This is a genomic window from Brachybacterium sp. sponge, assembly GCF_001613775.1.
GTDB lineage: Bacteria > Actinomycetota > Actinomycetes > Actinomycetales > Dermabacteraceae > Brachybacterium > Brachybacterium conglomeratum.
The window spans coordinates 54,682-109,042 of record NZ_LRMP01000001.1 but is presented as its reverse complement, the minus strand read 5'-3'; the positions used below and the strand labels follow the sequence as shown (position 1 = coordinate 109,042).

Genomic DNA, 54,361 nt, shown 5'->3' with positions numbered 1-54,361 from the left:
GAGGCCCTCGTGAAGCTCGACGAGCTGCTCCACAGCGACGACGTCCGCTCCTTCATCGAGGAGACCTTCACCGACGGCTCGGTCATCCCCGCCTTCTGAGCAGCCCGGCTGAGTAGCCTGGGGCGATGAGCCCCGAGCAGCAGCAGCGCCCCCTGTCCGGCCGGAAGGCCCTCATCACGGGAGCGAGCCGAGGGATCGGCGCCGACATCGCCCGCGCCTGCGCGGCGGCCGGCGCCGATCTCGTGCTCACCGCCCGAGACGGCGCCGCCCTGGAGGCGCCCGCCGCACGCCTGGCCGCCCAGCACGGCGTCCGCACCGCGGTCCTGGCCGCGGACCTCGCCGATCCGAAGGTCCCGGACCACCTCTGGGACGAGGCGAGCAGCCTGATGGCCGGCCTGGACGTGCTGGTGAACAACGCCGGCCTCTCCCATCCGGAGACGGTCGAGCGGCTGACGACCGCGCACTTCGACGAGACGCTGCAGGTGAACCTGCGCGCCCCCGCCCTGCTCGCGGCGCGGGCCGGCGCGGCGATGGCGGCCTCCGGCGGCGGAGTGGTCCTCACGATCGCCTCCGCCGCCGCGCTGCGCCCCCTGGCCGAGCACTACGCCTACTCGACCGCGAAGGCGGGCCTCGTGATGGCCACCCGCACCCTCGCGCTCGAGCTGGGGGAGCGGGGCGTGCGCGCCAACTCGATCTGCCCCACCGTGGTGCTCACCGACATGGGCCAGAAAGTGTGGGGCGAGCAGCCGGACAAGGCCGCCCCGATGCTCGCCCGGATCCCGCAGTCCCGCTTCGCCCGGCCCCGCGAGGTCTCCGACGTCGTAGTCTGGCTCGCCTCGGAGGCCGCCTCGATGATCAACGGCGCCGAGATCCCGGTCGACGGCGGGTACCTGGTCAGCTGAGCGCCGGGCCAGGACCCGACCGGGCCCGTCAGTCCGTCAGAGCAGCTCCGTCGCCCCCAGCTGATCCAGCAGCCAGGCCAGCTCGTCGGCCCGCTGCTCCCACTTGCGGTACCGGCCCGAGCGGCCGCCGTGCCCGGCGACCATCTCGCAGCGGAACACGATCGGACGCTCCGCCTGGTCCGAGGTGACCGTCTCGCGCAGGCGCGCGACCCACTTGGCGGGCTCGACGAAGAAGACGCGCGTGTCGTTCAGCGAGGTCGAGGCGAAGATCGCCGGGTACTCCACCGCCTGCACGTTCTCGTAGGGCGAGTACTCCTTCATGTACTCGTACACGGACGGGTCGTGCAGCGGGTCGCCCCACTCCTCCCACTCGCCGACGGTCAGCGGCAGCGAGGGGTCCAGGATCGTGGTCAGCGCGTCCACGAAGGGCACCCCGGCGATGATCGCCCGGAACCGCTCCGGGGCGAGGTTCGCGACCGCGCCCATCAGCAGCCCGCCCGCGCTGCGGCCCTCGGCCCCGAGCCGGGCCGGGTCCACGAGGCCGCTCGCGCCGAGATGCTCCGCCGCGGCGACGAAGTCGCTGAAGGAGTTCTTCTTCTCCAGCAGCTTGCCGTGGTCGTACCAGCCCCGGCCCATCTCGCCACCGCCGCGCACGTGCGCGATCGCGACGACCACGCCCCGGTCCAGCAGGGACAGGCGCGTGGGCACGAAGGACGGGTCGACCGAGACCTCGTAGGAGCCGTAGCCGTACAGATACCCGGGCGCGGTCCCGTCGGCCGCGACCTCCCTGCGCGCGACGACGCTGAGCGGGATCGCGGTGCCGTCGGCCGCCCTCGCCCACTCGCGCCGCTCCACGTAGAGGGAGGGGTCGAAGTTCGGCACCGGCGTGACGCGCAGGATCTCGGTCGCACCGGTGGCGACCTCCCGCTCGGCGACGGTGGGCGGGGTGAGCAGGCTGGTGAGCTCGTAGCGCACCGCCTGCTGGTCCCAGTTCGGGTTCGCGTCGAGCTCGACGGTGTCCAGCTCCCCGCCGTGGGTGAGGTCCTCCGCCTGATCGAGCCGCAGCGACCCGTCGGCCGCCCGCGGGATGATCCGCACCGAGGCGAGCCCGCCGGCGCGCAGCTCGAGCGCGACGAAGCCCGCGAAGGACTCCACCGCCAGCAGCCGCTCGCCCTCGCCGGCGACCAGCAGCTCCTCCCACTGCTCCGGGGTCGCCAGCGGCGCCTGCGCGAGCGCGAAGCCGGTGTGTCCGTCGTTGTGCACCACCAGCAGGCGGTCCCCGGCGTGCTCGACCGCGTAGTCCACGCCGTCGCGCCGCCCGCCCGCGGGAACGGGCGCGGACTCGGGCGCGGCGAGGTCCAGCAGCCACGCCTCCGCCGTCGTGGTGGAGGCGGACTGGATGACGAGGGTCGTCTCGTCGCGGGAGCGCTCGAAGCCGATCATGAACCGCTCGTCGCCCTCCTCGAGCACGAGCACGTCCTCGGCCGGATCGGCGCCGATCCGATGGCGCCAGACCTGGTGCTGCCGCCAGGCGTCGTCGACCCGCGCGTAGAACAGCCACTGCTGATCGGTGGAGAACGCGATGCCGTAACCGGTGCCGGTCACGGACTCGTCGAGCACCTCGCCGGCGGAGAGGTCCAGGACCCGCAGCGTGAACCGCTCGTCCCCGGCGGTGTCCACCGCATAGGCGAGCAGGTTGTGGTCGGGGGAGAGAGTCAGCCCGCCGAGGGAGTAGAACTCGTGCCCTGCGGCCTCGGCCTGGGCGTCCAGCAGCACCTGCTCGCCCGCGAGCATCACCCCCGGCTCGACCTGCGGCATCGCGCCCGTGTCGGCCACGCGGGTGAACCTCGGGTAGTCGTCTCCGGCGGTGGTGCGGGTGATGTACCACCAGTCCCCGCGACGCACCGGCACCGACAGGTCCGTCTCCTGCGTGTGGCCGACGAACTCCTCGACCAGGCGCTGCCGCAGCACGCCGAGGTGCGCGGTGCGGGCGTCGGCGTAGGCGTTCTCCGACTCGAGGTACGCGATGACCTCGGGATCGGTCTTGTCGCGCATCCACTCGTACGGATCCACCACGACATCGCCGTGGTGGATCCGCTCGGTGGGGCGTCGCTCGGGGGAGGGGGCGTCCGGGTGCTGGCTCGTCATCCCTCGAGACTAGTCATCCTTCGAGGTCCGCGGCGCCCAGCTGGTCCAGGAGCCAGGCGACGCCCTCGACGCGGAGGTCCATGCCGTCCTCCAGGGAGTCCGCGACGCGCAGCAGGACCGGCCGCTCGGCAGGATCGGAGGTCACCCGCTCCCGCAGCCGCGCCACCCAGATCGCGGCGCAGGCCGGCGGGATGTCCGTGCCCTCGAGCGCGGTGAACGCGTAGACGGCCGGGTACTCGGTCTCGCGGATGTTCTCCGCCGGGCTGCAGGCGCGCAGGGTCCGGTAGGCGGTCTCGTCCTCGGCCGGATCCCCGAACTCGGTCCACTCCTCGAGGGTGAGCATCACCTCCGGGGCCAGCAGCGTCTCCAGCGGGTCCACCAGCGGGGTCTCCGCCAGCACGGCCCGGAACAGCTCCGGCGCCCGGTTCGCGGCCGCGCCGACGACCATCGCACCCGCCCCGGTGGCCACGGCGCCGATCCGGTCCGGAGCCGCCCACCCGGAGGCGACCAGGTGATCCGCGCAGGCGACGAGGTCGTCCACCGAGTGCATCCGGCGCTGGCGACGGCCGTCGTGGTGCCACTGCGGCCCGAGCTCGCCGCCGCCGCGCACGTGCGCGACGGCCACGACGACGCCGCGGTCCGCGAGCGCGAGCACCTCGGGCTGCAGCAGCGGGTCGAGGCACTGGCCGAACACGCCGTGGCCGTGCAGCAGCACCGGGGCGGTGCCGTCGGCGACCACGTCGGCCCGGGCGATCAGCGAGATCGGGACGCGGGTGCGGTCGGGCGAGGTCGCCCACAGCCGCTTCTCGACGTACCGCGAGGCGTCGAGGCCGGGCACCTCGACGCGCTGCAGCACGAACGGGTCGCCGCCGTCGAGGGACGCGCCGATCATCGTCGGCGGGGTGAGGAAGCTGTCCACCCGGCAGCGGATCGAGCGCTGGTCCCAGTCGGGGGTGTGCTCCAGGCGCACCCCGTCCAGCGGTCCGCCGGTGACGATCTCCCGCACGGCGCCGACGTCGAGGGAGCCGTCGGCCCGGCGCGGGATCATCCGCACCGCCGGCAGGGCGCCGACGCGCAGCTGCAGCGCGACGAAGCCGGCGAAGGCCTCCACGGACTCGAAGCTCTCGCCCTCCTGCGCGTGCAGCAGGGGGGTCGCGCTCCCGGGCAGCGTCCCCGACCCGAGCGGCGCCTCGGCGAGCACGCAGCGATGGGTGGCGGGGTCCGCGTGGAGCAGCAGCAGCCGGTCGCCGGCATGCTCCACGACCGTGGACCTCCCGGTCAGGCGGTCGGTAACCTGGACGGGCGTCGCCGTCGGCGCGGCGAGGTCCAGCGTCCACACCTCGGCGGCGACCGGTGAGGTCGAGCGGATCATGAGGGCGGACCCGTCCCGGGAGCGGCTCAGGGTGAGCTCGGACCAGTGGTCGGGCTCCTCGAGCAGCACCGGGTCCGTGGAGGGGTCGCTGCCCAGCACGTGGCGGCGCACCTCGGCGCGGCGCCCGAGATCGTCCAGACGGGTGTGGAGCAGCGCGGTCGAATCCGCGGAGAACACGGCATCCGGCCCCGCGGCGTGCACGGAGTCGTCCACGACCACGCCGGTCTCGGCGTCGGTGACCACAAGGCGGCAGCCCCCCGCGGCGGCCTCGGCCCGGGCGAGCAGGCGGTGGTCGGGCGAGAGGGCGAGGCCCAGCACCCTCCGGCAGTCCTCCACCAGCACGCTCTCGCCGGGCAGCAGCTGCCCGGGAACGGGGACGGGGACGCCGGCCGGGCCGCGCACGGCCTCGCAGTCGCGGACGCGGGAGAAGGTGACGCCGTCCAGCGGGTGGGTGCGGTCGATGTACCACCAGCCGTCCAGCAGCACCGGCACCGACAGCTCCTGCGGGACCTCGTCCTCGAGGGTCTCCGCGAGGCGGGCACGCAGCGGCGCGAGCGCGGAGGTGGCGCGGTCGGTGTGCGCGTTCTCGGCGGCGAGGTGCTGGCGCACCTCGGCGGTGCGGATGCTGCGCAGCCAGCGGAAGGGCAGGTCGGCGGTGTCGCCGAAGAGGATGCGCTGCGCGGTGCGGGGTTCGGGGCGGGGGGCGAGGAGGGTCTTCGCGGAGTGCAGCGGGGGGCGCGGTGCGGCGGAGACGAGGTGATCGGTCATCGGAGCGGCTTTCCTCTCTGGGTGGCCGAAGCGGAGGGAACCCGATTCCGTGGCGTTCTCGGCCGGAGGGGCCACGGCGGGGCACTGCGGGTGATCAGCTCTCCGGAGACGGGACCCGATCGAGGAGGTCGGCGGCGATGGCGCCGCCGTGATCGGGACGCCCGCGCGCACGGACTCGACCGCGCCGAGGGGGGACATGAAGGAGGGCGGAGGATGCCTGGGATGCCGGGCTGCCGTTCATCGGGGGAACCTCTCCTTCCTCGGAGCTCTCGGGACGGCTGACCGTCCGTTCTGTGACATGCGCCATGGACGCTACGCTCAGTGTTTTACAGGTATGTGAAAAGTCCTGAAAACGGGTGTGCACACCCGCGGTGGGGGATGATCGATGGAGTGCAGCCGGAGGAGGACCAGGCGAGATGGCGACGGATGACCACGGGAGGTTCGCTCCTGAGCTGCGCGCGGCGATCAAGCGCAGCGGGCTGACCCTCACCGTGATCTCCCAGCGTCTGCGCGCGCGCAACCGCCCCGTGAGCGTCGCGACGCTCAGCAACTGGCAGTCGGGCCGGAGCCTGCCCGGCGGCGACCAGTCCCTCGGCGTCGTCGCCGCCCTGGAGGAGCTGCTCGGGCGGCCCCCGGACTCGCTCGCGGAACTCGTCGGCGGGCCGCGGCTGCAGGGGCGCGCGGTGCAGGAGATGAGCTTCGTCGGGCGTCCGTCCAGCCGCGAGGTCTTCCAGGAGGCGCTCGAGGAGCTCGGCTTCGCGAGCGCGCAGCAGTACGCGCACGAGCGCGTCATCCACCAGCTCGCGATCATCGACTCGACCCAGTCGGTGCAGCGCTTCGAGCACCGCATGACCGTGCGTGCGCTGGAGTCGGGGACCTGCCGGCTCCCGGCGGTGCACGTGCTGGGGCAGAACGAGCCCAACATCGCCCCCCGCTACATTGCGACCGAGGGCTGCACCATCGGGCGTCGCGTGGCCTGGCCCCGCCGCCGCGCCTACGGGGTCGAGTTCCTGCTCGACGGGCGCCTCGACGCCGGCCAGGTCGCAACCTTCGCCTACCGGGTCGAGATGCACGCGAGCGCCACCGACGTCACCGGCAGCATGTACTCCGTCCCCCGCCCCGCCAACGACGTGCTGCTCGAGGTCGAGTTCCGCGGACCCCGCCGCCCCCTGGACTGCGAGCGCTACCGGCGCACGGACGCCGGGGAGACGGTCTCCTCCCTGCGGCTGGACCACCGCGACCGCCTCCAGATCAGCGAGGCGCGCTTCGGGCCCGGCACCTTCGGCCTGCGCTGGTCCTGGGGCGCCGACGACGGCTTCGACGACGACTTCGACGACCTGTACTGACCGGGTGACCACGGCGTATCCTGAGGCGACAGCACGGTCGCACGGGGAGGTGCGGGACATGGAGCCATCCGCTCGGAGCATCCTGGTGGGATATGACGACACCAGCGCCGCGATGGCCGCCGTGCGCTGGGCCGCCGAGCTCGCCCATGACACCGGCGCCGAGATCCGCCTCCTGCACGCCTGGACCTGGCCGCTGCTCGGACAGGGCCTCGCCGGCATCCCTGTGCTCGACCCCGCCGGCCCCCGCAACCAGGCCAGCCGCCTGCTGGACGACGCGGCCGAGCGCATCGCCGCCCACCACCCCGACGTGCCCGTCACCGCCGAGCTCGTCGCCGGCATGCCGCGCGAGGTGCTCGAGGAGGCCTCCGCCGGTGCCGACCTGCTCGTCGTCGGGACCCGTGGGCTCGGTGCGGTGCTCGGGACGCTGCTGGGCTCCGTGAGCCGCGGGCTGCTCCACGACGCCGGCTGCCCCGTCGCGATCATCCGCTCGGACCAGCACCGGGCGGGCCCGGTGCTCGTCGCCTACGACGGCTCCGACACCGCCGGGGAGGCGGTCGACGTCGCCGCCGACCTCGCCGCGGCCTGGGGGTCGACGCTGCGCGTGGTGCACGTGCGCACCGTCCCCCACGCCCCCTACGGCAGCGGCGGGGAGGCCTGGGAGGCAGGGAAGGGCACCCGCGCCCTGCTCGATGAGGGCGTGGCCCGGGCGCGCGCCCGCCAGGCGCGGGTCGAGGTGCAGTCGCGGATGCTCGATGCCCGCACCGCCGCGGAGGGGCTGCTGGACGCGGCGGCCGGTGCGCGGATGCTGGTCCTCGGTCATCGCGGGCTGAGCCGGGGCCGCTTCGGCTCGACCGCCCATGCGACGGTGCTGCACGCCACCGGGAATGTCACCGTGGTCCGCCACGCCCCCGAGGGGCGGTCGGAGGCGCCTCACGAGGACGTGATGTGACTCGCGTCCGGCGCTCACCGGTTTGAACGCAGGGTGTCCGTGCGGTTATTCTGCTCGACGGTAGCGTGTCCGAGCGGCCGAAGGTGCATCACTCGAAATGATGTGTGGTTCATAGCCACCGCGGGTTCAAATCCCGCCGCTACCGCTCCTGACCTGGGGATTCCTCCCCGGTCGACGAAGGCCCCCGCCGATCCGGCGGGGGCCTTCGTGCATGCGGCGGGCGGGAGCGCTCAGCTCTCCTGGAACTCCTCGTCGAGGTTCGTCTCGAGCAGTGCCGAGAGGGCGTCCAGTGATTCCTCGGCGCCCTCGCCCTCGGCACGCAGCGTGACCTCGTCCCCGAAGGCGACGTCGAGGGTGAGGAGCATGAGGATGCTCGAGGCCTTCACCGGGCCAGCGTCCGCGGTCTCGATGGTGACGGCGGCAGGCTGCTCGGACGCGGCCTGCGAGAAGAGGGCCGCCGGGCGGGCATGGAGGCCGCTCGCGCTCGCGACCTTCACGGTTCGTGTTGACATCTGGCAGGCCTTTCTCGACATGGTCGCCCCAGGGTAGCGTCGCGAAGGACCCTCGCGGGTGTTCATCCGGTGTTACCGCCCCGTTCACAGCGGTTTCGGACAGGTGGAGATCCCTCTTACATCCGTCCGAGAAGTGCGCTCGGGGGCGTCGGCGGGCGCTACGGTGGTGCGGGCCGTCAGGGGTGACGGAGCGGCGACGCGCTCGGGGGAGCCGCGTCCCGGGCCGTCTCAGCGGAACGGCCCCACGACCCCGGGGGAGTCGTAGCCCGACATCCCCGGGGGCTGGGCCTCCGCACCTGAGGGCCCGAGCGCCGCCCGGCCCGCCTCCGTCAGCGCGAACCAGCCGATCATGTCCGGGCCGGGCGTGCGCCCGCCGATCGCCTGCCAGGTGGTGCCCACGTGCTCCACCACCTCTGCGACCGGCAGCGTCCACGGCCGGAAGCGGCCCTCCACCACGAAGCCCGCGACCAGCTCGCCGCGCACCAGCATCCTCGCCAGCAGCACCGGCCCGCGCCGTGCGAACTCCTCGTCCTCGAGCGCGCCGGAGGCGGAGATCTCCTCGACCACGTCCCCGGGATGCAGGACCCTCCGCCGGGCCAGGCCCAGCAGGCGGCGCTCGATGCCCGAGGGGGAGGAGGCCGCATGCGCGGCGAGCGCCGCCTCGGTCGCATGGACGGGCGCCCCGGCCGGCTCCGCGCGGATCCCGCCCTCTTCGTCCGCGACGACGAGCGCGCCCCGCGGGCCCTCGAGCCGCCACGGCGCCGCGGTGCGGAGCGCCGCCGACCCGTGCACGGCCTGCAGCGACAGGCGCACCGCGCCGTCCTCCAGCAGCTGCGCGTCGAGGACCTGCGCGCCGACGATGCGCGGATCCCGCAGGCCGACGGCCGGGTCGGTCTCGGGGGCGGCGCCGCGTTCGAGGTCGTGCGCCCCCTCGTGCAGCTGCGTCCGGGAGGAGAGCACGCTGCCGCGGGCGGTCACGGACCAGGTGCCGCGGGCGGCGACCCGGGTGTGCACGATCGTCTGCCCGATCAGGTCCGCGAGGGGAGCGGGGATCCCGTGGGTCCGTCGGCCGTCGGGGACGGGAGACCCGGCCAGGCCGGACAGGAAGGCGCGCATGCACTCATCCTGCCGCACGCCCCGGCGTCGCGCTGCTCGCCGGTCGGTGCCCGGATGCTGGACTACGATGACGCAATGACCTCTTCGACGTCCTCCGGCGAGCGTGCCCCGGATCCCCGTCCCGCCCGCACCCGCGCCGCGATCTTCACCGCCGCCCGCGAGCTGAGCGCCGCCGACGGCGAGGTCACCGTCAACGCCCTGGCCAAGCGCGCCGGCGTGAGCCGCGCGGCGTTCTACAGCCACTTCACCGGGCTCGACGACCTGATGGGCGCGATGCTCCAGGAGATGTTCGACGCCGCCTGGGAGCGCGGAGGCACCAATGGCGCCGCCGGCTATACGATCCACCAGCACGTCCGGCACGGCTTCGCGATGATGGCCGCCTACATCGAGCGGCACCATGCCTTCCTCCGTGGTGCGCTGGACTGGAAGTCCAGCCACCGCACCTACATGATCCTCACCGGGACGATGGCCGCGCTGCACGTCGAGGCGCTCAAGCGCATGCCCGACAGGCTCCCGCCCCGTCCCGGCATCGAGGCCCTCGCCCTCACCATCGCCGGCGGGGAGCTCGTCCACGCCGAGCAGTGGCTCGTCACCACCGAGGAGGCGGCGAGGGCCGGGGAGGAGCTGGACGCGACCGAGCTGCTCGAGGTCATGCTCGCCACCGCGCCGTCCTGGTACGTCGGCCTCGGCCCCGAGGAGCGGATCCCGGCCGCCGAGCTGCTGGCCTCGACCCGCACCTACGGCGAGGACGCGGCCGACCAGCACTGAGCACCGCGCGGGGCAGTCCCCGGGAGCGGGCTCAGCAGGTCGCGACGAGGCGCAGCAGCACCCGTGCGCCAAAGCGCACCGCGTCCACCGGCACCCGCTCGTCCACGCCGTGGAACAGCGGGGCGAAGTCGAGGTCCGCGGGCAGCTGCAGCGGCGCGAAGCCGTAGCCGGCGATGCCGAGCAGGCTGAGCGGCTTGTTGTCGGTGCCGGCGCTGAGGCAGTAGGGCAGGACCTTCGAGCCCGGGTCCTCCGCCTGCACCGCCGCGGTCATCGCGTCCACCAGCGGGGACTCACGCGGGGAGTCGACGGAGACGCCGATGTGGTCCACGACCACCTCGACGTGCTCGCCGGCCAGCTCGTCCAGCAGGGCCAGCAGCTCCTCCTGGTGCCCGGGCAGGAAGCGGCAGTCGAAGCCGGCCTCCGCGGTCTGGGGGATGACGTTGACCTTGTACCCGCTATCGAGCATCGTCAGGTTCGCCGAGTCGCGCAGGGTCCCGGCGACGAAGTGGCGGGCCCCGCCGGTCAGGGGCAGGAAGCGGTCGATGTCCTGCTCGTCCCAGCCCTGCCCGGTGATCTCGGTGATCCCGTCGAACAGTGCGCGGACGCTGGCGATGTACTCGATCGGGAACTCGTGCTCGTCGATCGCGGTGATCGCGCGGGCCAGGCGCACGATGGCGTTCTCGTCGTTGGGGACCGAGCCGTGACCGGCGCGGCCGGTGGCGCGCAGCCGCCCCCAGGCCAGGCCCTTCTCGGCGGTCTGGACGAGATAGGTGCGCACGTCCTCGCCGGTTGCCTCCTCGGGCAGGGTGATCGAGTAGCCGCCCACCTCGCTGATCGCCTCGGTCATGCCGTCGAACAGCTCGGGGTGGTTCTCCACCAGCCACTGGGCGCCCCAGACGCTCGCATTCTCCTCATCGGCGAAGAAGGCGAACATGAGGTCGCGCGGCGGGGCCTGCCCGCTGCGGGCCAGGTGACGGGCGACGGCCAGGATCATCCCGACCATGTCCTTCATGTCCACGGCGCCGCGGCCGTAGATCATGCCGTCGATGATCTCGGCGCCGAAGGGGTCCACCGACCAGTCCTCGGCGCGAGCCGGGACCACGTCGAGGTGGCCGTGGAGGATCAGGCCGCCGCGCTCGCGGTCCTCGCCCGGCACGGTCACCAGCACGCTGGGACGGCCGGGGTGCGACTCGACCACCTGCGGCTCGAGGCCCACCTCGCGCAGCCGCTCGACGACGTACTCCGCCGCCTCGGTCTCGCCCTTCCCCCAGGTCTCGGGGTCGTTCCCGCCGAAGTTCGTGGTGTCGATCCGGATGAGCTCGCGGGTGAAGCGCACGGCCTCGTCCTGCAGCAGGGCGAGCTCGTCGGCGGTGGGGGCGGCGATCGGCATGCCGGGGTCCTCCTCGGGGTCGGGTCCGTTCACCGTACCCGGCCCCGACGGAAGAGGTTCAGGACTGTGAACGCTCGAGATGCGCGCGCACGAACCACTGGAACTTCTCCAGCTCGGCGGACTGGCCGATCAGGATGTCCTCGGTGATCGGGTCGAGCTCACCGGCGAGGGTGATCGCCTTGCGGTGGGAGGCGATGACGCCGTCGTAGACCTGGTCGATCGCGGTGAGGTGCTCCTGGGTGCCGGCCCTGCCGAGCTCGTAGTCGCTCCAGCCGCGCTCGGCGACGAGGCGACCCGGGGTGCCGACGGGGGAGGCGCCCAGCTGCGCGATCCGCTCGGCGACCTCGTCGGCGTAGCCGCGCACGAGCTCCACCTGCGGGTCGAGCATCTCGTGCACCGCGATGAACTGCGGACCCACCACGTTCCAGTGGGCATGCTTGAGGGTGAGATGCAGGTCGTTCAGGGCGTGGAGGCGGTCCTGCAGCGCTTCCACGAGCCGGCGGGAGTCGTCGGTGCCGAGGCCGGGGACGGTGTAGCTGAGGTCGGTCATGAGTGCTCCTTGTCGTGATCGGGTCCCGGCGGCCGGGCGGCGGCGCCGGGGACGTGCGGATCCTTCCCCTCCATCCTCTCATCCGACCCGCTGCCGCCGACAGGGACCTCCCTCCTGCCCCGTACGATGGCCCCGTCAGCGTCCCCTGCGGAAGGAGCGCCCATGAGACCCGTCGACGAGCTGCGCGACCGGCTCCACGCCGCGCGCCGACGCGCCGAGATCGCGGGTGCCCGCGCCGACGTCCTCGCCCAGGCGCGGGCCGTGGTCCCCGAGCTGCCGCGCGACGCTGATGCGGGCCACCTCGAGCGGGCCGCCCGACGCCTGGTGCGGCGCGCCGCACAGGACGAGTTCGCCCGCGAGGGGATCACGAGGATCCCCGTCCCCGAGGCGACCGGACGGGCCGAGCTGCGCCGCGCCGACCTCGCCTCCGACGCGGCCTTCCACGCGGTCGTCGAGGACGTGCTCAGCGCCGTCGAGATCGTGCCGAGCCCGCTGGAGAGCGACGACGCGGTCGCGCTGCGCGACGCCCGCGCCTCGTCCGACGCCTACGGCCTCTCGCCCGAGGTCGCCGCCGATCTCGCGTCCTACCTGCTGGGCCGCGCCTTCCTGCTGCGCGACGAGGAGCGCGACCTCGACGCCTATCTCGACCGGCACGAGAGGCAGATCCGCGAGGACATGCGCAGCGCGCTGGTGCGCCTGGTGCGGGTGCCGCTCGAGCTGCGCAGCGCCCGTGAGCGCCATAACCGGATCGCGAGCGGCCTCGCCCCCGAGCCCGCGGGCTCCGCGCACGGAGCCGGGACGGGTGCTGGGACTGCCGGCGGGGCCGGCGGGACGAGGAGCGGCGCGAGCGGTGCCGGCGCCGCCGCCCGAGAGGCCCTCTCGCAGCGCGCCCGCTCCGCGATGGACCACGCCCGCGCCGAGGCCGGTCGTGCCGCCCTCGGCGCCCTGCGCAGCGGCGCCGGCCGCGCCTTCGAGCGCTACGGCCGAGGGGACGACGGCGGGGACGTGCGGGGTGGGGATGTGAGGAGCGCCGCGCACCGGGCCGGGGACCAGCGGACGGGCGCGCAGCAGACGGGCGCGCAGCAGCCCGGCGAGCATCGCGCCGCCGAGCAGACCGTGCACGACCCGCGATCGGACTGATCGGGCGTCGGCCGGGCCCATCGGTCGGACCCGTCGGCCGGGCCTGTCGGTCGGGCCCATCGGTCGGGCCCGCCGTCGGCGGATCGGCACGTCGACCCACCCTCGACGCACCGCGGCGCCGCCCCCCTCGGGGACGGCGCCGCAGTGCAGTGGGAGGGGCCTGCTCAGACCCCGGCCTTCTCGGAGAGCTGGCGCTTGATCCGCGCGAGCATCCCCGACATGCCGTTCAGGCGCAGCGGGCTGACCACCTCGGCCAGGCCGAGCTCGCCGGTGACCGTGTCCGGGGTGTCCAGCACCTCGCCCACGGTGCGCCCGTCGAGGGCCTCGGCGAGGATCGCGGCGAAGCCGCGCGTCGTCGGCGCCTCCGGCGGGGCGGAGAAGAACAGGTGCGCGGTCGCCTCGCGACCCTGCCCCTCCACCTCCGTGGCCAGGAAGATCGGGGACTGGCACTCGGGCACCGGCTCGAGCAGCTCCGGGTGCTCGGAGTAGCGCTCGGGCAGCTCGGGCAGGCCCTGCGAGAACTCCAGCAGCAGCTGCAGGCGATCCTTCCCGCCGAGCGCGTGGAAGTCGTCGGCGATCTCCGCGAAGCCCTCGGGCAGCGCGGAGATCGCGGCGTCGGCGCTGTTCGTCGGGCTCATCGGGCGGGGACCTCGCCGGGCTCGGTGCCCTGCGCGATCGGCAGGCGCACGCCGTTGCCCCACTCGGTCCAGGAGCCGTCGTAGTTGCGCACCGAGTCGAAGCCGAGCAGGTGGGTGAGCACGAACCAGGTGTGCGCGGAGCGCTCGCCGATGCGGCAGTACACGACCGTCGGCGTCCCGGTCTCGAAGCCGAGCTCGTCCTGATAGATCGCCTCGAGCTCCGCGCGGGGCTTGAAGCGGCCGTCCTCCGCGGCGGCGCGGGCCCACGGCACCGAGCGCGCGGTGGGGATGTGGCCGCCGCGCACGGTGCCCTCCTGCGGGTAGTCGGGCATGTGCGTGCGCTCGCCGGAGTACTCCTGCGGGGAGCGCACGTCGATCAGCGGTCCGCCGAGGAAGTCCAGCACATCCTCGCGGTAGGCGCGGATCGGGGCGTCCTCGCGCTCGACGACGGGGTAGCCGCTGGTCGGCGCGGGGCGGCCCTCGGTCGAGGTCGTCATCTCGCGGCCCTCGGCCTCCCAGGCGGCGCGGCCGCCGTCGAGCAGGCGCACGTCCTCGTGGCCGAACAGGCTGAACACCCACAGCGCGTAGGCGGCCCACCAGTTGGACTTGTCGCCGTAGATCACCACGGTGGTCTCGCGGGTGATGCCGGAGGCGTCCATGAGCTTCGCGAAGCCCTCGCCGTCGACGTAGTCGCGGGTGACCGGGTCGTTGAGGTCGAGGTGCCAGTCGATCTTCACCGCGCCCGGGATGTGCCCGGTCTCGTAGAGCAGCACGTCCTCGTCGGACTCGACGACCACGAGGCCCTCGGTCTCGCCCGCGGCGAGCCGGTCCGCGAGCCACTGCGTGGTCACGAGCCGCTCGGGGTGGGCGTAGTCCTGCAGGGAAGGAGCCGGATCGGCGGGAATGGTCATCAGTTCACCTTTCGACGGTCGATATCGCACGACGTATCCCCCCAGTCTGTCACCGTCGTGCGCGCAGTGGCGATCCGGCGATGACGCTGTGCGCGGACACGCGCGATGTGAGGCGCGGATGCGCGGGATGAGACCGCGCGGACACGCGCGATGTGCTTCCCCTGCGGGGTCCGTGCTCCTACGGTGGCCGCATGATGGAAGACCTGGACACAGAGCCCGTCATCCCCACCCTCGATCTCACCGTCCTCGACTGCCCCGACGCCCTCCAGCTGGCCACCTTCTACGCGAAGCTGCTCGGCTGGCGGGTCGAGGAGGGCAGCGACTCCGACTGGGCGGAGCTGATCCCGCCCCGCGGCCGTCGCAGCGAGGACGACCCCGACGGCGAGGCCTCCCTCGCCTTCCAGAAGGTGGCGGACTTCCGCCGCCCCACCTGGCCCGACGGCGACCACCCCCAGCAGTTCCACCTCGACCTCTCCGTCACCGACATCGACCGCGCCGAGCCCCGGGCACTCGCCCTCGGCGCGACCGTCCACGAGCACCAGCCCTCCGCCTCCGGCAGCTTCCGCGTCTACCTCGACCCTGCGGGACACCCCTTCTGCCTGTGCCTGACGACCTGAGGGCTGGGTCCGCGTGACGCCTGCCTGACGAGCCGGCGCCGTCGGGTCCCGCCCCTGCGCCGCCGGGGTTCGCCCCCGCGCCCCTCCGTGTGATCACGGAGGGGCGCTCTGCGTCGTGGAAGGGCTCGGCGCGGTGAGGCCGACGGGGATGGGCGGCCGACGGGGGACGCGTGGCCGGCGGTTTTTGCGCGGCCGGCGGGGACGCGGGGCCGACGACGATCCCACTGGCGCCGGGAGCGGCCGACGCCGCGCTGCGCCGGCACGGCCGAGGGCCCTGTGGGCGTCCTCGGAATCGGCCTTTCGTCATGACGTCAGGTGAAGGGCGAGGGAAATTCGGAAATGCCGCCCCTCCGGGTCGTTCGAGATTTCGGTGTATTCGACGGGGGTGTCTCCCATTCCTTCTGCTCGCCGTCTCCGGCGGTCTGTCGTCGGCCCTCCCGTGCTCCAGGCGCATGCCGTCCAGTGCGTCTCGAGGGGCCGCCCTCGGCGCCGGCTCCGTGGGCGTGGAGCCAAGGATCATGCAGGTCGAGCGCATAGCAGAGGGGTGTGACAGGTGGACGCCGTCGTCCACAGCGGGGTGTGTTCCGGTGGATGAACCCCCGCCCGATCCTCGCGTGGAGGGCTCGTGCACAGCGACCTCTCCTCCCCACAGGGTGGTTATCCACAAATTGATCCCCATTTCGCGCTGGGGGTTCTGTAATGGGTGTGTGGTAGGTAGGATCGAGGTATTCGAGGAGGCGCTCATCGGTGAGTGCCCGGACGGCGGGGGAGGTGGCAGCAGTGGGGGAGTTCGACGACATCGACGACGATGCGCGCCGCGACGCGTCATCGTCCGAGACCGCGCGACAGTTCCCGTCGAGCGATGCCTCCTCAAGGTCGGGCCCGTCGAGCCCCGCCGCTCCCGCCCGTCCCGCGCGCGAATGGCGCGTGCGCGCCCGTCGGGAGCTCACCGAGGAGGTGATTCTCGAGGAGGTCGGCGGCATCGAGGGGAAATACGCCGGGCGCGTGCTCGAGCTCCACTCCCTCATGCGAGAGGAGGCGCAGCTCCACGCCCGCCGTCTCCGCCATCTCGCGGACTTCTTCGCCGTCGACCCGGACAACGAGGGCTCGCTGATCGACGCGGACATGACCGCGATGAAGGTCGCCGTGGGACTGCGCTGCTCCATCACGCAGGCCACCTCGCAGATCCGCGACGCCCACCACGCCGTCGTCGACCTGCCCCGGATGTTCGCGCACCTCGAGGCCGGCGACCTGCCCGAGGACTACCACCGCTTCCTGCTGCGCCAGGTGCGACGGCTCGACGCCGACCAGATCCGCCTGGTCGACGAGCACCTGGCCGGTGTGGAGATCCCCTCGATCCCCCGCAGCACTTTCGAGGCCCAGGTGCGACTGGCCGTGGCCTCCGTCGGGAACGAGCTGAAGCCACCCCGCGAGGCGCGCGAGGTGCGGATCGACGGTGTCGACTCCGAGCAGGGCGTCGCCTGGATCACGATCACCGGCCCGATCCCCGAGATCCGCAGCTTCGGTCTGCGGCTCGACGCGAGCGCTCGCGCCGTCCAGCGCGCCCAGCGCGTCGCGCTCGAGGCAGGGGAGGAGGAGCCGATCCCCTTCGACCTCGACGGCGACGTCCGCGACCGGGAGCGCCCCCTCAGCCTCTCGGCCCTGCGCTACGCGATCCTCACCCGCTCCATGCTCGACCTCGACCCGGTCGAGGAGACCGCGCAGCCGTTCAAGATCCTCGTCACCGTGCCCGTGACGACCCTGCTCGGGATGGACGACTCCCCGGCGATGCTCGACGGGCTCACCCCCATCCCGGCAGACCTCGCCCGGGACCTCGCCGCGACCTCCTCCGTCTGGTACCGGATCCTCACCGACCCGATCTGCGGGACCCACCTCCCCGCCCGGATCGACACCTACCGGCCCGACGCGCAGCAGCGCATGCAGCTGCGGCTGCGCCACCCCGTCTGCGCGGCGCCCGGATGCACCCGCCCCACCGCGCTCGCCGCGGAGGACGACCACATCATCGAGTACGACCACCTGGATCCCGCCCGCGGCGGCCCGACCTCCCTCTGGAACCTCCACCGGCTGTGCCGGCGCCACCACCAGCTCAAGACCGCCGGGCTGATCGACCCTGCCAGGGATCCCCAGGACGACCCCGACCGCGGGGACCGCAGCACCAGCGCCGAACCGCTGGTCACGACCTGGCAGCTCGAGCAGGACCTCCGGGTGCGCACCGCGGAGAACACCGATCTGCTCACCCCGCGGATGACCCGCCGCCTCGACCAGGCCGAGCGGACGTACCGCCGCGCCCGGGAGGCCAGGCAGCGCGGACCCGACGAGCCCCGCTGCCGAGCCCTCGACGAGGCCGAGGACCATCTCGCCGAGATCCAGCTCGAGGACGAGTTCACCAGAGTGCGGACGAAGCGCCGCATCATCCCGCCCGGGCCGCCGCTCGACGTCGACCACCCGCCGTTCTGACGGCGCCGTGGGTCAGGACGCGTAGGCCTCGAAGGCCGCACGGATCCCGTCGGACGATTCCCTGGAGGCCAGCAGCACCTGCAGCAGCAGGCGGGCCTTCGGGGCGGGCAGGAGCCCGGCCATCACGGCGCCCGCCTCGAGCAGGTCCACCTCGGAGCCGGGATAGCCGTAGTGGTGCGTGGAGGTGCCGCCGCCGAAGGGCCGCGCCGCGACCACGACAGGCACCCCCTCGCCCAGCAGGCGGCGCAGGCGCGGCATCGCGGCGGGGGAGACGTGCCCCATCCCGACCCCGTCGATCACCAGCCCCGCCAGCGCTTCGGCGGGGAGGTGGTCCAGCAGCGCGAGGTCCTCGTCCAGGCCCGCGGTGAGCAGCGGCACCGCCGGGAAGCGATCCGGCGGGAGCCCGCCGGAACGGGCCGGATGCGGTAGCGGGAGATGGAGGAGGCGCAGGTCCTCCGCGCCGACGATCGCGAGCGGCCCCGAGGGCTCCGAGGCGAAGGCCGAGACCCCGCGGGAGGAGGCCTTCACGACTCGGTCCGCGAGATGCGCGTGGGCGTCGAACACGACCAGCACGCCCAGGCCGCGGGCCGACGGCGCGGTCGCCGCGCGGACCGCGTCGTGGAGGTTCGCGGGCCCGTCGGCGCCGGGCACGCTCGCCGGACGCATCGCCCCGGTCACCACCAGCGGCGCCTCCCGGTCCCAGAACCGGTCGAGCAGGAACGCCGTCTCCTCGAGGGTGTCGGTGCCGTGGGTGAGCACCACGCCGGCCGCGCCGGAATCGACCGCGGCTCGCGCACTCTCCAGCACGGCGCGCAGGTGGTGGGGGCGCACATCGGAGGAGGAGATGTTCGCGAGCGCTCGGGGCCGCAGCTCGACGTCCCCGCCGACGGCGGCGAGCAGCCGCGCCCCGGCGTCGTCGTCCGGGCGGGCGCTCTCGCCGCGGGCGTCCTCGGTCATGAAGATGGTGCCGCCGAGGGAGAGCACCTCCACGAAGGCGCTCACTCGGTCTCGATCTCCTCGCCGAGATAGGCGGCGGCGGTGCGCACCGAGGCCTTGCGGGCGGGCTTGCGGTCCGCGCCGCCGGCGACGTGCGCCTCGTACCAGGCATCCGCCGTGGCGCGCGTGAACTCCGCGCCCTCGGGGGAGCCGGCGAAGCTGCCCAGGCGACGCATCAGGTCCTTGCCCGGATCCTCGAGGTGCTGGGCCAGCGCGTACAGCGCCGCATCCCAGCCGCAGCCCGTCGCGCCGGGGCCGAAGGTCGCCCAGTGCGCGTCGGCGGGGACGGTGTGGCGCAGGGTGAGGGTGCTGCCCCCGCCGCCGCCGTCCGTCCCCTCCTCCGCGGCGGTGATCAGCAGCTCCAGGTCGCTCGAGCTCTTCCCGAACTCCCAGGTCAGCAGCAGACGATGCGGCGGCTCGACCTCGACCAGGCGGCCGCTGGTCTCCATCTCAGGCAGCTCGTAGCGCCCGCCGGGGATCACGTCGCCGCTGGCGGTGCCGAACCAGCGGGCGAGGCGCTCGGCCGTGGTCAGCGCCTCCCACAGCTGCTCCGGGGCGGCGTCGAAGGTCTGGGAGAGCGCGACCGTGTTCCCGTTCTTCGCAGGGGTGACCGTGCGGGTCACGGCGGTCAGCTGGGCGGTGGGGGTGGGAGTCATGAGAGGCCTTCCTCGCCGGGCGCGATGCGTTGCAGACGCACGATCACCTCGGCGTGCTCGGTGTGGGGGAACATGTCGACGTAGCGGCCGGCGACGATGCGCAGCGAGGGCATCGCGGCGAGGTCGTCGGCCAGGCTCGCCGGATTGCAGCTGGAGTAGAGGACGTCGCGGACCCCGGAGCGCTCGAGCCAGCCGGCGAGCTCCGGCCCGAGGCCGCGGCGCGGCGGGTTCACCACGACGATATCGGGCGGGCCGGAGGGGCGGGCGGCCTCCTCGATCGCCCAGGCGGTCGCGTCGGCCGCGAGGAAGCGCACGTCGACCCCCGCGGCCTCCGCGCCCTCGCGCGCCCCGTCGATCGCCTGGGCTGAGACCTCCAACCCGGTGACCCGCGCGGCGGGCAGCGCGCGGGCGAGATGCAGGGCGAAGCCGCCGAGACCGCAGTACAGGTCCCAGATCCGCAGGCCGGGGCCCGTTTCCTGGTCTTCCCGCGCCCCCGCGATCTCGCGCGCCCACTCCGCGCCCTGGCGGTACAGGGCGCCGGCGACCTCGGTGTGGGTCTGCAGGAAGGACTGCGGGCGGGAGAACAGCGTGACGTCCCCGGTGCGCACGGCGAGACGACCGGCCCCGGCCAGCGGGATCTCCTCCTCGCCCTCGACGCGCGTGGTGTGCTCGGGGTGGATGTTCGCGCTGACCGACACGATCGAGGGATGCGCCTCGAGCAGCCGCGGCAGGTGCTCCCGCAGCCGCTCCAGCGCCGCGGTGCTGCGCAGCACGAAGCGCAGCAGATGCTCCCCGTCCGGGGAGCTGGTGACCAGCACGTTCTTGATCTCGCCGCGGCGGCGGGCAACGTCATAGGGCGGGATCTGCGCCCGACGGATCAGGGCCTTCGCCCCCTCGAGCACCTCCTCGACCCCGTCCGGGTAGAGGGGGCAGTCGCACAGGTCGGTGCCCGCGGACTGCCCGGGCAGGGTCAGCAGCGGCGCCTGGGCGGTGCCGCCGACGGCCATCTTCCCGCGGGCGCGGAAGCCCTGCTCCACGCCGACGATCGGCTCCGACCAGATCGTGCCCGGCGCGAGATGCGGGGCGAGCAGCTGCTCGACGCGCTCACGGCCGCGGGCGAGCTGCCGCGGGCGGGGAAGGTCCAGCAGCGTGCAGGACCTGCACGCGCCGGAGTCGAAGTGGTGGCACCGCACCCCAGGAGTCTACGAGCCGGGCCGTCGGCTGTCGCACCCCCGCGCTATCGTCGCCGACGGGTCACGAGACGCGGCCGGACTCCCTCGACAGAGGCCGCGCGGCAACCGGAACCGAACCCGGTGCCCGTCGAGGAAGACCCGGCCGGGGCGTCCGCCCATCCGGTCAGACGGCCCGGGTCCTCCGCGGGCCCTTCTCGGAAGGTGATTCGCATGCATCTTGACGACCACGCGGCGACCTGGCGCGACCAGCTCGTCGAGCTGTCCCTGCCCGGGGTCGGGGCGGTGACGGCACGGGTGGACGACACACCCCCGGCCGACGAGACGCCGGAGGACGAGCCCGGCTTCCGGCGGCGGGAGCCGACGGTGCCGCCGGCGCGGGAGACGGTGCGCCGCACGCTCGCCGCACGACCGCCGCTCGTGCTCGAGCACGCCTGGCTGGTGGTGCCCGCTCTCGGGCCCGTGTTGCCGGTGGACGGGGAGGGCGTGGGGCTGGTCGGCGACCTGTCCGGCCGGCGACCGCCCGAGGAGGTGCAGGGCGAGAGCGCTGCGCCGGCCCGTCCCAGCCGCGAGGGTGCGGAGGTCGGGGCCCCGATCGGGGCTCCTCGGCGGCGTCCGCTCTCCCCGCGCTGGGGCTGGTACCGCGTCCCGGCTGTCGCAGCGGCGCTGCGGGCGAGGGGCGGGATCGTCGGTCGCGGTGCGCTCGTCGGCCCTCGCCGGGAGTGGTTCGAGCCGGCCGTCGCGGCGCGCGAGGACCTGCTGGGCGCCCATCCCGACCAGGCGCTCGAGAGCGCGCTGGCGGCCGCGCGGGAGCTCGGACAGGTGGCGGTGCTGCGGATCGGTCCGGACGGGCTCGACGTCCACCCCACCGGCGCGGACCCGCGGGTCCCTGTGCTGGAGGGGCTCCTGCTGCAGGTCACGGCCCGGCGTGCGCAGTGCCCGCTGCAGGGCGAGGACGGCTGCGGGCCCTGCCGGCCCGTCGGCGGCCCCTGGATCCGTGCCTCGCAGGAGGCGCAGCTCGACTGGGAGGCGCGGCGTGCGCAGGCCGTGGCGATGCTGGGCTGCGGGGTGTGCTTCGGGGAGGCGCTGCCGCCGGAGCCGGATCAGCCGCAGGTGCCGCGCCTGGCGGAGGCGACGCCCGTCACGCACCTGGGCCGGTTGCACCTGCGCGGCGGCGGGAGCGTGCGGATCGACCCGCTGATCAGGCCGCGCTGACCCCGTTCGCCGGGCTGATCAGGCGAACCACTCCGTGGGCGGGCCCAGCTGCAGCAGCACCGAGAACACCACCGCGACCACGACGATCGCGATCAGTCCGGCGAGCAGCGGGCGGCGCAGCGCGAGGGCGGCGACCTTCTCCGGGAACGAGCGCGGGGCGTCCTCGCGCAGCCGCCAGGAGTCCCCGAGCATGCCCTTCCGGTGCGCCCAGCGCTCGAAGGGGACCGTGAGATACGGGACGAAGGCGGAACCCAGGCCCATCGCCAGGCGTCCGAGGCTCCAGCGCTGATCGACCGCGACCAGCACCGTCACCACCACGTAGGACAGGAACACGAAGCCGTGCAGGCTCCCTCCGATCCGCACCCCCACCTCGGTGACCTGCAGCGCGTACTTCAGCAGCATGCCGAGCAGCAGCAGGGTCCAGGTGACCATCTCGGCCAGGGCCAGCAGACGGTACAGGCGGGACGGGGTCTGGATCAGACGCATGGTCCTCATGGTGCCAGAGGCCCGCTGGATCCCACCCGGGAGCAGGGGCGGGGTGCGACGATCGTCGGATCCGGTGCGGCGGAGCGCCTGGAAGGGTGGAGTCATGACGACGCACACGATCCCCGGAGAGCTGTTCCTGCTGCTGACCGACGACGCCGGCCGGCAGGACTCGACCTCGTACCGCACCCAGGCCCTCGCCGCCGCCGCGATCGCCGAGCTCGCCCTGCGCGAGCGGATCGCGCTGACCGAGGAGCGCAGCCCGAAGGTGCAGGTCCTCTCCACCGAGCCCACCGACCTGCCCGTCCTCGACCAGGCCCTCGGCGCGCTCGCAGAGCTCGAGGGGAAGTCGCTGAAGTCCGCGATCGGTCACCGCACGATGAACCTCACCGAGGTGATCGGCGAGGGCTTCGCCGCCGTCGGCGCCGTGCAGCGCAAGGACGGCTGGTTCACCACCACCTGGCCCACCCACGACGACGAGCTCGAGACCGCGCTGCGCGCCCGGCTCGCCGCGGCCGTCGAGGACCCCGCCCGCGCCTCCCTGCAGGACGGGCTGCTGCTGGAGATCCTGCGCGCCCTCGGGATCGCGCACCGGATCCTCAAGGACGACCTGCCCGGCCTCTCGCGCCGCGAGCTCGAGCAGCGGATCGAGGCCCTCGACATCGACAGCCCTGCCGCGACGGCCGTGAAGCGGGTCGTGGACGACATGACGGCGGCGCTCGCCGCGGCCACCGTGGTCACGACGGTCAGCTCGACCTGAGCCGCGCCGTGGTCCGCGCGGTGGCCGGCGCCGTCCACGGATCCTCCGGCCAGGGGTGCTTCGGATAGCGCCCCCGCATCTCCTTGCGCACCTCCCGGTACGGCCCGTCCCAGAAGGAGCGCAGGTCGTCCGTGACGGCGAGCGGCCGACGGGCCGGGGAGAGCAGGTGGAAGAGCACCGGCACCCTGCCCCGCACCAGCCGCGGCGTCTCCGCGAGGCCGAACAGCTCCTGCAGCTTCACCGCGACGACGGGCCGGCCGTCCTCCTCGTCCGGCGCGGGATAGTCGATCCGGGCGGTGGACCCCGAGGGGACGGGGAGCCGTTCGGGGGCGAGGGCGTCGAGCTCGGACGCCTCCGGCCAGGGCAGCAGGGTGCGCAGCGCCGAGACCAGGTCGATGCCGTCCAGGCGGGTCCTCACGTGCGGGGCGAGCCAGGTCTCGAGCGTCGCCAGGAGCGCGTCCTCGTGCATCGCCGGCCACGGGTCGCCGAGCTCGCGGTGGATCAGGGCGAGCCGGCCTCGCAGGCTGCGGGCGGTGTCCGACCAGGTCAGGGCGTCGAGGCCCCTCTCCCGGACCGCGGAGAGCACCGCGGGGACCGTGTCCTCGGCCGTCGCCGCGACCGGGGTGGAGGACAGCTCGATCGCGCCGAGCGCACGTCGGCGGCGGGCACGGACGGTGCCGTTCTCGAGCCTCGCCGTGCGCTCCTCGACGAGCAGACCGGCGCCGAGGTCGAGGGCTTCGTCCTCCGTGAGCGGGGCGGCGGCGCGGATCACGGCGCCGGTGCCGTCGGCGGCGCGCCCCTCCGCGCGCTGCACCTCCCAGACCGCGAGCCACGGCGCGCCGAGCAGGCCGCTGCCCTCGGGCAGGGCCGCCCGCGTGCCGGAGGCGAGGAGATAGGAGCGCGAGCCGTCGGCCACCCGCCGCGCGATCCGCTCCGGGCGGGCGAGGGCGAGGACGGCGCCGGGGGAGGCGTGACCGCCCGAGGAGCCGGCGAGGCGCGTCAGGCGGTCGCGCTCTCGGCGCCAGCGCTCGGCGCCGGGGGCGCGGCCGGCGCGGAGATCGGCGAGGAGGCGGGGGAGATCGGCGCCCGTGGGGCGGTGGTCGTCGGAGACCGCGGCGACGACCTCCGCGGCCGACGGCCCGCCCGCGAGCAGCGCCCGCGCCTCGCGCACGCCGACCGGGAGCTTCGCGGTGCGACGACCGGCCGGGGTGGGGCGGCCCTCCTCGTCGACCAGGCCCAGCGCCCGCAAGGTGTCCTCGGCGGCACGGATCTCCGCGGCCGGCGGTGGGGTCAGCAGCGGCAGCCCCACCCCGCGCGGCGTCCCCCAGCAGGCGAGCCAGAGCGCCGCATCGGTGAGATCCGCGGCGGTGATCTCCGGCGGGGACTGGGCCGGCATCCCCGCGAGCTCCGCCTCGGAGAACACCCGCACCGCCCGGCCCGGGCCCTGACGGGCGGCACGGCCCGCGCGCTGCTCGATCGCGGCCCGCGAGGCGCTGACCGTGACCAGGCCCGACATGTCCCGGCCGCGATCCCGCCGCACCTCGCGGGACAGTCCGGCGTCGATGACGAGGTGCACGCCGGGCACGGTGAGGGACGACTCCGCCAGCGCCGTGGAGACCACGATCCGGGGAGGCTCGCCGGGGCAGCGGCCGCCGGTCGCGCGGTCCTGCTGGGCGGCGGGGAGCCGGCCGTGCAGGGGGAGGACCTCGACCCCGTCCACCAGGCCCTGCAGTCGCGCGACCGTCTCGTCGACCTCGCGGGCGCCGGGGACGAAGACCAGCGCATCGCAGCCCTCCTCCCGCTGGGCCCGGGCCGCGGTGCGGGCGAGATGGTCGAGGAGCTCGCGGGTGACGCCGCGGGCGTCCAGGCGCGGGGACGGGGAGGGGGCGTGCTCGGTGCGCAGGGGGTGCAGGGCGCTCGGCACCTCCACGATCGCCGCGCCGTCCAGCACCTCCGCGACCGCCCGCGCGTCGAGCGTCGCCGACATCGCCCCGACCAGCAGATCCTCCCGCAGCTGCCGCGTCTCGGCGAGCATCCCCAGCAGCAGATCCGTCTCCAGGGAGCGCTCGTGGACCTCGTCGAGCACCACCGCGGAGACGCCCGGCAGCTCCGGATCGGCCAGCAGGCGCCGCAGCAGCACGCCCGGGGTGAGCATCTCGACGGCGGTGTCCCGAGCGACCTTCCGCTCGCCCCGCACCGTGAAGCCGACGGGGCCGCCGAGCGGGCTGCCGTCGAGGGAGGCGAGACGGCGGGCGGCTGCGCGCACCGCGACCCGGCGTGGCTGGGTGACCAGCGTCAGTCCGTCGGCCAGATTCGCGACCAGCGGCGGGACGAGCGTCGTCTTGCCGGTGCCGGGTGGGGCGGTGACCACCATCGCGCCCGTCCGCGCCGCGGCCCCGAGCTCCTCCCGTGCCGCGGCGACGGGCAGCCCCGCCCCGACGACGTCCAGGTCGAAGCGGTGCAGGGCGGGGGAGCGGTCCGTCATGCCCCCATCATCCCTGGTGCGGAGGTCGCGCCTCAGTCGATGAGGTCGAACTCGACCTGCTCGGTGTCGGCGCACACGCTCGTCACCGACAGCGTCCACAGGTCCACGGCGACGGTCTCGCCCAGGGTGATCGGTCCGATCTCCCGGGCGGGGCTGTCGCCGACCTGCGCCATGAGCTGCGCGCTGTCGCCCTCGATGCTCTCGAGGGAGACGGTGAGGGCCTCCCCGCCGCGCTCGGGCAGGCCGGGGTTCGCCTCCTCTCCCAGCTCCGCGTAGTAGGCGCCCTCGCCCGTGCAGGGCTCCGGCGGGACGAAGCCCTCCGGTGCGGGCGTGACCTCGTAGGACTCCTGCGGGACGACGGCCGCGGTCTTCCCACCCCCGTCGGAGGCGCCCCCGACGGAGTCGTCCCCGTCCGAGGCGGCGGGCTCCTCGGCAGTCGTGCCCTGGGCGGCGGGGGAGGAGCCCTCCTCCTCGGGGGAGCCGCTGCACCCGGCGGCGAGGAGCACGGCGGCCAGCACGGCGGCGACGCGTGCGGAGCGGGGGCGGCGAGCGACGGTGACGGCCACGGGGATCCTCACGGCAGGACGGGACGAGACGGGCGACACGCTAGCGGACCGGCGCCCTCGTGGCACCATCGGGGGAGCCCGGCAGCCGGGCGACGACGAGCACGCGGAGGAGGGACCGATGGCGAGCAGACCGCAGCGACCCGTCCCGAGCCCGAAGGCGCTCGCCGGACGCAGGGACCCCGCCCGCTCCGTGCGGCCGGTGGACTGGACCGCCGTGCCGGGGCGCCGGCCCGAGCCGGCCGCGCGGCCCGAGCAGGCCGACCTGCCCTCCGCCCCGCTGCCGCGCCGACGGGCGCGGACGGTCCAGCTGCCGCGGGCCGCGTCGGCCGCTCCGAGCGATGCCGTGCACACGCTCGACGCGGACGATCCCCGACCCCTGCCCCGGCCCCTGCGGATCCGCGACGAGGACATCCGCGCCGTCGGCGTGACCGGGGCCGACGGGGAGCGGATCGTGCAGGCCGTCGCCGACCCCGAGGACGCCTGGACCGCGGATGCCGGGACCAGCGACCACTTCCTCCGCGGCGACCTCGTGGTGCAGGTGCGCCGCGCGGACAACGCCGTGATCGGCCTGTTCTCCGCCCGCTACGCGCTCAGCGTGCGCCCCGACGAGTACGAGCCCGCCCTCGACATCGCCGAGGACGCCGCCGGCCCCTCCACCCGCGGCGGGCAGGGCACGCGCCACCCCACCTCGCGCCGCGAGCTGCTGGGCCGCATGCAGCAGGCGGGCTTCGTCATCACCCCCGGGGCGACGCACGGTCGCGTCACGCATCCCGACCATCCCGGGCTCGTGCTGCCCTTCGCCTCGACCCCCTCGGACCGCCGCTTCACCCGGCACGCCGTCGCGCAGATCCGACGCGTCTTCGGCATCGACCTGCGGCGCTGAGAGGCCCGCACAGGAAAGTGCCCCGGCTCGTCCCCACGAGCCGGGGCCATCCCTTTCCCCCGCGTCCCGGATCAGCGGATCCCGCCTCCTCCTCAGTCAGCGGGATCCTCCGGTGACGCGTTGAGAACAGTGAACACGCGCTGCCGGGAAAAGCACTGTGCCGAGGCTGTTCATTCCCTGGTAATCGGGGGCCCGGACGGCCCGGAATCCTCGCTGACCTGCATCGCATCGAGGATCGAGAAGCTCGCGTGCCCCAGCAGACGCAGCAGCCGGACCAGTCGGTCGAAGGCGATCGCGCCCGCCACCGCGCGCATCACCGCCACGTCCTGCGAGACGGACGGCTCGGCCCCCGCCGGCCCGGCACCCGCCGGCCCCGCCCCGGTGCTCATCCAGTCCACGTCCGAGCGGGCGATCTGCGCCATCGGCTCCCCATAGCGCAGCAGCATCCCCAGGTCCGTCGGCGCCTCCCACTCCTCCAGGGAGTGCAGCAGCCGATCGAGCGCACGGCGCGGGGCGGAGTCGACGTCCGGCCAGCCCAGGTGCGCGAGCAGCGGGGCGATCGAGGGGTGCTCGCCTCCCGCCGCCTCCGCCCCGTCGGCAGGGTCCTCGAGGCCCAGGGCGAGGGTCTGCGACTCGGCGAGCACCTCGATCAGCGGGACGTCGGGATCGTCGAGCAGGGCCGTCACCCGTGCGATCCGCGCGATCGGGGCGCCGGCGACCTCGCGCAGCACCTGGATCAGCTCGAGGCGCTCCACGTGGGCGCGGCCGTAGTCCTGCCGGGTCGTCGTGATCCGCTCGCCCGGCGGCAGCAGCCCTTCGCGCCGGTAGTACTTGATCGAGGCGGCGGAGACCCCTGTCGCCTCCGCGAGCTCGTGCAGGAGCATGACCCGTTCTCCCCTCGGATAGTGCGCCGACCAGCGACTATCTTGATGGCGCCGGTGTGGATAGCGGCACTATCGTCTCTCGCATGGACGCTCTCACGCCGATGCTCGCCCTCCACGCCGTCTCCGCCCTCGTCGTCCTGCTGCTCGGCCCCTTCCAGATCCTCCGTCGGCGCCGCGACCGCGCTCACCGGATCCTCGGCGGCGTGTGGGCGGCGGCGATGGTGGTCACGTGCCTGTCGAGCCTCGGGATGATCGACGACGGACTCAGCTGGCTGCACGGGCTGTCGGTCTGGACCCTCGTCTGTCTCGTCGCGGCGATCGTCGGCATCCGCAGCGGGAGCGTCGAGGTGCACCGCGGCTTCATGGTCGGCTCCTATCTCGGAACCCTCATCGCCTTCGCCTTCGCGGCGCTGGTGCCCGTGCGGCTCATCCCGCAGCTTCTGCGCAGCGCGCCGCTGATCGTGGCGGTGACGGTGCTGGCCGTCGCCGCGGCGCTCACGGTGCTGGTGGTGACGGTGGTGCGTTCTCAGCTGCCGACGGGGACGCGGAACTCGCTGCCGCCGGTGCCGACCTCGTCGGTGTAGCTGATCTCCGCGAGCACCGTGTCAGCGGGGACGTCGGCGTACAGCTGCGCCTCCGCCTCCTCGCCGGCCGGGATCTCCGGGCCGGAGGTCGAGAACGCGCCGTAGCGGATGTTGATCTCCGCGCCGGAGTCGTCGTAGAGCCGGAAGCGGTCGGAGTCGAGCCCGATGGACCTCGAGCTGCTGTTCTCGATCGTCACCGCCACGCCGATGAACTTGTCGTTCTCCGGGGTCTTCGTCTCGCCGCCCAGCTCGAGGGTGGTCCCCTCCTCGGGCTTCGAGACCGTCAGCGTGAAGATCTCGTCGCTCGGCGAGGTGGCATCGGCCGAGGGGCCCTCGGTGGGCTTGTCCACCGGCTGGTCGGTCTCGATCTCGGTGGGGGCGTCCGAGGCGGGAGTGCTCGGGTCGTCGGAGGGGTCCTCGCTCGGGGGAGGGTCCACGATCGAGGTCGGGGGCGACGTCGGCTCCTCGCCGCCGTCCTGGCCGACGAGATAGAGGCCGATGCCGGCGACGACCAGCAGCAGCACGAGCACGCAGCCGCAGGCCAGCGCGATGTACAGCGGGGTGCGGCTCTTCGCCGGCGGGAGCGGGGGCGCTCCGGTCGGAGGGGTCGGCGGCACGCCGTACGGGGTGCTCATGAAGGTCCTCCACCTCTGCCGGGAGCGTCGTGGACCACGCTATCCCGGGGTCGGGCGGGGCGCGATGGGGAGGACTCCCCGTCGGACCTGAGGCCGAGGATCCTGCGGGAGCGCGCCCCCGAAGGGCCGAGGCTCCGCCATACTGGTGAGCGTTCCGACGACCAGCCCACCCTGCGGCGGCACGGCCGATGAGCGAGACCCGCGCGACGGTGCCGTCCGACGAGGAGACGAGCACCGTGCTGACGAGACTCCACGACGCGCTTCGACTGCGCACTTCCCCCACGATCTTCTTCGGCTCGGCGGCGATCATCCTCGCCTTCGTGATCGCCACGATCGCCTTCACCGAGCCGATGGGAGCGGCGACCGACAGCGCCTCGCAATGGCTGATGACCAACCTCGGATGGTTCTACATCCTCGGCGTCACCGTGTTCCTGGCCTTCCTGATCTTCATCGCGGCCGGCCGTTTCGGCCGTGTGAAGCTCGGCCCCGACGACGAGCCGCCCGAGCACTCCGGCACGGCCTGGTTCGCGATGCTCTTCGCCGCCGGCATCGGCTCGATCCTGATGTTCTGGGGCGTCGCCGAGCCGATCAGCCACTTCGGCGACCCGCCGCGCGCCACCGAGCTCGGCCTCGAGGCCGGCACCTGGGCCGCCGCCCGGGACGCCATGAACTTCACGTACTACCACTTCACGCTGCACACCTGGGCGATCTTCACCCTGCCCGCTCTGTGCTTCGCCTACTTCATCCACAAGCGCAACCTGCCGCCGCGGGTCAGCTCGATCTTCCAGCCCCTGCTCGGTGAGGGCATTCACGGCCCGATCGGCAAGATCATCGACATCATCGCGATCATCGGCACGATCTTCGGCGTCGCGGTCTCGGTGGGTCTGGGCACCCTGCAGATCAACGGTGGCCTCAACCAGCTGTTCGGGATCCCGGAGAACGCGGTCTGGAACCTCGTCATCATCGGTGTGGTCAGCGGGCTGGCGCTGATCTCGGTGTCCCTCGGCCTGGAGAAGGGCATCAAGGTCCTCTCCAACCTCAACATCGTCATGGCCGTGCTGCTGCTGCTGTTCGTGCTGGTCGCCGGCGGCTCGACCCTCTTCGTCATCAAGGGGACCCTGGAGTCCTTCGGCAACTACCTCGTCGCCCTGCCCGAGCTCGCGCTGTGGAACGACACCCAGGCCGACTCCGGCTGGCAGAACACCTGGACCGTCTTCTACTGGGCCTGGACCATCACCTGGTCGCCCTTCGTGGGCATCTTCATCGCCCGCATCTCCAGGGGCCGCACCATCCGCCAGTTCGTCTCCGGCGTGCTCGCGGTGCCGGCCGGGTTCTCCGTGATCTGGTTCGGGATCTTCGGCTACGCGAGCTTCGACATCGAGCTGCGCGGCGAGGGCGGCCTCGTGGACCGCGTCGTGGGCGACGGGGACATCCCCGGCGCGCTGTTCGCATTCCTGGACAACTACCCGGCCGCGTTCTTCGTCTCCGTGATCGCGATCATCGTGGTGGTGATCTTCTTCGTCACCTCCGTGGACTCCGCGGCCCTGGTCACCGACTCGATGGCCAACGGTCACGAGGATTACAACCCGCTGGGCCAGCGCATCTTCTGGGGCGTCGCGATCGGGCTGATCACCGCGACGCTGCTGGTGTTCTCCGGCGAGGACGGTCTGACCGCCCTGCAGTCCACGATCATCCTCGTCGGCCTGCCGTTCTTCATCATGGGCTGGTTCCAGATGTACGCCCTGCTGCGTGCGCTGAAGGAGGATGCCGGCGAGCTGCCGCAGATCCGCACCCGCGAATGGGCGCAGGTGCTGCCGCCCGAGGAGTACGAGCGGCGCGAGGAGGACGAGGAGTACGACACCGACGACTACGTCGTCGAGCCGACCTACACCACCGAGGTGCCGGTCATGAGCGACATCTACGAGGACATCGAGGAGGTCGAGCCCGACGGCGCACCCGACGCGGGGACGCTGCCGGCCCGCACCGGCAGCGCACGGGCGACGCTGCCGAAGGACCTGCGGGACGAGTCGCGCTGAGCGGCGCGGGTCCCCGGGGTCAGGGCGTCCAGTCGGCCCGCATCCCGGGGATCCTGCCCTGCGCGCGGGCCCGTGCCCTTCAGCTCCTCGGTGCCGAACTGCGCGGACCAGCGCGCCAGGTGCGGCGGGCAGCCTCCGCGCTCGAGGCCCTCGCGCAGCGCCGCGGCGATCTGCTCCGCCTCGCGGGAGCCGAAGATCGCGATTCCCTGCCCGGGCCGCGGGGGACGGGCACGGCCGGGTGCCGGGTCGCCCCCGGGGGCGGGGCCGAGGAAGGTGACGGCGAGGTCCGCGCCGGGGGAGAAGTACCAGGACGGGGACAGCATCCGCTGACCGCCGCGCAGCGGACGGATCGTGTCGATGTCGGAGAGGACCCGGATCGAGGCCGGGTGGATCTCCGTGAACCACATCGCCCGCGGACGCCCGCCGAGCACTGCACGGCTCAGCACGATCCCGTGCTGGTGGAGGTCGAGACGCGCCGAAGTGCACCAGGCCAGGAACACGATCGCGATGGCCAGCACGAGCAGCCCGAACGCCGCGCCGATCACGAGCAGCGCCGGTCCGCGGTCGAAGAACACCACGAAGACCGCGCAGACGATCACCAACAGCGGGCCGATCGAGAGGTACCAGACCACCGCGAGCGGGGACACGGAAGTGCGATATCGACGCACCCGCGGCCCCAGGACGATCGTGCAGTCCGACATCAGGACCTCAGGCCGGGTCGACCTGGTGGCGATCGGCGCTGCGGCGGTAGTACATCGCCAGCACCGCGCCGGAGAGGTTGTGCCAGATCGAGAAGATCGCGGCCGGCAGCGCGGCGGCCGGGCTGAACGAGGCCGCGGCGAGCGTCGCGGCGAGGCCCGAGTTCTGCATCCCCACCTCGACGGAGGTGGTGCGGGCGGCGCGCTCGCCCTGGCGCAGGAGCCGCGCGGCCCAGTAGCCGATCAGGTAGCCGAGGCCGTTGTGCAGCACCACGGCCAGCAGCACGATCGCGCCGGCGGAGACGATCGCCTCGGTCGAGCCGGAGACCACGGAGACGACGACCAGCGAGATGCCGGCGACGGAGACCCACGGCAGGGCCGGCAGGATCCGGTCCACCAGCTTCCCGGCGATCAGACGGATCACGAGGCCGCCGACCACCGGGATCAGCACCATCTGCACGATCGACAGCGCCATCGCGCCGGCGTCGACGGGCAGGTAGGAGCCGGCGAGCCACAGGGTCAGCAGCGGGGTGAGCAGCGGGGCGAGCAGCGTCGAGATCGAGGTCATCGTCACCGACAGGGCGGTGTCCGCCTTCGCGAGATAGCAGATCACGTTCGAACTGGTGCCGCCGGGGGCGCAGCCCACCAGGATCACGCCGACGGCCAGCTCGGGCGGCAGCTGCAGCAGCAGCGAGACCCCCAGGCCGATCAGCGGCATGATCACGTACTGGGCGACCACGCCGATGAGCACCGGGAGCGGGCGCCGCACGACCAGCCCGAAGTCCGGGAGGGTGAGGGTGAGCCCCATCGCGAACATGATCACGCCGAGGTAGATGCTCGTGAACGGCGCGAGGGCCTGGCCGACGGGCGGGGCGAAGAAGCCGATCGCCGCGGCGACGAGGATCAGGGCGGGGAAGATCGTCACCGCGATGCGCGCGGAGCGGTCCTCCGAGACGCGCGCGGTGCTCGCGGGCGCGGGGGACGGGGTCTGGGTGCTCATGGGAGCACTGTACTGCCCTGTGAGACGGGCGTCCGGGATGTGGACGCCTGGTGGTCGTCCCGGCCGTCAGCCCCGCTGGCGCGCCGGGACCTGCCAGGCGTGCACCGGCTCGCCCGAGTCGACGGCGGCACGATAGCGGCGGGTCATCTCGGCGAGCGCCTGCTCGCGGGTGCCGCCGCGCAGCTCGAGGGAGGTGACGGTGTCGATCTGCCAGCGGGCGCCGTTGCGGCCCGTGCGGGCGCGCTCGGTGAGGATCTCCTGGTAGCGGGCGATCACCTGCGGATCGGCGCCGAGCTCGCGCAGCCCCTGCATCGCCTGCGGGATCAGGTGCTCCTGGAGGAGGTCCGCGACCCGCACCCGGCCCACCTTCGGCCAGCGCACCCGCGCCTCGAGGCCCCAGCGCGCGCACTGCTGGAAGGACTCGTCGGCCTGCTCGAAGCTCATCCGCGACCACAGCGGCCGCCGCTCGTGCACCAGCGAGCGGACGATGCCGTAGAAGAACGCGGCGTTCGCGGCCATGTCCGCGGCGGTCGGGCCGGTCGGCAGCAGACGGTTCTCCAGCCGCAGGTGGGGCACGTCCGTGCCGGGATCGTAGATCGGCCGGTTCCAGCGCCACACCGTGCCGTTGTGGAGCATCAGCTCGTGCAGGCGGGGGGAGTGGCCCTCGGTCAGCAGCGGCTCCTCCGCCATCTCCCGTGACTCGGGGATCAGCGCCGGGAACAGCCGCACGTTCTCCTCGAAGAGGTCGAACATCGAGGTGATCCAGCGCTCGCCGAACCACACTCGCGGCCGCACCCCCTGCGCCGCGTACTCGGGCGGGCGCGTGTCCAGGGCCTGCACGAAGGTGGGGATGCGGGTCTCGTGCCACAGTCGTTTGCCCAGCAGGAACGGGGAGTTCGCGGCGAGCGCGACCTGCGGGCCGGCGATCGCCTGCGCCGCGTTCCAGGCGGCCGCGAACTGCTCCGGCGGCACCTGCAGGTGCAGCTGCATCGAGGTGCACGCGCTCTCCGGCGCGATCGAGTCGAAGGTGGTGTCCACGCCGCGGCCCTCGCCCTCGATCCGCAGGGTGATCTCCTCGCCGCGGGCCTCCATCACGCTGGACTCCAGCGCCTCGTAGCGGGCGCCCGGGGCGCGCCACGCCTCGTCGGCGAAGAGGTCCTCGGAGATCGTGGGCAGGTGGCCGACGGGCACCACGCGCGCCCCGCGGGCCTGCGCCGCCGCGTCGGCCCGGTCGACGGCGGCGCCGAGCGCCGTCTCCAGCTCGCGCAGCCCGGTCCCCGTGGGATGGGTGACGGGGAGGTTCGCCTCGAGATTGAAGCGGCCGATCTCGTGGACGTACTGCTCGTCGTCGAGATCCTCCAGCAGCGTGTCCGCGATCAGCGCCGGCGCCATCGAGTCGCGTTCGGCGAGGTTCATCTCGAGCTCGACGCCGACGGTCCCCTCGTCGATGAACTCGGCCGTGTCCAGGAAGGTCTCGAAGAGGTCGAGATTCCGTCGCAGCTCCCGCCGATAGCGGGTGCGCTGGGAACGGGTGTACTCGGTGCTGCCGATCTCGCGTCCCATGGTGGTGACCTCCGGTCCGGGCGGGTGTGCCCGCTCATCCAAGCACGCGCGGGGGCGGTGCGGCAGGGCCCATCCGCCCCGCGGGAGATGGCGCACATCCGAGGACGGGCTTACCGTGGTGGACAGCGAGACCAGCGCTCATCGAGGAGCGCCCGCCGAAGGAGGCTCCGATGTCGGCCCTGAAGGACAGCTACGACCATCTGATCATCGGCGGAGGCATCGCCGCGGACGCCGCCGCCCGGGCGATCCGGGAGGCCGACGAGGAGGCGAGCATCGCGATCCTCTCCGCGGACCCGCACGCCCCCGTGTACCGGCCCGCCCTGTCCAAGGACCTGTGGACCGGCGAGGACCCCGACCCCGACAGCCAGGACCTGGGCACCGCGGAGGCGACCGGGGCGGAGCTGTTCACCTCCACCCTCGTCACCGAGCTGCTGCCCGCCTCGCACACCGCGGTCACCGCGCGCGGCCAGCGGGTCCACTACCGCAAGGCGCTGCTGGCCACCGGCTCCTCGCACCGCCACCTCCCCGGCGTGCACGACCCCCGAGTGATGAGCCTGCGCACGGTCGGCGACTACCGCCACCTGCGCACCCTCGCGACCGACGGCGCCCGCGTGGTCGTCGTCGGCGGTGGGTTCCTCGGCACCGAGGTCGCCGCGGCGCTCACCCGCACCGGCGCCGAGGTGACCCTCGCCCACGGCGGGACCAGGATCCTCGAGCACATGCTCCCGGACTCCCTCACCTCCCACCTCGAGCAGGTCTTCACCGAGCACGGCATCGAGCTGGTCGGCGGCTTCCGCCTCGCCGGGATCTCCGCCGACGCGACCCTCACCCTGCGCGCCGCGAACCGCGAGACCCTCACGGCCGACGCGGTCGTGCTCGGGCTCGGTGCGCAGCCCGCGACCACCCTCGCCGAGCACGCCGGGATCTTCACCGACCGCGGGTACGTGGTCGTCGACCCGCACCTGCGCACCAGCTCCCCGGACGTCTTCGCGGCCGGGGACGTGGTGCTCTACGACGACGCGCTGCTGGGACGGCGCCACGTCGAGCACGTCGACCACGCCGAGGCCTCCGGCGCGGTCGCGGGAGCGAACATGACCCGCCCCGAGGAGGAGCGGGAGGAGTACACGCACACCCCGCTGTTCTTCTCCGACCTCTTCGACGACGGCTACGAGGCTGTGGGCCGCCTGGACTCCTCCCTCGAGATGCGCGAGGTATGGGACGAGGAGCACCGGGCCGCGGTGGTCCACTATCTCGACGAGGGCGTGGTCGAGGGCGTGCTGCTGTGGAACACCTGGGACTCGGTGCCCGCCGCACGAGAGCTGATCGCCCAGTCCCAGGCCGGTGACCTGTACATCGACGCGCTCGAGAGCAGGATCCGGCCCGGCGCCGGGTGACGGACGCCGCGTGACAGACTGGGCGGGTGAGCACGCCGATGAACACCTCCCTGCCCTGGCCCGACGGCGCCGAGGTGCTGCCGATCGCCCCGCTGCGCCCCGTCCTGGACCGCCTCTCCTCCCTCGTCACCGTCCACGAGCAGGACGTCGCCATGGTGCCCGGCCTCGCCGTCACCGAGGAGGAGATCGCCGCCGATCCGCCGCCCGCCCTCGAGCAGCTCGTCGACGAGCTCGGAGGGATCACCCTGCGCGACCTGCCCGTGCTGACCCTGCTGGTCGAGAACCGCACCGACGTCGGCCCGTACACGCTGCTGGGCGAGGCGACCAGCTACTACCCCCTCTACGAGACCCCGGACACCGCCGTGGTGCTGACCCTCGACGAGAACGGGACCCCCGGCGCGGTCCACGGCATCGGCGAGGACCTCGCCCTGCAGCTCGCCGCCCCGGACCTGCCCACCTACCTGGGCCTCTTCACCGATGCGCTCGAGGCGACCCTCGCTGAGCTCTCCTCCCGCGGCCCCGCCGACGACGATTCCGAGTCCGCGCGCACCGACGCCGCAGAGCAGCTCATGGACGCCCACCTGTTCGCCGCGATACTCGGCATGGTCGAGGACGTGCCCGAGGCGGAGCTCGTCGCCCCCGCCGGCGGGGAGGCGGACGGTGCGCTCGCGCTCGCCGACCTGCGCGGCGCCGCGCTCGGCACCCGCGTGGACCCGATGGAGGTCGAGACCGACGGGGATCCGCTCGAGATGCACCTGGGCTGGCGCGAGCACGGGCTCGTGATCGCGGTCCACGGCGGCTGAGCCGGGCGCGCGATGACGCCCAGGTGACCGCCGGGCGAACATCTCGCCTCCCCGCGCACGATGGGGAGAACTCCCCATTCCCGCCCCCGAACCCCGTCCCTAGCGTGAGGGCGACCAGGTCATGACCAGGGGAGCGGCGGGGGAGCGGGGAACGACATGGCGGGATTCCTGGGGGCCGACACCGAGGCGCTGCGCGCCCTCGGCCGCGCCGTCGGCGGCGGCGCGGAGCGGCTCGAGCAGCTGACCGCGCAGCTCGACGGGATCGTCGGCGGCATCGACGCGGACTATGCCCGCGCGCTCGTGGGACGGGTGGGCGCGGACCGGGTCCCGGACTGGGCGCGGGAGCTCGCCGACGGCGAGTGAGCCCGGGCGGCGACCCCGCTTGGTCGCGGCCGGGATGGGGAGTCCTCCCCATGGCGGTGGGAGCCCCGGGACGCATAGGTTCGGGGGCGTGCCCGGGGAGGCACGTGGCGGGGACTGCGACACGGGGACTGCGAGGGGAACGGGGAGGCATGAACGGATTCTGGGGGGCGGACGCCGAGGCCCTGCGGACGATGGGCGCGGTCTGCGCCCGGCGCGGGGAGCTGCTCGACGAGCTCGAGGGGCGGCTCTCCGCGGTGATCGACACCGTCGAGTGGGTGGGGGAGGACGCTGAGCGGTTCCGCGCCGACTGGGCCGGGAGCGTGCGCCCCGCTCTCCAGGACCGCGGCCTCGAGCTGCGCCAGCAGGCCCGACGCCTCGCCCAGCACGCCGAGGAGCAGGAGGCCGCCTCGAGCCCCGACAGCTTCGGCGGGCCCTGGTCGAGCCCCGGCGAGTTCCTCGCGGACATGGCGCGGATGGCGCAGGGGATGCTGCGGGACCTGCTCGGCGGCGGCGCGCTCGGCGGCGAGGACGGGCCCGCGGGCCGCTTCGCCGACATGCTGCGCGAGGCGCTCGCCACCCCCGAGGGGCGGGCCGCGCTGCTCGGCGCCTTCCTCGGGAGCCTGCTCGGCGGGCTGCTCGCCGACCTCGTCCTGCGCGGACTCGCCCTCGGCATGCTGCTCGAGGAGCTGCTGGCCGGACTCGGCGCCGGCGGCGGGCTCGGGAACCTGATCGGGGAGGAGGGGCGCCTGGGTGAAGGCGCCGACGGCGGGAGTGCTGGTGCCGAGTCCGGCTCCGAGGGCGCCGGCGGCTCCGGTGCGGGCTCCGAGAGCGCTGGTGGGTCCGGGGAGTCCTCGAGCGGCGCGGGGGAGTCCGCATCCGGCGGGGCCGGGGGCGAGTCCGGTGGGGGATCCGGCGGCGGGTCGTCGTCGGGCGGCGGATCCGGCGGGGGCGGAGCCGAGGGGTCCGGCGGGGCCGAGGCGGGTGCTGCCGAGACCGGGAGCGAGGCCCCTGCGCAGGGAGGCGCGATGGGCCTGCAGGGCCTCGTGGACGGTCCGGCGCAGAGCGCCGGCTCGCTGCCCGCAGGCCGGCTCGAGGCCCCCGGTCCCGAGGAGCCCGGCACCCTGTTCGAGCGCCTGGTGGCCATGATCGGGGAGATGCTCGGCGGCGCCTCCGGCAGTGGTGACGCCCCGAGCCCGCGCGGCGCCTCTGCGATCGGCGAGGGGATCGGCTGGGGCTGAGCCCTCGGCGCGTCAGGTCTACCCTGGTGAGACGGCTCCGCACCCCGGCGGGCCCCGTGAAGGAGCAGTGACATGACCGCGACCAGCCCCCGTCCCCCCGCCCCGGTGCTCGTGCTCGTCCCCGGCGCGACCGGGGCCCCGTCGGACGGCGGACCGGGCTACCGCCTCGCCGACCCCACGGTCCCGCAGCTCTCCGTCACCGACCTCGTCGCCACCCGCGGCGACGGCGTCTTCGAGACCATCGGTGCCTTCGACGGCAGCCCCGTCAACGTCGGCCCCCACCTCGCCCGCCTCGCCCGCAGCGCCGAGATGATCGACCTGCCCGCCCCCGACCAGGCGCTGCTCGCCGAGGCGGTCGACGCCGCGATCGCCGCCCACGAGGGTGTCGCCGAGCTCAGCGTGCGCGTGATGTACACCCGCGGCGTCGAGGGCACCGGCACGCCCACCTGCTGGATCCACGCCAAGGCCTCCGACGACTGGACCCCCTACCGCGCCGGGATGCGCGTCGCGGTGCTGGACCGGGGTCTGGCCACCACCGCCGCAGAGACCAGCCCCTGGCTGCTGCAGGGCGCGAAGACCCTCAGCTACGCCGTGAACATGGCCGCGGTGCGCGAGGCGAAGCGCCGCGGCGCCGCCGACGTCCTCTTCGTCTCCAGCGACGGCTACGCCCTCGAGGGCCCCACCTCCACCCTGCTCGTGCGCCGCGGCGACACCTTCCTCACCACCCCCGCGAGCGCCGGCGTGCTCGCCGGCACCGCCGTCGCGACCCTCTTCGAATGGCTGCGCGAGCAGCAGGGCCTCGCCACCGGCGAGGAGCTCATGACCATCGAGGACGTGAAGGGCTCCGACGGCGCCTGGCTGCTGTCCTCCACCCGCCTCGCCGCCCCGATCACCCACCTCGACGAGCACGAGCTGCCCGTCGACGCCGAGCTCACCGCCCGTTTCGAGCGCGTGCTCAAGGGAGGGATCTGATCAAGCGCGAGACCTGAGCGCGAGCACCTCGCGGGCGAGGTCGACATCTACCACCAGGGTGCCGATCGCGCCGCTGCGCAGCACCCCCACCACCCCGGGCGCCTTCTCCTCCCCGGCCGCGACGCCCAGCACCTCCGGGATCCGCAGCAGCTCCGAGAAGGTCACCGCGAGCACCCGCTGATCCGTCGGCGCCCCGAGCGGGATCCCCTCCGCGTCCACGAACCGGCCGCACACATCGCCCACCGGGCGCTGCGCCTCGAAGGCCGCGCGCTCCTCCTCGCCCAGCGCCATCAGGTCCAGCACGTGCGGGGAGGAGTGCACGCCGAGCGAGCCGATGCCCACCACCGCGAGCTCGACCTGCGCGGCCGCCTCCAGCACGGTGCGGATCGAGGACTCCGCCCGCAGCGTCGCGACCGCCGTCGCGGACTCCAGCACCGCCGGGGCGTAGAGCGTCCGCGGCGTCGCCCCGAGCCGCGAGGCGAGCACCCGCAGCACCGACTCGCCGGAGTCGAACTGGTCCAGGGCGCTGTGCCCGCCCACCAGCGGCAGCACCGTCGGCGTCGGCCTGGGGCGGAGGGAGTCCAGGGCGGCGACGACGCTCTGGACCGTCTGCCCCCAGGAGACGCCGAGACTGCGCACCCGGCCCGCGCGCTCCGCGATCAGCGCCGCGCCCTGCCGCGCGACGGACTCCATCGCCGAGGCCCGCGGCGCGGAGACCACATGCGCCTCCCGCAGCGAGAACGTCGCCCGCAGCGCCGCCTCGAGCGCCTCGTCGCGGCGCGGCGGGCCGTCGGGGTCGTGGATCGTGATCTCGACGATCCCGCGCTCCCGGGCCTGGGAGAGGATCCGCGAGACGTTCGAGCGGGACAGTCCCAGCTCCTTCGCCACCTCCGTCTGCGAGCGGCCCTGCTCGTGATAGAGGCGCGCCGCGCGCACCACGAGGGCGGTGTCTCGAGGGGCGGGCATGGGCTCTCCTGGCGGGCGGCGGCGCGGGACGCGCCGGACGGAACGAGCCCAGCGTACGCAGGCGAGCGCCGACGGGTGCCAGAATCAGGGGGTCGCCGTCCGGGAGGAACCATGAGCACAGATCCGCGCACGCCCCGCGCACCGCTCGCGCTGAGCCTCGTCCTCGCCCGCCTCGAGGCGGCCGACGCGGCCGACGCGCTGCGCACCCTCGCCGGGCACCTGCTGGACGACGGCGCCGTCACCGAGGCCTTCCCCGAAGCGCTGCAGGCGCGCGAGCAGCGCTACCCGACGGGCCTGCCCACCCCGATCCCCACCGCGATCCCGCACGCCGACCCCGAGCACGTGCTCGTCCCGGGCCTGGCGCTCGCGACCCTCGCCCGCCCCGTCGCCTTCGGGGAGATGGGGGCCGGCGGCGGGGAGGTCCCGGTGCAGCTGCTGGCCATGCCGCTGCTGACCGACGCGCGCGAGCACCTCGCCGCCCTGCAGCGCCTGATGGCCCTGCTGCAGGACGAGCAGGCGGTCGCCGCGCTGCTCGAGGCCGAGGACGTTGAGACGCTGAGGGCACGGGCCGAGGCGCTGCTGGGACGGGCAGAGGACGAGGAGGAGATCGCATGAGGAGCCCCAGGCTGGGAGTGAAGGCGCTGATCGTCCGCGAGGGGCAGGTGCTGATGAACCGCTACCTGGAACCGGACGGTCGGGAGGTGTTCGCCCTGCCCGGCGGCGGGCAGGAGCACGGCGAGGACCAGGCCGCGGCGATGGTCCGCGAGTGCCGCGAGGAGATCGGCGCCGAGGTCGAGGTGCACCAGCCCGCCTGCCTGTTCGAGATCATGATGGACCGACGCATGGTCGACGGTTCCCCGATCCCGCCGTTCCACCAGGTCAACGTCGCCTACTGGTGCGGCCTGGCCGAGGGGGAGGAGCCCGGGGAGGGCACCGAGCCGGACCCCGGCCAGGCCGGCACCGCCTGGCTGGCGCTGGACCGGCTCGGCGAGCACGTCGTCCACCCGCCCGAGCTCGCCCGCTGGCTCGAGCAGGATCCCGGCTCCCGGCCGTTCAGCCTTGGAGTGTGCCGCAGCTGAGAGGGCGATAGCCTGGTGGGAGTGTCCAGCGGCGGTCGAGTCCGCCGCGACCCGAGAGCAAGGAGCAGCATGACCACCTCGCCCCGCATCGACTTCCACGACGGCCGCTCCATCCCGCAGCTCGGCTACGGCGTGTGGCAGGTCGAGAACGAGGTCGCCGCCGACGTCGTCGTCAAGGCCCTCGAGGCCGGCTACCGCCACGTCGACACCGCCCGCGGCTACAACAACGAGGCCGGCGTGGGCCAGGCCCTCAAGGCCGCCGGCCTCCCGCGCGACGAGGTCTTCGTGACCTCGAAGGTCCCCAACCAGGACCAGGGCCGCGACGCGACCCTGCGCTCCTTCGACGCGACCATGGAGGACCTGGGCCTCGACGAGCTCGACCTCTACCTCATCCACTGGCCCGCCCCGTCCAAGGGCCTCGCCCTGGAGACCTGGAAGGCCCTCGTGGAGCTCAAGGAGCAGGGCCGGATCCGCTCCATCGGCGTCTCGAACTTCCGCCGCGAGGACCTCGAGCTCATCGAGGCCGAGACCGGAGTGCTTCCCGTCCTGAACCAGATCGAGGTCCACCCCTACCTCGGCAATGCCGAGCTGCGCGCCTTCCACGCCGAGAAGGGCATCGTCACCGAGGCCTGGTCGCCGCTGGGCCAGGGCGGCGGCGAGCTCGAGGACCCCGTGGTCACCGCCGTCGCCGAGGCGCACGGCGTCAGCCCCGCCCAGGTGCTGCTCGCCTGGAACCTCGCGCTCGGCAACGTGGTGATCTCGAAGTCCGTCACCCCCGAGCGGATCGCCGCGAACCTCGCCTCCCTCGAGCTGAAGCTCACCGACGACGAGATCGCGAAGATCGCCGCGCTCGACAAGGGCGCCGCCGGCCGCCAGGGCCCGGACCCCGACACCTTCGCCGGTCACCAGGGCGCCTGAGCCCCGGACCCACCGCAGCGGCCCCGCCGCACACCACGACGCGCCGCGTCTCCCGGAAGGGAGGCGCGGCGCGTCGTCGTGCCGGGCGGGCCCCGACGAGATCGGCCCCGCCGCCGGGGTGACGGCGTCCGTCGGCCTCGCCGCACGACCGACGCTCGCGTCGCCCGGACGATGCCCTCGCCTCGCCGCCAGACCGACGCCCTCGCCGCCCGGCCGCCTCCACGCGTACGTCCGCGGAAGGTTTTGCTGCCGTGAGGACTCATGAGCGCCCCGATATGAGTCGTGGCGTCGCAAAAGGTGGGGCGAGCAGCGGCGGGCCCGGGTCCCCGACGGGCTCAGGCGCGGACGGTCGCGCCCTCGAGCGTCGCGGCATAGGGGTCGAAGTCCGCGGGCATCGGCTCGACCTCGGCGAAGGTCGAGTCGATCTCCACGATCCGGTTCTCGGCGATCGCCGTCTCGATCCCGACCATCACGTCGAGCACGTGCGCGGCGATCTCGCCCTGGGCGCGGTGCGGCACCCCGGCGCGCAGCGCGCGGGCCATCTCAAGCACGCCCAGGCCGCGGCCCGCGGTCGCCCCGGTCGCGGGGATCTTCTCGGCGTCCTCGTCGGCGGCGCGGTAGGCGGTCAGGGAGCTGTCGCCCTCGAACACGTTTGGATCGGGGAACGAGAGGGTCGCCTCGGTCCCGTACACCTCCACGAAGCCGGCGCGCGTGTTCGGGGAGTCGAAGCTCAGCAGCACCGTCGCGTTCTGGCCCGAGGCGAAGCGCAGCAGGGCCGCGACCTGGGTCGGGACGGTGACGTCGAAGACCTCCCCGGCCTTCGGGCCCGAGCCGATGGTGCGCTGCTCGCGCGCCGTCGAGCCGACCGCGCTGACCGAGACGACCGGACCGAGCGCGAGCACCAGAGTGGTCGTGTAGTAGGGGGCGATGTCGTACAGCGGGCCGGCGCCCTCCTGGAAGAGGAAGGCGGGGTTCGGGTGCCAGGACTCCGGCCCCGGGGACTGGAACAGGGTCAGCGCGCTCGCGGGCGCGCCGATCTCGCCGTCCCGCAGGGTGCGCAGCGCGGTCTGGATCCCGGCGCCGAGCACGGTGTCCGGCGCGCCGCCGACGCGCACCCCCGCGTCGCGGGCCGCCTCGAGCAGGGCCTTCGCGTCGGCCGGGTCGGTGGTGATCGGCTTCTCGGTCCACACGTGCTTGCCCGCCGCGACGATCGCGCGCGAGACCTCGGCGTGGGCGGTGGGGATCGTCAGGTTCACGACGATCTCGACATCGGGATGGGCGAGGACGTCGTCGGCGGTGCCCGAGGCGGGCACCCCGAACTCGGCGGCGCGGGCCGCGGCGGCCTCGGGGAACAGGTCCCCGACGATGTGGACCGTCACGTCCGGGAAGGAGGTGAGATGGGTGAGGTACTCGGCGGAGATGGTGCCGGCGCCGATGAGGCCGACGCCGACGGGTCCGGTGGGCTGCTGGGGCATGGAGGGTCCTTGCGGTGGTGGGTGGGGATGGGTGCGGGAGAGGCGGACGGAGACGGCTCAGGCGGCGGTGCGCAGGTGGGCGAGGGACGCGGCGATGCCCTCGAGCATGTCGCCGGCGTAGTCGTCGAACTCGATCACACCGTAGGCGACGTCCCGGGACGCGGCGAGCGTCTCGGCCAGGGGCATCGCCCCGCTGCCGAGCGGGAGCTGCGCGGCGGGATCCTCGGAGAGGTCGCCGTCCTTGAGATGGACCAGCTGCACCCTCTCCCCGAGGGCGGCGAGGAGGGCGGGGACGTCGGCCCCGCCGACGGCGGCCCAGTAGGTGTCGATCTCGAGCACCACCCGGGGGTCGAGGGCGTCGGCGAAGACCTCGAGCGCGGTGCGGCCCTCGAGCCGCGAGGCGATCTCGAAGTGGTGGTTGTGGTAGCCGAGGCGCAGGCCGTGCTCGGCGGCGATCGCGGCGCGCTCGTTCAGCCGATCGGCGAGCACCCGCACCCGGCCGGCGTCGGTCCAGTCCGCCGGGTCCCAGTAGGGATCGACGAGATACTGCACGCCGACGGCCTCGCCGGCCTCGAGCACGGCGGGGAGGTCCACCTCGCCGAGGAGGGACTGGTGCGCGCTCGGGAAGTCGAGCGGCAGCTCGCCGCGGGCGCGCACCAGCGCGTCGCGGTGTTCGAGCAGGCGGAAGGGCTCGGCATGGGTGAGGCCGAGATCGACCAGGCGACGGAGCGTGCCGAGGTGGTCCTCGGCGAGCTGCTCGCGCACGCTGTAGAGCTGGACGGAGATCTCCATGGGGTCCTCTCGGGGGAGCGGGGGAGGGGCGGTCACTTCACGGCGCCGGCGGTGAGCCCGGCGACGAAGTTCTTCTGCATCATCAGGAAGCCGACGACCACCGGGATCGACACCGCGATCGAGGCGGCGAGGACCTGGTTCCAGTAGACGTTGGTCTGGGTGGCGTACTGCCGCAGGCCGACGGCGAGGGTGCGGGTCTCCTCCGTGGTCAGCACGGAGGCGAAGAGCACCTCGCCCCACGCCGTCATGAAGGCGTAGATCGCGACGGCGACGATGCCGGGCCGGGCCGCGGGGAGGATGATCCGCAGCAGGATCGTGAGGTTGCCGGCGCCGTCGACCTTGCCCGCCTGGTCCAGCTCGCGCGGGATCCCGTCGAAGTAGCCGGCGAGCATCCAGATGGAGAAGGGCAGCGAGAAGGTCAGATAGGTGATGATCAGGCCGATCCGCGTGCCCACCAGCGGGACGCCGAAGGTCGCGTCGATGTTGACGAAGATCAGGTACAGCGGCAGCAGGAACAGCACGCCGGGGAACATCTGGGTGGACAGCACCGCGGTCATGAACGGGGTGCGCCCGCGGAAGCGCCAGCGAGAGACGGCGTAGGCCGCGAAGATCGCGACCGCGACGCTGAACAGGGTGGCGATCGAGGTGACCACGAGCGAGTTCATGAAGTACTGCGCGAGCGGCACCGTCGACCACATCTCGATGAACGGCTCGATCGTCACCCGGCTGGGGAGCCAGGAGAACCCGGCCTGCACGTCGCCCAGCGGCTTGAGGCTGGTGGTGACCATGACGTACAGCGGCAGCAGCACGAAGACGCTCAGCACCACGAGCACGACGGCGCGGAAGATCTTCTCTCCGAGTGTCTCACGCATGGGAGCGCCCCTTCCTCCATTGGGTGGCGTACAGGTAGACCAGCGAGACGGCCAGCAGGAACAGCAGCAGGAGCACGCTCATCGCGCTGCCCACGCCGAAGTCCCAGGACAGGAACGAGGCGTTGTAGATGTGGAAGCTGATGAGGTCTCCGGCGGGCGGCTGCGCGGTGCCGAAGAGGATGTACGGGGTGTTGAAGTCGTTGAACACCCACAGGAACATCACCAGCAGCATCGTCTGGTTCACCGGTGCCAGCATCGGGAGGGTGACCGCCCGCCACTGGCGCAGCGGGGTGGCGCCGTCCATGGCGCTGGCCTCGTAGAGCTCGTCGGGGATCGACTGCAGCCCGGCCATGAACATGAGGAAGGCGAAGGGCCACATGCGCCAGATCGCGACGACCACCACGGAGACGAAGGCGTTGTCGCCGATCAGCCAGAACGGGGCCTCGTCCAGGATCCCCAGCTGGTCGACCAGGAGGTGGTTGATGACGCCGGTGTCGCGCTGGAGCATGAAGTTCCAGGTGATCACGGCGGCGTAGAGCGGCAGGGCGTAGGGGACCAGGAACAGGGTGCGGAACACCCCGCGTCCCCGGAAGGGGCGCTGCAGGGCGACGGCCGCGGCCATGCCCAGGCCCCAGCTCAGCCCCACCACCAGCGCGGTGAACGCGACGGTGACCAGGAAGGAGCTCAGCAGCTCCTGGCCGATCGGGGTGTCGAGGTCCACCGCGATGCGGTAGTTGTCCAGTCCGGCGAAGGGGGCCTCGGTCCAGCGGCGGATGAAGAACTTCGTCAGCTCCACGAAGCTCATCCAGAAGCCCGTGATCATCGGGACCACGTGGATGAGCAGCTCGAGGATCACCGCCGGCAGCAGGATCAGGTACGGGAACCAGGTGCGCTGTCGGCGGCGCGGCGCCGAGGGCTCCGCGTTCGAGGACGGCGTCGTGGTCCCGCGGGGGACGGTGGTGGTCATGGTGCCCTTCCTCAGGCCCGGATCGAGTCCTGGGCCGTCTGCATCGCGGTGACGATGTCCTCGCGGGTGACCTTCCCCCCGGTCGCGATGGTCGCGAACATCGAGTTCATCGCCTGGCCGACCGTCGTCTCGAACTGGTCCTCCCAGGGCACCAGCGGCAGCGGGGTGGAGCGCTCCGCGTAGACCTCCATGAACATCTCCGCCTGCTCGGCGTCCTCGGTGAAGGTGGGCTCGCCGTCCACGAGCACGGGCAGCGAGGCGAAGGGCTTGCCGAGCTCGGCCTGGATCTCGGGGGAGGTCATGAACTTCATGAAGGCCAGCGCGCCGTCGCGGTTGTCGGTGTCGGCCATCGCGGCGATGTTGATGCCGGCCAGGTGGGAGGCGCAGTCGTCGACCGCGTCGGCCGGGGCGGGGAAGGGGATGGCCTTGAAGTCCTCCGGGGACATCCCCTGGGACTCGATGGTGGCGTTGGCGTTGTTCTGGTTGATGATCATCGCCGCTTCGCCGTTGGCGAAGGCGGTGACGGACTTGGTGCCGTTGTCGAACTGGGCGTTGGAGGGGTTGACGACCTCGTGCTCCTGCATGAGGTCGAGATAGCGCAGGATCCCGTCGACGACGCCGTCCTCGGTGAAGGTGGGCTTGCCGTCGGCGTCGTTCAGGGCGGCGCCGTTCTGGGTGGCGTTGATGAAGGCGAAGTGGTTGTTCTCGGTGTAGGAGCCGGCGGCGAGGGACATGCCGTACACGCCCTTGTCCGGGTCGGTGAGCGCCTTCGCGGCCTCGACCATCTCCTCCCAGGTGGTGGGCGGCTCGATGCCCGCCTCCTCGAGCATCTTCACGTTGTAGTACATGCCGTAGGCGAGCCCGTAGAGTGGGATGGAGGCGGGGTCGGTGCCCTCCTCGCCGCCGGTGGCGAGGGCCGCCTCGACGTACTGCTCGCGACCGCCGAGGGCCTCGAACTCGGCATCGCCCAGCTCGAGCAGCCCGCCGGTGGCCTGCAGGCTGACGCCCCAGGTGTTCCCGATGTTGAGCACGTCGGGGCCCTGGCCGGAGGTGATCGCCGTCTGGATGCGGGTCTGCAGGTCGGCCCAGCCGATCACCTCGAGGGAGACCTCGATCCCGGTCTCCTCGGTGAACTTCTCCAGGACGGGGGTGAGCACCTCCTTGTCGTTCTCGAGGCTGGTGCCCTGGTTCGAGGCCCAGTAGGTGAGGGAGTCGGGGGAATCGTTGGAGCCGCCGGAGCCGGTGGAGCCGCAGGCAGCGAGGCCTGCGACGCCGGCGGCGGCGAGAGGGGCGGCGGTGAGAAGGGTGCGACGTCGCATCGGGATCTCCTTGAGGGGCCGTCGTCGATGACGGGAGGGGTGGGGGCAGGCGGTCACCTGCTCGGTCCAGCGGGTGCTGCGGTGCTCCGAGGCGAGCCCCGGAGCACTGACGACCGGTACCGAATCGATTCAGTACTTAATCGATTCGGCGAGTATGGCTCAGGCCGATCAGGCCTGTCAACGACGTCAGGTCACGGTGGAGTCACGGTCGAAGCGGGCGCTCTGCCCGCGGTGGAGAGCCCCTCAGGCGCGAGCGGTCGAGGCGCGCCTGACGAGCTCGGCCGGGGCGGTCTGCACCGTCTCTCCCGGTCCCGCCTCTCCCTCGACGCGGCGCACGACCAGGTCGCCGGCCGCCCTGCCCATGGTGAACGGGCGGCGGGCGAGGGCGGTGATCGAGGGGGAGGCGACCTCGGCGATCAGGGAGTCGTCCCAGCTCACCAGGCCCATGTCCGCAGGGATGCTCACCCCCAGGTCCGTCGCCGCGCGGAGCGCCCCGATCGCGATCAGATCGCTCGAGGTGATCATCGCGGGTCGGGAGCAGAACCCTCGATCCGTCTGCTGGAGAGCCTCCTGGCCCGAGGAGATCGTGTACCGCCCGGCCCGGTGCGCATGGGCCAGGCCGCGCTCGGCGCACAGCCCCTCGATCAGCTCGAGGCGCCGCCGCTCGTGCGCGTACTCGAGCGGGCCGGTGAGCTGGAGGCACCCGTCGTAGCCCAGCGCGGCGACGTGCTCGACCACGGTCGCCGCATCCTCCGGCTCCGCCGAGGCGACCTTCACGAAGTCCTCCGGGCCCTCGTAGTGGCCCAGCACCGCGAAGTCCATCCCGAAGGACTCCAGCACCGCCGGGCGGTGGTCGTCCGTGGCGAGGTCCAGCAGCACCACCCCGTCGACACGGCGCTGGTGCGACCAGGTGCGGAACACCTCGATTTCCTGCTCCTCCCCTCCCTGCACGAAGCGGATCAGCAGCTCGTAGCCGTGCGCGCTGGTGGCCGATTCGATGCCGGCGGTCACCGAGGAGTAGAACGGCTCGCGCGAGACCTCCTCGGGATCCCGCACCAGGACCAGGCCGATGTTCCCGCTGCGTCCGCGGCGCAGGGCCTGCGCACCGGAATGGGGCGTCCAGCCCACGGCCCGGGCATGCTCGAGCACTCGCTCACGGGTCGTCGCGCCCACGCCGGGCTTGTCGTTGAGCGCGTAGCTCACGGTCGCCGGGGAGATCCCCAGGTCCCGGGCGATCGTGGCGACGGTGGGGCGTGACGAGGGCTTCTGCGGCATGCGGGGTCTCCGGATCGTGGGCGGGCCGGCCGTGTCGGCGACGTCGTGGGCGGGCAGCAGGACCGGTTGCACGGGCGGCGGGTGCTCGAGCCGGTGTCGAGCGTGCTGGGCACGGGCGCGGCTGGGCACATGATAGGTCCGGCTCGCTGATCTCCCGCCGGACGACCCCTCCGGCCGTCGGCGGGACACGGGGGTGGCGTCATAGGGTCGGGGCATGTCGCTGCCCACCGCCGCCGCCCCGACCGAGGTGCGCATCGCGCACTGCCTGCTCGACGCCGACGGCGCCGTGCTCTCCGCCGCCAGGGCCGAGGAGCCGTTCTACGCCGCGAGCACCATCAAGCTGCACGTGCTGCTGGCCGTGCTGCGCGCCGCCGAGCAGGGCGCGCTCGACCTCGACACGGAGCTGCCCGCGACGCGCACCTTCACCGGCGCCGACGGGGAGGAGTTCACCCTGTCCGGTGACCATCTCGATCCCACCCACCCCGAGCCCGGCACCCCGATCGCGCTCCGGGACCTCGCCACGCGGATGATCGACCGCTCCAGCAACGAGGCGACCGACCAGCTGCTCGAGCTCGTCGGCCTGGACGCCGTCGCATCCGTCGCCCGGGAGCTGGGGCTCGGGGCGACCCGGGTCGAGAGGCTGATCGGCGACGCCGCGGCGCTCGAGCGCGGCCAGACCAACGAGACCTCCGCCGCGGACCTCGCCCGCACCATGCACCACCTCGTCGCAGGCCCCGGCCTCGCCGCCGACTCCCGGGAGCTCGCCCTCGCGGCCCTGCGCGCGCAGACTATCCCGATCATCGCCACGGTGCTGCGTGACGGCGTCCGGTGGGGGTCGAAGTCCGGCTGGGTCGACGGGTACCGGCACGACGTCGCGTTCGTCGAGGACCCCGCCGGATCCGGTCCGCGTCTCCTCGCGGTGATGACCGCGGGGCTCGCGGAGGACGAGGCCGATGCGCGGATCACCGCACTCGCCGCGGAGCTCCTGCCCGGGCTCACCGCCTGAGCGGGGAGCCTCAGCGCGCGCGACGGGCCGCGGCCGCGGCGATGTCCGCGAGATCCTGCGCCATCGTCGGCTTCGAGGCGGCGAGCCCGAAGCGGGCCGAGGCGCCGTCGACCAGGGACCGCAGCCCGCGCCGCAGCGGCAGCTCGGCGACGCTCTCGAGGCGCAGCTCGGTGTCCCCGCCCACGAGCTCCCGCAGCGTGAACACGGTGCGATAGCCGATCTCGCCCACCGCGGAGCGGATCACCGTGCGCTGCAGCGGCTCGGCCTCGACGACCTCGAGCTCCATCGTCCCGGTCATCCCCAGCATCGAGCGCGTCTCCCGCCAGCGGGTGCCCTCGGCGTAGGGGCCGTCGGAGAGGATCTCGACCTCCTCCACCCCGGTGAGCACCTGCGGGGTCCCGGCGATGTCGGTGAGCACCTCCCAGATGGCCGCGGGCGGGGCGTCGACGGTGTGGACGAGCAGGAAACGAGGTGCGGTCATGGCCCCGAGGGTAGGCCGCGCGCCGCCCGACGGGACGGAGCGTCCGACGGGCGGCGCGGCCGCATGCGGATCAGGCGTCGATCACACGCCGCGCCCCGGCGTACTCCCCGGTCGGGTCGTACTCGGTCAGCGACATGATCTCCACGCTGCGCGCCGCGTTCGGGGCCTGCATGATCAGGTCGTCCCCGAGATACAGGGCGACGTGGCGGATCGAGTCGCCGCCCGGCTCCGTCGCGAAGAACACCAGGTCGCCGCGGCGCAGGTCCTCCCGCGCCACCTCCGCGAGACCGGAGTGGTTCATCTGGTCGCCGGCGTCGCGGGCGATCGAGATCCCGTGGTGGTGGAAGAGCGTGTAGGTGTACCCGGAGCAGTCGAAGCCCCAGGCGCTCACGCCCGCCCACAGATAGCGCAGACCCAGGAAGCGCTCGCCGGTGGCGATCACGTCCTCGACCGTCGGCGCCGGCGGCTGCTCGCCCTGCGCCCGCACCACCACGTCGCCGGCCGGCAGATAGGCCGGACCGGCACCGGGCACGGCGACCTTCACAGCCTTCGCGGTGCGGCCCAGCACCGGCAGGATCGTGTCGAAGGAGACGTCGATCCCGGGATGGTTGCCGGACGGCGTGCCGGTGAGAGTGCTGGTCAGCGCGGTGACGGTCGCGGTCTGGGAGGTCTCGGCGCGGCGGGTGAAGCCCTTGTCGACCACGAGATGGGAGACCGGCACCCAGCCCGGGTAGCCGCGCGGATCGCGCGGGGTGGACTGCGCGGTGACGACCACGTGGGCCCAGTCGCCGTCGATCTCGTCGACGATCACCTCGCTGCCCAGCACCGCCTGGCTCTCCAGCTCGCCCGTCAGCCAGCGGCGGGTCTCGGTGTCCTCCATGTTCGCGTTCCAGGCGTCGAGGTCGACGGGGGCCGACACCGCCGGGTCGTCGATCCCGGGCCGGTTCGTGCGCGGATCGACCCACAGCGTCGTCGCGGAGACGGCGACATGGGCGTACTCGCCCGGGGCGGGCTTCCTCCCGGCGGCGGGGCGCGGTGCAGGGGCGGCGGAGGCGGGGCCGAGCGCGGCGAGGGAGGCGACGGCGAGGCCGGCGGTACCGGTCGCGGCGAGGCGCAGGCCGTCGCGTCGGGTGAGGTCGGGGAATCGGCGGATGGTCATGGCATCTCCTTCAGGGGGTCGGCGCCGGGGCGCCGACGGGGGAGCGGCGGGAGGGGTCGGGGGCGGTCGGACGACTGGCTGCTCACCGATCACCTCCCTCGGCGTCCTCGTCGGGGCGGAGCAGCTCGAGGCCGAGCCCGGGCCCGCCCGCGAGGCGCAGCACGCCGTGCTCCTGGACGATCCCGCCGCGGGGCAGCGCGGAGGCGAACCACGCCGGCGGGTCCAGGTCGATCATCGTGATCGCCGGATGCGCGAGCGCGAGATGCGCGGCGGCCGTGATCGAGATGCGCGGCTCCATCATGGCCCCCAGCATGCAGTCGATCCCGGCCCGACGTGCCGCCTCGGCGACCTCGATCGCGCCGCGCAGCCCGCCGGTCTTGGCGAGCTTGATGTTCAGCAGATCGCAGGCCCGCGCCTCGATGAGCCGGTGCGCATCGGCCGCCGACCACACGGCCTCGTCGGCCATGATCGGCACGGACACCGCGGCGGTGACGCGGGCGAGCCCCTCCACGTCGCCGGCCGCGACGGGCTGCTCGACGAGCTCGACGGGCAGGCCGTCCTTCTCGAACCCGGCGATGATCTCGACCGCCTGGTCGGGCAGCCAGCCCTGGTTCGCATCCAGCCGCAGCCGCGCCGACGGGGCGGCCTCGACGACCGCGGCGAGCCGCTCCCGGTCCTCGGCGATGTCGTGGCCGAGCTTGATCTTCAGGATCTCGTGCCCGGCCGCGACCGCCTCCCGCGCCCGCTCCGCCATGGTTCCCGGCTCCTCGAGGGAGACCGTCATGTCGTTGCGCATCATCGCCGAGGCGCTGCCGCCCAGCAGCTCCACGAGCGGCCTCTCCGCCGCGCGGGCCCAGGCGTCGTGGAGGGCGACCTCGAGCGCCGCCTTCGCGCTCGTTGCCCCGGGCATCGCGGCCGCGATCCGGGCGGAGAGCTCGCCGATCGTGCCCCGCGCGCCGTGCAGCGAGGCGCCGAGCGGCCCGTCGAGCGCGGCGAGGATGCTGGCGGCGTCCTCGCCGGTGACCGCGACGGTCTCCGCGGCCGAGCCCTGACCGACCGCGCCTCCGGCGAGCTCCACCTCGGCGACCACGTACTCGACCGCCTCGGTGCGGCGGGCCGCGGTGACGAAGGGGTGGCGCAGCGGCGCCCGATGGAGGTGGCGGCGCACCGCCGCCACCTCCAGCACCGCATGCTCGGCGTCGTGCTCCATGGGACCGCCGGTCACAGGGCCGACATGATCTGCGCGGCGGCGAGGCCGAGGAAGGTGCCCAGGAACGAGCCCATGAGCGCCATCAGCACGCCGACCGGCACGAGCTTGCGGTTGAAGGCGCTGGCCACGACCGGCGCGGAGGCGATCCCGCCGATGTTCGCGGTCGAGGAGACCGCGATCGAGAACAGGTCGGTGCGGGTGAGCTTGGCGTAGACGACCATGATCGCCAGGTGCACGAGCACCACCAGGAGACCGATCAGCAGGTACAGCGGCGCCTGCGTGAGCGCGGAGAAGTCGGAGCCCGCGGCGATCTGGCCGATCACGATGAACAGCATCAGCGTCGCGATCTCCGTGGAGCCGCCGATCCGTCCCAGCGGCGTCTGGGCGATCACGAGGCCGAGCACGGAGACGATGACGATGGTCCAGGTGGTCCCGTTGACGACGTCGCCCAGCTCCGGGAGGAGGCCGCCGACCCAGATCGCGAGGGTCGAGACGAACAGCGAGCCGAAGACGACGGTAGCGAGGGACTGGACGGTGATCGGCGCCTCCTCCGTCTCGAAGTCGTCGCCGTGGTCGACCAGATGCGTCGAGCGGGCCTTCGTGAACCGGTCGAAGCGGCCGGAGATCGCGACGGAGGAGAAGGCGACGGTGAGCCAGATCGAGTAGATGAGCGTGTCGGTGATCAGCGCGTAGCCGAAGATGTTCTCCGGCGCCTGGAGGATGTCCTGCACCGCGACCATGTTCGCGCTGCCGCCGGTCCAGGAGGCCAGCAGCGCGCCGAGCACCTTCCACGCCTCCGGGTGCAGGGCGCTCTGGAAGGCGAGGAACACGCCGACCATCGCCACGAACAGGGAGGCGGCGGAGACGGCGTAGGTCAGCAGCAGCCGCGGGCCGAGCTTGATGATGCGGCGCAGGTCGCATCCGAACAGGAACAGGAGGATCATCGCCGGCAGGACGACGTCCTTCACGGCGGCGACGGGGGCGCGGGTCGCGTCGTCCTGCCCGAACACCCCCAGCGAGTTCAGGGCGGCGCACAGCAGGTACATCAGCACCATGCCGGGCACGTACTTGAACAGCTTCCAGCCGGTGGTGCGCTCGAGCACGATCAGCGCGCACGAGAGCGCCAGCAGGACGCCGAGCATCAGCAGTCCGTCGGTGATCACGGGGTCTCCTCGGTGAGTGGGGAAGGGGGTGCGGCCGTGCCCCCGGCGGCTGCGGGGACAAAAAAATCGGAAGCACCGGGAACCGGCGTCTCGGGCGAGGCGCGGTGCGGTGCTTCCGACGGGATCCGGTTCGGTGAGGTTCCGGGCGGACGGCTGCGGGTATGCGGTTATGACTCCTGGTCGGGGAGGGCCGACAGGTCGCGGTACTTCGCGGCGGCGCTGCGCACGGCGGCGGCGAGAGCCTTCTGCGAGGACCCGTGGTACCTGTCGGTGATCGACTCCACCAGGGCGTCCTCCTCGAGCAGGGATCGACCGACCACCAGCTCCCGGACGAACTCGACCGTGAGCGTCAGCGTGGCGGTGCAGTCGGCTGCCTGGATGACGTGGGTCTCAGTATCGACGACGAGGCCGACGAAGAACAATCCCCACTGCGTCGTGATCGGATTGTTGCTCGGGGACTTCGCCTCGCCCGTGAGGTAGATCGTGCGGGTCATCCGGTGATCCTATGCGGGAGCGACGGGATACGGCCCCGGACCGGGCAGTGCCCGGCCCGGGGCCGCAGGTCGTGGGAGGGAGGAGGTCAGCGCAGGTTCGCGGGACCGGCCTGCTCCGCGGCCTTCTCGGCCTCGGCGCGACGCTCGTCGCGCTGGGTGTCGAGGCCCTGGGCGTG

The 54,361-nt window shown here is 73.3% G+C and carries 54 protein-coding genes and 1 tRNA gene (2 of these 55 running past the window's edge); 23 read left to right on the top strand and 32 right to left on the bottom strand.

The genetic code is table 11. From position 1 onward, the window contains the following. Together A4A78_RS00530 and A4A78_RS00525 are read left to right on the top strand one after the other, a co-directional pair. Nucleotides 1–99 carry the end of a MetQ/NlpA family ABC transporter substrate-binding protein gene (locus A4A78_RS00530; protein WP_062946499.1) on the top strand. The gene continues 747 nt to the left of window position 1, outside the view, so only the last 99 of its 846 coding nucleotides appear in the window; its start codon lies off the left edge, out of view; the stop codon is at nucleotides 97–99. Between the two features lie 26 nt (nucleotides 100–125). Beyond that, nucleotides 126–902 (top strand): SDR family NAD(P)-dependent oxidoreductase, encoded by a 777-nt coding sequence (locus tag A4A78_RS00525; RefSeq protein ID WP_062946498.1) that lies wholly within the window; start codon nucleotides 126–128, stop codon nucleotides 900–902. Between the two features lie 36 nt (nucleotides 903–938). On the opposite strand, the gene A4A78_RS00520 is transcribed toward A4A78_RS00525, so the two are convergent. Continuing rightward, nucleotides 939–3,050 carry a S9 family peptidase gene (locus tag A4A78_RS00520; protein WP_062946497.1) on the bottom strand — a complete coding sequence of 704 codons (2,112 nt, stop codon included), beginning with the start codon at nucleotides 3,048–3,050 and terminating at the stop codon, nucleotides 939–941. A 13-nt stretch (nucleotides 3,051–3,063) separates the two neighbouring features. After that, a complete protein-coding gene (locus A4A78_RS00515) occupies nucleotides 3,064–5,190 on the bottom strand; it encodes a prolyl oligopeptidase family serine peptidase (protein WP_062946496.1) in 2,127 nt (708 codons plus the stop codon). Between the two features lie 416 nt (nucleotides 5,191–5,606). Here A4A78_RS00515 and A4A78_RS00510 point away from each other — a divergent pair, with 416 nt between their 5' ends. From A4A78_RS00510 to A4A78_RS00500, 3 genes are all read left to right on the top strand, one after another. Then, on the top strand, nucleotides 5,607–6,536 hold the full coding sequence (locus tag A4A78_RS00510; protein ID WP_062946495.1) for a helix-turn-helix domain-containing protein: 930 nt from the start codon (nucleotides 5,607–5,609) through the stop codon (nucleotides 6,534–6,536). 58 nt (nucleotides 6,537–6,594) lie between these two features. Further along, nucleotides 6,595–7,485 carry a universal stress protein gene (locus tag A4A78_RS00505; protein ID WP_062946494.1) on the top strand — a complete coding sequence of 297 codons (891 nt, stop codon included), beginning with the start codon at nucleotides 6,595–6,597 and terminating at the stop codon, nucleotides 7,483–7,485. 59 nt (nucleotides 7,486–7,544) lie between these two features. Then, nucleotides 7,545–7,630, top strand: a tRNA-Ser gene (locus tag A4A78_RS00500). A gap of 85 nt (nucleotides 7,631–7,715) precedes the next feature. On the opposite strand, the gene A4A78_RS00495 is transcribed toward A4A78_RS00500, so the two are convergent. Both A4A78_RS00495 and A4A78_RS00490 read right to left on the bottom strand, forming a co-directional pair. Then, nucleotides 7,716–7,997, bottom strand: a complete 282-nt coding sequence (locus A4A78_RS00495) for an HPr family phosphocarrier protein (RefSeq protein ID WP_062946493.1) — start codon at nucleotides 7,995–7,997, stop codon at nucleotides 7,716–7,718. Between the two features lie 228 nt (nucleotides 7,998–8,225). Beyond that, nucleotides 8,226–9,113 carry a hypothetical protein gene (locus A4A78_RS00490; protein ID WP_062946492.1) on the bottom strand — a complete coding sequence of 296 codons (888 nt, stop codon included), beginning with the start codon at nucleotides 9,111–9,113 and terminating at the stop codon, nucleotides 8,226–8,228. A 75-nt stretch (nucleotides 9,114–9,188) separates the two neighbouring features. Between A4A78_RS00490 and A4A78_RS00485 the strand changes: the two genes are divergently transcribed. After that, nucleotides 9,189–9,881 (top strand): TetR/AcrR family transcriptional regulator, encoded by a 693-nt coding sequence (locus A4A78_RS00485; protein ID WP_062946491.1) that lies wholly within the window; start codon nucleotides 9,189–9,191, stop codon nucleotides 9,879–9,881. A 31-nt stretch (nucleotides 9,882–9,912) separates the two neighbouring features. On the opposite strand, the gene A4A78_RS00480 is transcribed toward A4A78_RS00485, so the two are convergent. After that, entirely contained in the window at nucleotides 9,913–11,271 is a 1,359-nt protein-coding gene (locus A4A78_RS00480) for a M20/M25/M40 family metallo-hydrolase (RefSeq protein WP_062946490.1), read from the bottom strand. Nucleotides 11,272–11,329: 58 nt separating this feature from the next. Beyond that, a complete protein-coding gene (gene dps, locus A4A78_RS00475) occupies nucleotides 11,330–11,821 on the bottom strand; it encodes a DNA starvation/stationary phase protection protein Dps (protein WP_062946489.1) in 492 nt (163 codons plus the stop codon). A 162-nt stretch (nucleotides 11,822–11,983) separates the two neighbouring features. Here dps and A4A78_RS00470 point away from each other — a divergent pair, with 162 nt between their 5' ends. Further along, nucleotides 11,984–12,961 carry a hypothetical protein gene (locus A4A78_RS00470; RefSeq protein WP_062946488.1) on the top strand — a complete coding sequence of 326 codons (978 nt, stop codon included), beginning with the start codon at nucleotides 11,984–11,986 and terminating at the stop codon, nucleotides 12,959–12,961. 164 nt (nucleotides 12,962–13,125) lie between these two features. Here A4A78_RS00470 and A4A78_RS00465 read toward each other — a convergent pair whose 3' ends face one another. Together A4A78_RS00465 and A4A78_RS00460 are read right to left on the bottom strand one after the other, a co-directional pair. Then, nucleotides 13,126–13,599, bottom strand: a complete 474-nt coding sequence (locus A4A78_RS00465; RefSeq protein WP_062946487.1) for a SufE family protein — start codon at nucleotides 13,597–13,599, stop codon at nucleotides 13,126–13,128. Further along, complete coding sequence (locus A4A78_RS00460; RefSeq protein ID WP_062946486.1) at nucleotides 13,596–14,510, bottom strand: sulfurtransferase; 915 nt, start codon at nucleotides 14,508–14,510, stop codon at nucleotides 13,596–13,598. The genes A4A78_RS00465 and A4A78_RS00460 overlap by 4 nt, the downstream gene beginning before the upstream one ends. A 194-nt stretch (nucleotides 14,511–14,704) precedes the next feature. Here A4A78_RS00460 and A4A78_RS00455 point away from each other — a divergent pair, with 194 nt between their 5' ends. Further along, entirely contained in the window at nucleotides 14,705–15,127 is a 423-nt protein-coding gene (locus A4A78_RS00455) for a VOC family protein (protein WP_062947891.1), read from the top strand. A gap of 747 nt (nucleotides 15,128–15,874) precedes the next feature. Then, on the top strand, nucleotides 15,875–17,605 hold the full coding sequence (locus A4A78_RS00450; protein WP_231880759.1) for an HNH endonuclease signature motif containing protein: 1,731 nt from the start codon (nucleotides 15,875–15,877) through the stop codon (nucleotides 17,603–17,605). Between the two features lie 12 nt (nucleotides 17,606–17,617). Here A4A78_RS00450 and A4A78_RS00445 read toward each other — a convergent pair whose 3' ends face one another. Genes A4A78_RS00445 through rlmC form a run of 3 tightly spaced genes read right to left on the bottom strand, consistent with a single transcriptional unit; the run spans nucleotide 17,618 to nucleotide 20,450 of the window. Next, nucleotides 17,618–18,607, bottom strand: coding sequence for an asparaginase (locus tag A4A78_RS00445; RefSeq protein WP_062946484.1), 990 nt, complete (start codon nucleotides 18,605–18,607; stop codon nucleotides 17,618–17,620). Further along, a complete protein-coding gene (locus A4A78_RS00440) occupies nucleotides 18,604–19,257 on the bottom strand; it encodes an SRPBCC domain-containing protein (protein WP_062946483.1) in 654 nt (217 codons plus the stop codon). Before A4A78_RS00440 ends, A4A78_RS00445 begins: the two co-directional genes overlap by 4 nt. Continuing rightward, complete coding sequence (gene rlmC, locus A4A78_RS00435; RefSeq protein ID WP_062946482.1) at nucleotides 19,254–20,450, bottom strand: 23S rRNA (uracil(747)-C(5))-methyltransferase RlmC; 1,197 nt, start codon at nucleotides 20,448–20,450, stop codon at nucleotides 19,254–19,256. Before rlmC ends, A4A78_RS00440 begins: the two co-directional genes overlap by 4 nt. Before the next feature lie 210 nt (nucleotides 20,451–20,660). Here rlmC and A4A78_RS00430 point away from each other — a divergent pair, with 210 nt between their 5' ends. Next, entirely contained in the window at nucleotides 20,661–21,662 is a 1,002-nt protein-coding gene (locus A4A78_RS00430) for a hypothetical protein (protein ID WP_062946481.1), read from the top strand. An 18-nt stretch (nucleotides 21,663–21,680) separates the two neighbouring features. On the opposite strand, the gene A4A78_RS00425 is transcribed toward A4A78_RS00430, so the two are convergent. After that, nucleotides 21,681–22,148 carry a DUF3817 domain-containing protein gene (locus A4A78_RS00425; protein WP_062946480.1) on the bottom strand — a complete coding sequence of 156 codons (468 nt, stop codon included), beginning with the start codon at nucleotides 22,146–22,148 and terminating at the stop codon, nucleotides 21,681–21,683. 103 nt (nucleotides 22,149–22,251) lie between these two features. Here A4A78_RS00425 and A4A78_RS00420 point away from each other — a divergent pair, with 103 nt between their 5' ends. Next, a complete protein-coding gene (locus A4A78_RS00420; RefSeq protein WP_062946479.1) occupies nucleotides 22,252–22,905 on the top strand; it encodes a GPP34 family phosphoprotein in 654 nt (217 codons plus the stop codon). Here A4A78_RS00420 and hrpB read toward each other — a convergent pair. Continuing rightward, on the bottom strand, nucleotides 22,892–25,390 hold the full coding sequence (gene hrpB, locus A4A78_RS00415) for an ATP-dependent helicase HrpB (RefSeq protein WP_062946478.1): 2,499 nt from the start codon (nucleotides 25,388–25,390) through the stop codon (nucleotides 22,892–22,894). The genes A4A78_RS00420 and hrpB overlap by 14 nt on opposite strands. Before the next feature lie 32 nt (nucleotides 25,391–25,422). Next, entirely contained in the window at nucleotides 25,423–25,968 is a 546-nt protein-coding gene (locus A4A78_RS00410; protein ID WP_231880757.1) for a hypothetical protein, read from the bottom strand. 106 nt (nucleotides 25,969–26,074) lie between these two features. Here A4A78_RS00410 and A4A78_RS00405 point away from each other — a divergent pair, with 106 nt between their 5' ends. Beyond that, a complete protein-coding gene (locus A4A78_RS00405) occupies nucleotides 26,075–26,839 on the top strand; it encodes a hypothetical protein (RefSeq protein WP_062946476.1) in 765 nt (254 codons plus the stop codon). 170 nt (nucleotides 26,840–27,009) lie between these two features. Here A4A78_RS00405 and A4A78_RS00400 read toward each other — a convergent pair whose 3' ends face one another. Next, nucleotides 27,010–27,723, bottom strand: a complete 714-nt coding sequence (locus A4A78_RS00400; RefSeq protein WP_062946475.1) for a MerR family transcriptional regulator — start codon at nucleotides 27,721–27,723, stop codon at nucleotides 27,010–27,012. A gap of 83 nt (nucleotides 27,724–27,806) precedes the next feature. Between A4A78_RS00400 and A4A78_RS00395 the strand changes: the two genes are divergently transcribed. Continuing rightward, nucleotides 27,807–28,307, top strand: coding sequence for a DUF2306 domain-containing protein (locus tag A4A78_RS00395; protein ID WP_062946474.1), 501 nt, complete (start codon nucleotides 27,807–27,809; stop codon nucleotides 28,305–28,307). Here A4A78_RS00395 and A4A78_RS00390 read toward each other — a convergent pair. Continuing rightward, nucleotides 28,250–28,942 carry a DUF4352 domain-containing protein gene (locus A4A78_RS00390; RefSeq protein WP_062946473.1) on the bottom strand — a complete coding sequence of 231 codons (693 nt, stop codon included), beginning with the start codon at nucleotides 28,940–28,942 and terminating at the stop codon, nucleotides 28,250–28,252. The two genes, A4A78_RS00395 and A4A78_RS00390, sit on opposite strands and share 58 nt — an antisense overlap. Before the next feature lie 188 nt (nucleotides 28,943–29,130). On the opposite strand from A4A78_RS00390, the gene A4A78_RS00385 reads away from it, so the two are divergent. Continuing rightward, nucleotides 29,131–30,978, top strand: a complete 1,848-nt coding sequence (locus A4A78_RS00385) for a BCCT family transporter (protein ID WP_369816722.1) — start codon at nucleotides 29,131–29,133, stop codon at nucleotides 30,976–30,978. Here A4A78_RS00385 and A4A78_RS17640 read toward each other — a convergent pair. The 3 genes from A4A78_RS17640 to A4A78_RS00375 form a co-directional block, all read right to left on the bottom strand. Further along, a complete protein-coding gene (locus A4A78_RS17640) occupies nucleotides 30,861–31,625 on the bottom strand; it encodes a hypothetical protein (protein ID WP_156488503.1) in 765 nt (254 codons plus the stop codon). The two genes, A4A78_RS00385 and A4A78_RS17640, sit on opposite strands and share 118 nt — an antisense overlap. A gap of 61 nt (nucleotides 31,626–31,686) precedes the next feature. Next, nucleotides 31,687–32,676, bottom strand: a complete 990-nt coding sequence (locus tag A4A78_RS00380; protein WP_062946472.1) for a bile acid:sodium symporter family protein — start codon at nucleotides 32,674–32,676, stop codon at nucleotides 31,687–31,689. Between the two features lie 66 nt (nucleotides 32,677–32,742). After that, nucleotides 32,743–34,239, bottom strand: a complete 1,497-nt coding sequence (locus A4A78_RS00375; protein WP_062946471.1) for a hypothetical protein — start codon at nucleotides 34,237–34,239, stop codon at nucleotides 32,743–32,745. A gap of 170 nt (nucleotides 34,240–34,409) precedes the next feature. On the opposite strand from A4A78_RS00375, the gene A4A78_RS00370 reads away from it, so the two are divergent. The 5 genes from A4A78_RS00370 to A4A78_RS00350 all read left to right on the top strand — a co-directional run bounded on the left by A4A78_RS00370 (nucleotide 34,410) and on the right by A4A78_RS00350 (nucleotide 39,009). Beyond that, a complete protein-coding gene (locus tag A4A78_RS00370) occupies nucleotides 34,410–35,633 on the top strand; it encodes an NAD(P)/FAD-dependent oxidoreductase (RefSeq protein WP_062946470.1) in 1,224 nt (407 codons plus the stop codon). A 26-nt stretch (nucleotides 35,634–35,659) separates the two neighbouring features. Beyond that, nucleotides 35,660–36,436 (top strand): hypothetical protein, encoded by a 777-nt coding sequence (locus A4A78_RS00365; RefSeq protein WP_231880755.1) that lies wholly within the window; start codon nucleotides 35,660–35,662, stop codon nucleotides 36,434–36,436. A gap of 156 nt (nucleotides 36,437–36,592) precedes the next feature. Further along, on the top strand, nucleotides 36,593–36,799 hold the full coding sequence (locus A4A78_RS00360) for a hypothetical protein (protein ID WP_062946468.1): 207 nt from the start codon (nucleotides 36,593–36,595) through the stop codon (nucleotides 36,797–36,799). A 149-nt stretch (nucleotides 36,800–36,948) separates the two neighbouring features. Further along, nucleotides 36,949–38,037, top strand: coding sequence for a hypothetical protein (locus A4A78_RS00355; protein WP_062946467.1), 1,089 nt, complete (start codon nucleotides 36,949–36,951; stop codon nucleotides 38,035–38,037). A gap of 72 nt (nucleotides 38,038–38,109) precedes the next feature. Then, nucleotides 38,110–39,009, top strand: a complete 900-nt coding sequence (locus tag A4A78_RS00350) for an aminodeoxychorismate lyase (protein WP_062946466.1) — start codon at nucleotides 38,110–38,112, stop codon at nucleotides 39,007–39,009. Here A4A78_RS00350 and A4A78_RS00345 read toward each other — a convergent pair whose 3' ends face one another. Continuing rightward, the gene (locus A4A78_RS00345; protein WP_062946465.1) at nucleotides 39,010–39,975 is read right to left on the bottom strand and encodes a sugar-binding transcriptional regulator; all 966 of its coding nucleotides are present in this window, start codon (nucleotides 39,973–39,975) and stop codon (nucleotides 39,010–39,012) included. It abuts the gene before it with no gap. A gap of 111 nt (nucleotides 39,976–40,086) precedes the next feature. Between A4A78_RS00345 and A4A78_RS00340 the strand changes: the two genes are divergently transcribed. The 3 genes from A4A78_RS00340 (at nucleotide 40,087) to A4A78_RS00330 (ending at nucleotide 41,972) form a co-directional block, all read left to right on the top strand. Then, nucleotides 40,087–40,590 carry a PTS sugar transporter subunit IIA gene (locus A4A78_RS00340; protein ID WP_062946464.1) on the top strand — a complete coding sequence of 168 codons (504 nt, stop codon included), beginning with the start codon at nucleotides 40,087–40,089 and terminating at the stop codon, nucleotides 40,588–40,590. Next, entirely contained in the window at nucleotides 40,587–41,054 is a 468-nt protein-coding gene (locus A4A78_RS00335) for an NUDIX domain-containing protein (RefSeq protein ID WP_062946463.1), read from the top strand. Before A4A78_RS00340 ends, A4A78_RS00335 begins: the two co-directional genes overlap by 4 nt. 69 nt (nucleotides 41,055–41,123) lie before the next feature. Continuing rightward, nucleotides 41,124–41,972: an aldo/keto reductase gene (locus A4A78_RS00330; protein ID WP_062946462.1), complete on the top strand. Its 849-nt coding sequence runs from the start codon at nucleotides 41,124–41,126 to the stop codon at nucleotides 41,970–41,972. A 335-nt stretch (nucleotides 41,973–42,307) separates the two neighbouring features. On the opposite strand, the gene A4A78_RS00325 is transcribed toward A4A78_RS00330, so the two are convergent. The 6 genes from A4A78_RS00325 to A4A78_RS17635 form a co-directional block, all read right to left on the bottom strand. Next, complete coding sequence (locus tag A4A78_RS00325; protein ID WP_062946461.1) at nucleotides 42,308–43,447, bottom strand: Gfo/Idh/MocA family protein; 1,140 nt, start codon at nucleotides 43,445–43,447, stop codon at nucleotides 42,308–42,310. A gap of 57 nt (nucleotides 43,448–43,504) precedes the next feature. Then, complete coding sequence (locus A4A78_RS00320) at nucleotides 43,505–44,239, bottom strand: sugar phosphate isomerase/epimerase (RefSeq protein WP_062946460.1); 735 nt, start codon at nucleotides 44,237–44,239, stop codon at nucleotides 43,505–43,507. Nucleotides 44,240–44,271: 32 nt separating this feature from the next. Then, the gene (locus A4A78_RS00315) at nucleotides 44,272–45,111 is read right to left on the bottom strand and encodes a carbohydrate ABC transporter permease (RefSeq protein ID WP_062946459.1); all 840 of its coding nucleotides are present in this window, start codon (nucleotides 45,109–45,111) and stop codon (nucleotides 44,272–44,274) included. Further along, nucleotides 45,104–46,078, bottom strand: coding sequence for a carbohydrate ABC transporter permease (locus A4A78_RS00310; protein ID WP_062946458.1), 975 nt, complete (start codon nucleotides 46,076–46,078; stop codon nucleotides 45,104–45,106). Before A4A78_RS00310 ends, A4A78_RS00315 begins: the two co-directional genes overlap by 8 nt. A gap of 11 nt (nucleotides 46,079–46,089) precedes the next feature. After that, nucleotides 46,090–47,397: an ABC transporter substrate-binding protein gene (locus A4A78_RS00305; protein WP_062946457.1), complete on the bottom strand. Its 1,308-nt coding sequence runs from the start codon at nucleotides 47,395–47,397 to the stop codon at nucleotides 46,090–46,092. Between the two features lie 243 nt (nucleotides 47,398–47,640). Then, nucleotides 47,641–48,672, bottom strand: a complete 1,032-nt coding sequence (locus A4A78_RS17635; protein ID WP_062946456.1) for a LacI family DNA-binding transcriptional regulator — start codon at nucleotides 48,670–48,672, stop codon at nucleotides 47,641–47,643. Nucleotides 48,673–48,886: 214 nt separating this feature from the next. Between A4A78_RS17635 and A4A78_RS00295 the strand changes: the two genes are divergently transcribed. Next, the gene (locus A4A78_RS00295; protein WP_062946455.1) at nucleotides 48,887–49,678 is read left to right on the top strand and encodes a serine hydrolase; all 792 of its coding nucleotides are present in this window, start codon (nucleotides 48,887–48,889) and stop codon (nucleotides 49,676–49,678) included. A 10-nt stretch (nucleotides 49,679–49,688) separates the two neighbouring features. On the opposite strand, the gene A4A78_RS00290 is transcribed toward A4A78_RS00295, so the two are convergent. The 6 genes from A4A78_RS00290 to A4A78_RS00265 all read right to left on the bottom strand — a co-directional run. Continuing rightward, nucleotides 49,689–50,159, bottom strand: a complete 471-nt coding sequence (locus A4A78_RS00290; RefSeq protein ID WP_062946454.1) for an SRPBCC family protein — start codon at nucleotides 50,157–50,159, stop codon at nucleotides 49,689–49,691. Nucleotides 50,160–50,229: 70 nt separating this feature from the next. Continuing rightward, complete coding sequence (locus A4A78_RS00285; RefSeq protein WP_156488501.1) at nucleotides 50,230–51,318, bottom strand: C40 family peptidase; 1,089 nt, start codon at nucleotides 51,316–51,318, stop codon at nucleotides 50,230–50,232. A gap of 82 nt (nucleotides 51,319–51,400) precedes the next feature. Continuing rightward, complete coding sequence (locus tag A4A78_RS00280) at nucleotides 51,401–52,528, bottom strand: dipeptide epimerase (protein WP_062947885.1); 1,128 nt, start codon at nucleotides 52,526–52,528, stop codon at nucleotides 51,401–51,403. 11 nt (nucleotides 52,529–52,539) lie between these two features. Beyond that, nucleotides 52,540–53,691 (bottom strand): DUF819 domain-containing protein, encoded by a 1,152-nt coding sequence (locus tag A4A78_RS00275; protein ID WP_062946453.1) that lies wholly within the window; start codon nucleotides 53,689–53,691, stop codon nucleotides 52,540–52,542. Nucleotides 53,692–53,858: 167 nt separating this feature from the next. Then, nucleotides 53,859–54,185, bottom strand: a complete 327-nt coding sequence (locus tag A4A78_RS00270; protein ID WP_053917318.1) for a DUF3870 domain-containing protein — start codon at nucleotides 54,183–54,185, stop codon at nucleotides 53,859–53,861. An 86-nt stretch (nucleotides 54,186–54,271) separates the two neighbouring features. Then, on the bottom strand, nucleotides 54,272–54,361 hold the 3' end of the coding sequence (locus tag A4A78_RS00265; RefSeq protein WP_062946452.1) for a hypothetical protein. 894 nt of this gene lie beyond the right edge of the window; the window shows 90 of its 984 coding nt (coding positions 895–984); the start codon falls outside the window, past its right edge — the gene reads right to left on this strand; its stop codon occupies nucleotides 54,272–54,274.

Excerpts from the sequence above, each read along its gene's own strand:
- A4A78_RS00525 (WP_062946498.1), top strand. The coding sequence starts at position 126 with ATGAGCCCCGAGCAGCAGCAGCGCCCCCTGTCCGGCCGGAAGGCCCTC.
- A4A78_RS00520 (WP_062946497.1), bottom strand. The coding sequence starts at position 3,050 with ATGACGAGCCAGCACCCGGACGCCCCCTCCCCCGAGCGACGCCCCACC.
- A4A78_RS00515 (WP_062946496.1), bottom strand. The coding sequence starts at position 5,190 with ATGACCGATCACCTCGTCTCCGCCGCACCGCGCCCCCCGCTGCACTCC.
- A4A78_RS00510 (WP_062946495.1), top strand. The coding sequence starts at position 5,607 with ATGGCGACGGATGACCACGGGAGGTTCGCTCCTGAGCTGCGCGCGGCG.
- A4A78_RS00505 (WP_062946494.1), top strand. The coding sequence starts at position 6,595 with ATGGAGCCATCCGCTCGGAGCATCCTGGTGGGATATGACGACACCAGC.
- A4A78_RS00495 (WP_062946493.1), bottom strand. The coding sequence starts at position 7,997 with ATGTCAACACGAACCGTGAAGGTCGCGAGCGCGAGCGGCCTCCATGCC.
- A4A78_RS00490 (WP_062946492.1), bottom strand. The coding sequence starts at position 9,113 with ATGCGCGCCTTCCTGTCCGGCCTGGCCGGGTCTCCCGTCCCCGACGGC.
- A4A78_RS00485 (WP_062946491.1), top strand. The coding sequence starts at position 9,189 with ATGACCTCTTCGACGTCCTCCGGCGAGCGTGCCCCGGATCCCCGTCCC.
- A4A78_RS00480 (WP_062946490.1), bottom strand. The coding sequence starts at position 11,271 with ATGCCGATCGCCGCCCCCACCGCCGACGAGCTCGCCCTGCTGCAGGAC.
- dps (WP_062946489.1), bottom strand. The coding sequence starts at position 11,821 with ATGACCGACCTCAGCTACACCGTCCCCGGCCTCGGCACCGACGACTCC.
- A4A78_RS00470 (WP_062946488.1), top strand. The coding sequence starts at position 11,984 with ATGAGACCCGTCGACGAGCTGCGCGACCGGCTCCACGCCGCGCGCCGA.
- A4A78_RS00465 (WP_062946487.1), bottom strand. The coding sequence starts at position 13,599 with ATGAGCCCGACGAACAGCGCCGACGCCGCGATCTCCGCGCTGCCCGAG.
- A4A78_RS00460 (WP_062946486.1), bottom strand. The coding sequence starts at position 14,510 with ATGACCATTCCCGCCGATCCGGCTCCTTCCCTGCAGGACTACGCCCAC.
- A4A78_RS00455 (WP_062947891.1), top strand. The coding sequence starts at position 14,705 with ATGGAAGACCTGGACACAGAGCCCGTCATCCCCACCCTCGATCTCACC.
- A4A78_RS00440 (WP_062946483.1), bottom strand. The coding sequence starts at position 19,257 with ATGACTCCCACCCCCACCGCCCAGCTGACCGCCGTGACCCGCACGGTC.
- A4A78_RS00430 (WP_062946481.1), top strand. The coding sequence starts at position 20,661 with ATGCATCTTGACGACCACGCGGCGACCTGGCGCGACCAGCTCGTCGAG.
- A4A78_RS00425 (WP_062946480.1), bottom strand. The coding sequence starts at position 22,148 with ATGCGTCTGATCCAGACCCCGTCCCGCCTGTACCGTCTGCTGGCCCTG.
- A4A78_RS00420 (WP_062946479.1), top strand. The coding sequence starts at position 22,252 with ATGACGACGCACACGATCCCCGGAGAGCTGTTCCTGCTGCTGACCGAC.
- hrpB (WP_062946478.1), bottom strand. The coding sequence starts at position 25,390 with ATGACGGACCGCTCCCCCGCCCTGCACCGCTTCGACCTGGACGTCGTC.
- A4A78_RS00405 (WP_062946476.1), top strand. The coding sequence starts at position 26,075 with ATGGCGAGCAGACCGCAGCGACCCGTCCCGAGCCCGAAGGCGCTCGCC.
- A4A78_RS00400 (WP_062946475.1), bottom strand. The coding sequence starts at position 27,723 with ATGCTCCTGCACGAGCTCGCGGAGGCGACAGGGGTCTCCGCCGCCTCG.
- A4A78_RS00395 (WP_062946474.1), top strand. The coding sequence starts at position 27,807 with ATGGACGCTCTCACGCCGATGCTCGCCCTCCACGCCGTCTCCGCCCTC.
- A4A78_RS00390 (WP_062946473.1), bottom strand. The coding sequence starts at position 28,942 with ATGAGCACCCCGTACGGCGTGCCGCCGACCCCTCCGACCGGAGCGCCC.
- A4A78_RS00385 (WP_369816722.1), top strand. The coding sequence starts at position 29,131 with ATGAGCGAGACCCGCGCGACGGTGCCGTCCGACGAGGAGACGAGCACC.
- A4A78_RS00380 (WP_062946472.1), bottom strand. The coding sequence starts at position 32,676 with ATGAGCACCCAGACCCCGTCCCCCGCGCCCGCGAGCACCGCGCGCGTC.
- A4A78_RS00375 (WP_062946471.1), bottom strand. The coding sequence starts at position 34,239 with ATGGGACGCGAGATCGGCAGCACCGAGTACACCCGTTCCCAGCGCACC.
- A4A78_RS00370 (WP_062946470.1), top strand. The coding sequence starts at position 34,410 with ATGTCGGCCCTGAAGGACAGCTACGACCATCTGATCATCGGCGGAGGC.
- A4A78_RS00360 (WP_062946468.1), top strand. The coding sequence starts at position 36,593 with ATGGCGGGATTCCTGGGGGCCGACACCGAGGCGCTGCGCGCCCTCGGC.
- A4A78_RS00355 (WP_062946467.1), top strand. The coding sequence starts at position 36,949 with ATGAACGGATTCTGGGGGGCGGACGCCGAGGCCCTGCGGACGATGGGC.
- A4A78_RS00350 (WP_062946466.1), top strand. The coding sequence starts at position 38,110 with ATGACCGCGACCAGCCCCCGTCCCCCCGCCCCGGTGCTCGTGCTCGTC.
- A4A78_RS00345 (WP_062946465.1), bottom strand. The coding sequence starts at position 39,975 with ATGCCCGCCCCTCGAGACACCGCCCTCGTGGTGCGCGCGGCGCGCCTC.
- A4A78_RS00340 (WP_062946464.1), top strand. The coding sequence starts at position 40,087 with ATGAGCACAGATCCGCGCACGCCCCGCGCACCGCTCGCGCTGAGCCTC.
- A4A78_RS00335 (WP_062946463.1), top strand. The coding sequence starts at position 40,587 with ATGAGGAGCCCCAGGCTGGGAGTGAAGGCGCTGATCGTCCGCGAGGGG.
- A4A78_RS00330 (WP_062946462.1), top strand. The coding sequence starts at position 41,124 with ATGACCACCTCGCCCCGCATCGACTTCCACGACGGCCGCTCCATCCCG.
- A4A78_RS00325 (WP_062946461.1), bottom strand. The coding sequence starts at position 43,447 with ATGCCCCAGCAGCCCACCGGACCCGTCGGCGTCGGCCTCATCGGCGCC.
- A4A78_RS00320 (WP_062946460.1), bottom strand. The coding sequence starts at position 44,239 with ATGGAGATCTCCGTCCAGCTCTACAGCGTGCGCGAGCAGCTCGCCGAG.
- A4A78_RS00315 (WP_062946459.1), bottom strand. The coding sequence starts at position 45,111 with ATGCGTGAGACACTCGGAGAGAAGATCTTCCGCGCCGTCGTGCTCGTG.
- A4A78_RS00310 (WP_062946458.1), bottom strand. The coding sequence starts at position 46,078 with ATGACCACCACCGTCCCCCGCGGGACCACGACGCCGTCCTCGAACGCG.
- A4A78_RS00305 (WP_062946457.1), bottom strand. The coding sequence starts at position 47,397 with ATGCGACGTCGCACCCTTCTCACCGCCGCCCCTCTCGCCGCCGCCGGC.
- A4A78_RS17635 (WP_062946456.1), bottom strand. The coding sequence starts at position 48,672 with ATGCCGCAGAAGCCCTCGTCACGCCCCACCGTCGCCACGATCGCCCGG.
- A4A78_RS00295 (WP_062946455.1), top strand. The coding sequence starts at position 48,887 with ATGTCGCTGCCCACCGCCGCCGCCCCGACCGAGGTGCGCATCGCGCAC.
- A4A78_RS00290 (WP_062946454.1), bottom strand. The coding sequence starts at position 50,159 with ATGACCGCACCTCGTTTCCTGCTCGTCCACACCGTCGACGCCCCGCCC.
- A4A78_RS00285 (WP_156488501.1), bottom strand. The coding sequence starts at position 51,318 with ATGACCATCCGCCGATTCCCCGACCTCACCCGACGCGACGGCCTGCGC.
- A4A78_RS00280 (WP_062947885.1), bottom strand. The coding sequence starts at position 52,528 with ATGGAGCACGACGCCGAGCATGCGGTGCTGGAGGTGGCGGCGGTGCGC.
- A4A78_RS00270 (WP_053917318.1), bottom strand. The coding sequence starts at position 54,185 with ATGACCCGCACGATCTACCTCACGGGCGAGGCGAAGTCCCCGAGCAAC.